Annotated in this window: 58 protein-coding genes (1 of these 58 cut by a window edge); 31 read left to right on the top strand and 27 right to left on the bottom strand. The window is 70.3% G+C overall.

What is annotated here, in order from left to right; translation table 11 throughout:
- Positions 1–625, top strand: partial view of an amino acid ABC transporter ATP-binding protein gene (locus EV683_RS09150; RefSeq protein ID WP_066613835.1) — the 3' portion only. Its footprint begins 104 nt before the window's first position; the window shows 625 of its 729 coding nt (coding positions 105–729); its start codon lies beyond the left edge, outside the window; its stop codon occupies positions 623–625.
- Positions 626–712: 87 nt separating this feature from the next.
- Here EV683_RS09150 and thpR read toward each other — a convergent pair whose 3' ends face one another.
- Genes thpR through EV683_RS09135 form a run of 3 tightly spaced genes read right to left on the bottom strand, consistent with a single transcriptional unit; the run spans position 713 to position 3,454 of the window.
- Complete coding sequence (gene thpR / locus EV683_RS09145; protein WP_131862579.1) at positions 713–1,249, bottom strand: RNA 2',3'-cyclic phosphodiesterase; 537 nt, start codon at positions 1,247–1,249, stop codon at positions 713–715.
- Between the two features lie 5 nt (positions 1,250–1,254).
- Positions 1,255–2,391 (bottom strand): PilT/PilU family type 4a pilus ATPase, encoded by a 1,137-nt coding sequence (locus EV683_RS09140; protein ID WP_131862578.1) that lies wholly within the window; start codon positions 2,389–2,391, stop codon positions 1,255–1,257.
- A 25-nt stretch (positions 2,392–2,416) separates the two neighbouring features.
- Positions 2,417–3,454, bottom strand: coding sequence for a type IV pilus twitching motility protein PilT (locus EV683_RS09135; protein ID WP_066613845.1), 1,038 nt, complete (start codon positions 3,452–3,454; stop codon positions 2,417–2,419).
- A gap of 184 nt (positions 3,455–3,638) precedes the next feature.
- Here EV683_RS09135 and EV683_RS09130 point away from each other — a divergent pair, with 184 nt between their 5' ends.
- From EV683_RS09130 to aroG, 6 genes are all read left to right on the top strand, one after another.
- On the top strand, positions 3,639–4,325 hold the full coding sequence (locus tag EV683_RS09130; RefSeq protein ID WP_131862577.1) for a YggS family pyridoxal phosphate-dependent enzyme: 687 nt from the start codon (positions 3,639–3,641) through the stop codon (positions 4,323–4,325).
- Positions 4,326–4,358: 33 nt separating this feature from the next.
- Positions 4,359–5,162 carry a pyrroline-5-carboxylate reductase gene (gene proC, locus EV683_RS09125; protein WP_131862576.1) on the top strand — a complete coding sequence of 268 codons (804 nt, stop codon included), beginning with the start codon at positions 4,359–4,361 and terminating at the stop codon, positions 5,160–5,162.
- A gap of 1 nt (position 5,163) precedes the next feature.
- Positions 5,164–5,748, top strand: coding sequence for a YggT family protein (locus tag EV683_RS09120; protein ID WP_066613851.1), 585 nt, complete (start codon positions 5,164–5,166; stop codon positions 5,746–5,748).
- A gap of 133 nt (positions 5,749–5,881) precedes the next feature.
- On the top strand, positions 5,882–6,187 hold the full coding sequence (locus tag EV683_RS09115) for a c-type cytochrome (RefSeq protein WP_066613853.1): 306 nt from the start codon (positions 5,882–5,884) through the stop codon (positions 6,185–6,187).
- A 179-nt stretch (positions 6,188–6,366) separates the two neighbouring features.
- Positions 6,367–6,783, top strand: a complete 417-nt coding sequence (dksA, locus tag EV683_RS09110) for an RNA polymerase-binding protein DksA (protein WP_066613855.1) — start codon at positions 6,367–6,369, stop codon at positions 6,781–6,783.
- Between the two features lie 190 nt (positions 6,784–6,973).
- Positions 6,974–8,035: a 3-deoxy-7-phosphoheptulonate synthase AroG gene (gene aroG / locus EV683_RS09105; protein ID WP_066613857.1), complete on the top strand. Its 1,062-nt coding sequence runs from the start codon at positions 6,974–6,976 to the stop codon at positions 8,033–8,035.
- An 84-nt stretch (positions 8,036–8,119) separates the two neighbouring features.
- On the opposite strand, the gene mobA is transcribed toward aroG, so the two are convergent.
- From mobA to EV683_RS14275, 4 genes are read right to left on the bottom strand one after another with little or no spacing between them, the layout of a single operon-like run.
- Complete coding sequence (gene mobA / locus EV683_RS09100) at positions 8,120–8,704, bottom strand: molybdenum cofactor guanylyltransferase MobA (protein ID WP_131862575.1); 585 nt, start codon at positions 8,702–8,704, stop codon at positions 8,120–8,122.
- Complete coding sequence (moaE, locus tag EV683_RS09095; RefSeq protein ID WP_066613861.1) at positions 8,704–9,174, bottom strand: molybdopterin synthase catalytic subunit MoaE; 471 nt, start codon at positions 9,172–9,174, stop codon at positions 8,704–8,706. Before moaE ends, mobA begins: the two co-directional genes overlap by 1 nt.
- Position 9,175: 1 nt before the next feature.
- On the bottom strand, positions 9,176–9,427 hold the full coding sequence (gene moaD / locus EV683_RS09090) for a molybdopterin converting factor subunit 1 (protein WP_066613864.1): 252 nt from the start codon (positions 9,425–9,427) through the stop codon (positions 9,176–9,178).
- Complete coding sequence (locus EV683_RS14275) at positions 9,424–9,567, bottom strand: hypothetical protein (RefSeq protein ID WP_165916808.1); 144 nt, start codon at positions 9,565–9,567, stop codon at positions 9,424–9,426. The genes moaD and EV683_RS14275 overlap by 4 nt, the downstream gene beginning before the upstream one ends.
- 131 nt (positions 9,568–9,698) lie before the next feature.
- Between EV683_RS14275 and EV683_RS09085 the strand changes: the two genes are divergently transcribed.
- The gene (locus EV683_RS09085) at positions 9,699–10,133 is read left to right on the top strand and encodes a MarR family winged helix-turn-helix transcriptional regulator (RefSeq protein ID WP_243694742.1); all 435 of its coding nucleotides are present in this window, start codon (positions 9,699–9,701) and stop codon (positions 10,131–10,133) included.
- 65 nt (positions 10,134–10,198) lie between these two features.
- On the top strand, positions 10,199–11,317 hold the full coding sequence (locus tag EV683_RS09080; protein ID WP_131862573.1) for an HPP family protein: 1,119 nt from the start codon (positions 10,199–10,201) through the stop codon (positions 11,315–11,317).
- A gap of 117 nt (positions 11,318–11,434) precedes the next feature.
- Here the strand turns inward: EV683_RS09080 and fba are convergent, their stop codons facing one another.
- From fba to tkt, 5 genes are all read right to left on the bottom strand, one after another.
- On the bottom strand, positions 11,435–12,499 hold the full coding sequence (gene fba / locus EV683_RS09075; protein ID WP_066613867.1) for a class II fructose-bisphosphate aldolase: 1,065 nt from the start codon (positions 12,497–12,499) through the stop codon (positions 11,435–11,437).
- A gap of 67 nt (positions 12,500–12,566) precedes the next feature.
- On the bottom strand, positions 12,567–13,199 hold the full coding sequence (locus EV683_RS09070) for a LysE family translocator (RefSeq protein ID WP_131862572.1): 633 nt from the start codon (positions 13,197–13,199) through the stop codon (positions 12,567–12,569).
- 69 nt (positions 13,200–13,268) lie between these two features.
- Positions 13,269–14,447, bottom strand: coding sequence for a phosphoglycerate kinase (locus EV683_RS09065; RefSeq protein WP_131862571.1), 1,179 nt, complete (start codon positions 14,445–14,447; stop codon positions 13,269–13,271).
- A gap of 75 nt (positions 14,448–14,522) precedes the next feature.
- Positions 14,523–15,539 (bottom strand): type I glyceraldehyde-3-phosphate dehydrogenase, encoded by a 1,017-nt coding sequence (gene gap, locus EV683_RS09060; protein WP_131862570.1) that lies wholly within the window; start codon positions 15,537–15,539, stop codon positions 14,523–14,525.
- A gap of 60 nt (positions 15,540–15,599) precedes the next feature.
- Positions 15,600–17,588 carry a transketolase gene (tkt, locus tag EV683_RS09055; RefSeq protein ID WP_131862569.1) on the bottom strand — a complete coding sequence of 663 codons (1,989 nt, stop codon included), beginning with the start codon at positions 17,586–17,588 and terminating at the stop codon, positions 15,600–15,602.
- A gap of 244 nt (positions 17,589–17,832) precedes the next feature.
- Here tkt and EV683_RS09050 point away from each other — a divergent pair, with 244 nt between their 5' ends.
- Complete coding sequence (locus EV683_RS09050; RefSeq protein WP_131862568.1) at positions 17,833–18,564, top strand: BPSS1780 family membrane protein; 732 nt, start codon at positions 17,833–17,835, stop codon at positions 18,562–18,564.
- Between the two features lie 82 nt (positions 18,565–18,646).
- On the opposite strand, the gene EV683_RS09045 is transcribed toward EV683_RS09050, so the two are convergent.
- On the bottom strand, positions 18,647–19,117 hold the full coding sequence (locus EV683_RS09045) for a GNAT family N-acetyltransferase (RefSeq protein ID WP_131862567.1): 471 nt from the start codon (positions 19,115–19,117) through the stop codon (positions 18,647–18,649).
- A gap of 55 nt (positions 19,118–19,172) precedes the next feature.
- Here EV683_RS09045 and parC point away from each other — a divergent pair, with 55 nt between their 5' ends.
- From parC to EV683_RS09030, 3 genes are all read left to right on the top strand, one after another.
- Positions 19,173–21,533 (top strand): DNA topoisomerase IV subunit A, encoded by a 2,361-nt coding sequence (gene parC / locus EV683_RS09040; RefSeq protein ID WP_131862566.1) that lies wholly within the window; start codon positions 19,173–19,175, stop codon positions 21,531–21,533.
- Between the two features lie 42 nt (positions 21,534–21,575).
- Positions 21,576–21,908, top strand: coding sequence for a YnfA family protein (locus EV683_RS09035; RefSeq protein ID WP_131862565.1), 333 nt, complete (start codon positions 21,576–21,578; stop codon positions 21,906–21,908).
- 112 nt (positions 21,909–22,020) lie between these two features.
- Positions 22,021–22,344 carry a hypothetical protein gene (locus EV683_RS09030; RefSeq protein WP_131862564.1) on the top strand — a complete coding sequence of 108 codons (324 nt, stop codon included), beginning with the start codon at positions 22,021–22,023 and terminating at the stop codon, positions 22,342–22,344.
- A 55-nt stretch (positions 22,345–22,399) separates the two neighbouring features.
- Here EV683_RS09030 and pdxH read toward each other — a convergent pair whose 3' ends face one another.
- On the bottom strand, positions 22,400–23,038 hold the full coding sequence (gene pdxH / locus EV683_RS09025) for a pyridoxamine 5'-phosphate oxidase (protein WP_131862563.1): 639 nt from the start codon (positions 23,036–23,038) through the stop codon (positions 22,400–22,402).
- 145 nt (positions 23,039–23,183) lie between these two features.
- On the opposite strand from pdxH, the gene hemA reads away from it, so the two are divergent.
- The 4 genes from hemA to EV683_RS09005 all read left to right on the top strand — a co-directional run bounded on the left by hemA (position 23,184) and on the right by EV683_RS09005 (position 26,946).
- A complete protein-coding gene (gene hemA, locus EV683_RS09020; protein WP_131862562.1) occupies positions 23,184–24,434 on the top strand; it encodes a glutamyl-tRNA reductase in 1,251 nt (416 codons plus the stop codon).
- Between the two features lie 34 nt (positions 24,435–24,468).
- Positions 24,469–25,545, top strand: coding sequence for a peptide chain release factor 1 (prfA, locus tag EV683_RS09015; protein WP_066610088.1), 1,077 nt, complete (start codon positions 24,469–24,471; stop codon positions 25,543–25,545).
- A gap of 135 nt (positions 25,546–25,680) precedes the next feature.
- Positions 25,681–25,872 (top strand): YgaP family membrane protein, encoded by a 192-nt coding sequence (locus EV683_RS09010; protein ID WP_066610090.1) that lies wholly within the window; start codon positions 25,681–25,683, stop codon positions 25,870–25,872.
- Between the two features lie 177 nt (positions 25,873–26,049).
- Positions 26,050–26,946 carry a methylated-DNA--[protein]-cysteine S-methyltransferase gene (locus EV683_RS09005; protein WP_131862561.1) on the top strand — a complete coding sequence of 299 codons (897 nt, stop codon included), beginning with the start codon at positions 26,050–26,052 and terminating at the stop codon, positions 26,944–26,946.
- 94 nt (positions 26,947–27,040) lie between these two features.
- On the opposite strand, the gene EV683_RS09000 is transcribed toward EV683_RS09005, so the two are convergent.
- A complete protein-coding gene (locus EV683_RS09000) occupies positions 27,041–27,469 on the bottom strand; it encodes a hypothetical protein (protein WP_131862560.1) in 429 nt (142 codons plus the stop codon).
- A 31-nt stretch (positions 27,470–27,500) separates the two neighbouring features.
- The gene (locus tag EV683_RS08995; protein WP_131862559.1) at positions 27,501–27,836 is read right to left on the bottom strand and encodes a hypothetical protein; all 336 of its coding nucleotides are present in this window, start codon (positions 27,834–27,836) and stop codon (positions 27,501–27,503) included.
- A 210-nt stretch (positions 27,837–28,046) separates the two neighbouring features.
- On the opposite strand from EV683_RS08995, the gene EV683_RS08990 reads away from it, so the two are divergent.
- Both EV683_RS08990 and EV683_RS08985 read left to right on the top strand, forming a co-directional pair.
- Positions 28,047–28,769 carry a response regulator gene (locus tag EV683_RS08990; RefSeq protein WP_066610099.1) on the top strand — a complete coding sequence of 241 codons (723 nt, stop codon included), beginning with the start codon at positions 28,047–28,049 and terminating at the stop codon, positions 28,767–28,769.
- Positions 28,770–28,781: 12 nt separating this feature from the next.
- Complete coding sequence (locus EV683_RS08985; RefSeq protein ID WP_131862558.1) at positions 28,782–30,200, top strand: ATP-binding protein; 1,419 nt, start codon at positions 28,782–28,784, stop codon at positions 30,198–30,200.
- Positions 30,201–30,261: 61 nt separating this feature from the next.
- Here the strand turns inward: EV683_RS08985 and EV683_RS08980 are convergent, their stop codons facing one another.
- Both EV683_RS08980 and EV683_RS08975 read right to left on the bottom strand, forming a co-directional pair.
- On the bottom strand, positions 30,262–30,831 hold the full coding sequence (locus EV683_RS08980; RefSeq protein WP_131862557.1) for a YqiA/YcfP family alpha/beta fold hydrolase: 570 nt from the start codon (positions 30,829–30,831) through the stop codon (positions 30,262–30,264).
- 68 nt (positions 30,832–30,899) lie between these two features.
- Positions 30,900–31,667 (bottom strand): substrate-binding periplasmic protein, encoded by a 768-nt coding sequence (locus tag EV683_RS08975; protein ID WP_131862556.1) that lies wholly within the window; start codon positions 31,665–31,667, stop codon positions 30,900–30,902.
- Positions 31,668–31,787: 120 nt separating this feature from the next.
- Here EV683_RS08975 and metH point away from each other — a divergent pair, with 120 nt between their 5' ends.
- The 3 genes from metH (at position 31,788) to EV683_RS08960 (ending at position 37,117) form a co-directional block, all read left to right on the top strand.
- Entirely contained in the window at positions 31,788–35,504 is a 3,717-nt protein-coding gene (gene metH, locus EV683_RS08970) for a methionine synthase (protein WP_131862555.1), read from the top strand.
- 171 nt (positions 35,505–35,675) lie between these two features.
- Positions 35,676–36,275, top strand: a complete 600-nt coding sequence (locus EV683_RS08965) for a phosphorylase family protein (protein WP_131862554.1) — start codon at positions 35,676–35,678, stop codon at positions 36,273–36,275.
- A gap of 452 nt (positions 36,276–36,727) precedes the next feature.
- Positions 36,728–37,117: a helix-turn-helix domain-containing protein gene (locus tag EV683_RS08960; RefSeq protein ID WP_066610134.1), complete on the top strand. Its 390-nt coding sequence runs from the start codon at positions 36,728–36,730 to the stop codon at positions 37,115–37,117.
- Between the two features lie 71 nt (positions 37,118–37,188).
- Here EV683_RS08960 and EV683_RS14270 read toward each other — a convergent pair whose 3' ends face one another.
- On the bottom strand, positions 37,189–37,326 hold the full coding sequence (locus tag EV683_RS14270; protein ID WP_156485854.1) for a hypothetical protein: 138 nt from the start codon (positions 37,324–37,326) through the stop codon (positions 37,189–37,191).
- Positions 37,327–37,527: 201 nt separating this feature from the next.
- Here EV683_RS14270 and EV683_RS14710 point away from each other — a divergent pair, with 201 nt between their 5' ends.
- Positions 37,528–38,856 carry a methyl-accepting chemotaxis protein gene (locus EV683_RS14710; protein WP_066610107.1) on the top strand — a complete coding sequence of 443 codons (1,329 nt, stop codon included), beginning with the start codon at positions 37,528–37,530 and terminating at the stop codon, positions 38,854–38,856.
- Between the two features lie 60 nt (positions 38,857–38,916).
- Here EV683_RS14710 and EV683_RS08950 read toward each other — a convergent pair whose 3' ends face one another.
- Positions 38,917–39,810 carry a pseudouridine synthase gene (locus tag EV683_RS08950; RefSeq protein WP_131862553.1) on the bottom strand — a complete coding sequence of 298 codons (894 nt, stop codon included), beginning with the start codon at positions 39,808–39,810 and terminating at the stop codon, positions 38,917–38,919.
- Between the two features lie 95 nt (positions 39,811–39,905).
- Here EV683_RS08950 and EV683_RS08945 point away from each other — a divergent pair, with 95 nt between their 5' ends.
- A complete protein-coding gene (locus EV683_RS08945; protein WP_131862552.1) occupies positions 39,906–40,895 on the top strand; it encodes a zinc-dependent alcohol dehydrogenase family protein in 990 nt (329 codons plus the stop codon).
- 83 nt (positions 40,896–40,978) lie between these two features.
- Here the strand turns inward: EV683_RS08945 and EV683_RS08940 are convergent, their stop codons facing one another.
- From EV683_RS08940 to EV683_RS08930, 3 genes are all read right to left on the bottom strand, one after another.
- Positions 40,979–41,170 (bottom strand): Lar family restriction alleviation protein, encoded by a 192-nt coding sequence (locus EV683_RS08940; RefSeq protein WP_066610114.1) that lies wholly within the window; start codon positions 41,168–41,170, stop codon positions 40,979–40,981.
- A 134-nt stretch (positions 41,171–41,304) separates the two neighbouring features.
- Positions 41,305–42,429 (bottom strand): methyltransferase, encoded by a 1,125-nt coding sequence (locus EV683_RS08935; protein ID WP_131862551.1) that lies wholly within the window; start codon positions 42,427–42,429, stop codon positions 41,305–41,307.
- A gap of 100 nt (positions 42,430–42,529) precedes the next feature.
- Positions 42,530–43,030: a M48 family metallopeptidase gene (locus EV683_RS08930; protein WP_131862550.1), complete on the bottom strand. Its 501-nt coding sequence runs from the start codon at positions 43,028–43,030 to the stop codon at positions 42,530–42,532.
- A gap of 137 nt (positions 43,031–43,167) precedes the next feature.
- On the opposite strand from EV683_RS08930, the gene EV683_RS08925 reads away from it, so the two are divergent.
- Positions 43,168–44,097 carry an alpha/beta hydrolase gene (locus EV683_RS08925; RefSeq protein ID WP_066610116.1) on the top strand — a complete coding sequence of 310 codons (930 nt, stop codon included), beginning with the start codon at positions 43,168–43,170 and terminating at the stop codon, positions 44,095–44,097.
- Here the strand turns inward: EV683_RS08925 and EV683_RS08920 are convergent.
- The gene (locus EV683_RS08920; RefSeq protein ID WP_131862549.1) at positions 44,094–45,311 is read right to left on the bottom strand and encodes an RtcB family protein; all 1,218 of its coding nucleotides are present in this window, start codon (positions 45,309–45,311) and stop codon (positions 44,094–44,096) included. The genes EV683_RS08925 and EV683_RS08920 overlap by 4 nt on opposite strands.
- A 133-nt stretch (positions 45,312–45,444) precedes the next feature.
- On the opposite strand from EV683_RS08920, the gene EV683_RS08915 reads away from it, so the two are divergent.
- From EV683_RS08915 to EV683_RS08905, 3 genes are all read left to right on the top strand, one after another.
- Entirely contained in the window at positions 45,445–45,645 is a 201-nt protein-coding gene (locus tag EV683_RS08915; protein WP_066610138.1) for a DUF2905 domain-containing protein, read from the top strand.
- A gap of 64 nt (positions 45,646–45,709) precedes the next feature.
- Positions 45,710–46,096: a fluoride efflux transporter CrcB gene (gene crcB, locus EV683_RS08910; RefSeq protein ID WP_131862548.1), complete on the top strand. Its 387-nt coding sequence runs from the start codon at positions 45,710–45,712 to the stop codon at positions 46,094–46,096.
- Between the two features lie 26 nt (positions 46,097–46,122).
- Positions 46,123–46,440, top strand: a complete 318-nt coding sequence (locus EV683_RS08905; protein ID WP_066610120.1) for a DUF190 domain-containing protein — start codon at positions 46,123–46,125, stop codon at positions 46,438–46,440.
- Positions 46,441–46,452: 12 nt separating this feature from the next.
- Here EV683_RS08905 and EV683_RS08900 read toward each other — a convergent pair whose 3' ends face one another.
- A complete protein-coding gene (locus tag EV683_RS08900; RefSeq protein ID WP_066610122.1) occupies positions 46,453–46,920 on the bottom strand; it encodes a group I truncated hemoglobin in 468 nt (155 codons plus the stop codon).
- Positions 46,921–47,092: 172 nt separating this feature from the next.
- Here EV683_RS08900 and EV683_RS08895 point away from each other — a divergent pair, with 172 nt between their 5' ends.
- Both EV683_RS08895 and EV683_RS08890 read left to right on the top strand, forming a co-directional pair.
- Positions 47,093–47,578: a glycine zipper 2TM domain-containing protein gene (locus EV683_RS08895; RefSeq protein ID WP_131862547.1), complete on the top strand. Its 486-nt coding sequence runs from the start codon at positions 47,093–47,095 to the stop codon at positions 47,576–47,578.
- Between the two features lie 105 nt (positions 47,579–47,683).
- On the top strand, positions 47,684–48,211 hold the full coding sequence (locus EV683_RS08890) for an acyloxyacyl hydrolase (protein ID WP_066610126.1): 528 nt from the start codon (positions 47,684–47,686) through the stop codon (positions 48,209–48,211).
- Positions 48,212–48,226: 15 nt separating this feature from the next.
- Here the strand turns inward: EV683_RS08890 and EV683_RS08885 are convergent, their stop codons facing one another.
- Both EV683_RS08885 and EV683_RS08880 read right to left on the bottom strand, forming a co-directional pair.
- On the bottom strand, positions 48,227–48,763 hold the full coding sequence (locus EV683_RS08885; protein WP_131862546.1) for a YaeQ family protein: 537 nt from the start codon (positions 48,761–48,763) through the stop codon (positions 48,227–48,229).
- Positions 48,764–48,874: 111 nt separating this feature from the next.
- Positions 48,875–51,286 (bottom strand): DUF3141 domain-containing protein, encoded by a 2,412-nt coding sequence (locus EV683_RS08880; protein ID WP_131862545.1) that lies wholly within the window; start codon positions 51,284–51,286, stop codon positions 48,875–48,877.
- Between the two features lie 215 nt (positions 51,287–51,501).
- On the opposite strand from EV683_RS08880, the gene EV683_RS08875 reads away from it, so the two are divergent.
- Positions 51,502–52,776: a TIGR03862 family flavoprotein gene (locus EV683_RS08875; protein WP_131862544.1), complete on the top strand. Its 1,275-nt coding sequence runs from the start codon at positions 51,502–51,504 to the stop codon at positions 52,774–52,776.
- The last annotated feature ends 184 nt before the right edge of the window (positions 52,777–52,960 follow it).

The following is a 52,960-nucleotide window of genomic DNA, read 5'->3' as shown; positions in this document are numbered from 1 at the left end:
GTCCGGTTCCGGCAAGTCCACGCTGATCAAGTGCGTGAACGCGCTCGAGCCGTTCCAGAAGGGGTCGATCATCGTCGACGGCATCTCGGTCGGCGACCCGAAGACCGACCTGCCCAAGCTCAGAAGCCGCGTCGGCATGGTGTTCCAGCACTTCGAGCTGTTCCCCCATCTGTCGATCACCGACAACCTGACCATCGCGCAGGTCAAGGTGCTCGGCCGCCAGCCCGACGAGGCGCGCGACAAGGGGCTCAAGCTCTTGGACCGCGTCGGCCTCGCGGCGCACGCCGCCAAGTATCCCGGCCAGCTGTCCGGCGGCCAGCAGCAGCGCGTCGCGATCGCGCGCGCGCTGGCGATGGACCCGATCGCGATGCTGTTCGACGAGCCGACCAGCGCGCTCGACCCGGAGATGATCAACGAGGTGCTCGACGTGATGACGCAGCTGGCGCACGAGGGCATGACGATGATGTGCGTGACGCACGAGATGGGCTTCGCGCGCCGCGTCGCCGACCGGGTGATCTTCATGGACCGCGGCATGATCATCGAGGACTGCGCGAAGGACGATTTCTTCGGCAGCCCGCGTTCCGAGCGCGCGCAGCAGTTCCTGTCCAAGATCCTGCAGCACTGAGGCGACCCGCCGGTTTCACGTGAAACCGGCGCCGCGCATCGTCGGCCAACGCCCCCGCAAGGGGGCGTTTTTCATTGGGAGAAAGAGTCAGACCGGTGCCGCGCGCCGCTTCGCGCCCGACAGAGGCCAGCGCGCCAGCGTGCGGTAGCGCGCGCCGCCGGGGCCGGTGTCGGACGCGAGCAGCGCGAGGTGGTCGATCGGGTAGGCGATCGCGGCCGGTGCGCCCGGCATCCACGGCGCGGCGCGGCGCGCCAGCGTGACGTGCGGCTTGAAGCGCCGCGTGTCGGTCCTGACGCCCAGTTCGCCGAGGCCGGCGCCGAGCGCGGCGACCAGCCCGGCCAGGGGCGCCGGCGTGCGCGCCGGCGCGAGCCAGGCGACGCCGCCCGGCCATACGCCGGCGCGCGTCAGCCGCATCCGGCACGGCGGGCAGCGTTGGCCGAGCCGCGCGCCGAGCGCGGTCAGCGCCGGCAGCAGCGCCTCGTCGACCTCGCCGAGGAAGGCCAGCGTCAGGTGCAGCGCCTCGGGCGCGACCGGCCGCGCGCCGTGCGGCCACGGCCCGGCGGCCAGCCGCGCCAGCGCGGCACGCGCCGCGTCGTCGGGCCAGACGGCGAAAAAGAGGCGCATCGCGCTCACACGATGTTCAGGTGGTCCAGCCCGTCGAGCGGGTCGCGGCCGCCGCTGCCCTCGCCGTAGAGCTTGATCTTGAGCCTGAGGTCGTTCACCGAGTCGGCGTTCTTCAGCGCCTCCTCGTAGCTGATCTGCCCGTCCTCGAACAGGTCGAACAGCGCCTGGTCGAAGGTCTGCATGCCGTTCTCGCGCGAGCGGGCCATCACGTCCTTGAGGTTGGCGATCTCGCCCTTGAACACCAGGTCGGCGACCAGCGGGCTGTTGAGCAGGATCTCGACCGCCGCGACGCGGCCGCGTACGCCGAGCTTGGGCACCAGCCGCTGCGACACGATGGCGCGCATGTTCAGCGACAGGTCCATCAGCACCTGCTGGTGGCGTTCTTCGGGGAAGAAGTTGAGGATGCGGTCGAGCGCCTGGTTGGCGTTGTTCGCGTGCAGCGTCGCCAGGCACAGGTGGCCGGTCTCGGCGAACTGCAGCGCGTAGCCCATCGTCTCGCTGTCGCGGATCTCGCCCATCAGGATCACGTCGGGCGCCTGTCTGAGCGTGTTCTTCAGCGCCACCTCCCAGCCGTCGGTATCGACGCCGACTTCGCGCTGGGTGACGATGCTCTTCTTGTGCGCGTGCACGAATTCGATCGGATCCTCGATGGTGATGATGTGGTCGGCGGCGTGCGCGTTGCGCCAGTCGACCATCGCCGCCAGCGAGGTCGATTTGCCCGAGCCGGTGCCGCCGACGAAAATCACCAGTCCGCGCTTGATCATCGCGACGTCCTTGAGCACCTCGGGCAGGCCGAGGCTGTCGAAGGTCGGGATCTCGGTGTTGATCTTGCGCAGCACCATGCCGACGCGGCCCTGCTCCTGGTAGGCGCTGACGCGGAAGCGACCGATGCCCGGCGGGCTGATCGCGAAGTTCGCCTCGCGCGTCGCCTCGAATTCCTCGGTCTGCCGGTCGTTCATCACCGCGCGTACCAGCTCCTTGGTGTGCTGCGCCGACAGCACCTGCTGCGACACCGGCGTGATCTTGCCGTCTATCTTCATCGCCGGCGGAAAGTCGGCGGCGATGAACACGTCCGACGCGTTCTTGCCGCTGGCGTGCTTGAGGATGTCGTGGATGAAGCGCGACGCCTGGTCCTTTTCCATGCGGAATCCTTTGCTGGCGGTCGTGTTAGAACAGGTCGCGGCTGCTGGCCTTCTGGCGCGCCTCGGCGACCGACACGATATTGCGCCGCACCAGTTCCGACAGGCACTGGTCGAGCGTCTGCATGCCGTGCTGCTGGCCGGTCTGCAGCATCGAGTTGATCTGCGCGATCTTGTTCTCGCGGATCAGGTTGCGCACCGCCGGCGTGCCGATCAGGATCTCGTGCGCGGCGACGCGGCCGGTTTCGTCGCGCGTCTTGAGCAGTGCCTGCGAAATCACCGCGCGCAGGCTCTCGGACAGCATCGAGCGCACCATCTCCTTCTCGCCGGCCGGGAACACGTCGACGATCCGGTCTATGGTCTTGGCCGCGCTGCTGGTGTGCAGCGTGCCGAACACCAGGTGGCCGGTCTCGGCGGCGGTCAGCGCCAGACGGATGGTGTCCAGGTCGCGCAACTCGCCGATCAGGATCACGTCCGGGTCCTCGCGCAGCGCGCTTCTGAGCGCGTTGGCGAAGCTGTGCGTCTGTTGGCCGAGCTCGCGCTGGTTGACCAGGCACTTGCGGCTTTCGTGCACGAATTCGATCGGGTCCTCGATGGTCAGGATGTGCGAGCAGTGGTTCGCATTGATGTAGTCGATCATCGCCGCCAGCGTGGTCGACTTGCCCGAGCCGGTCGGCCCGGTCACCAGCACCAGGCCGCGCGGGTAGCTGGCGATGTCCTGGAAGATGCGCGGCGCCGACAGCTCCTCGAGCGTCAGCACCTTGGACGGGATCACGCGGAACACCGCGCCCATGCCGCGGTTCTGCACGAAGGCGTTGACCCTGAAACGCGCGATGCCCGGCAGCTCGAACGAAAAGTCGCACTCGTACTGCTCTTCGAACAGCTTGCGCTGGTAGTCGTTCATGATGTCGTACACCATGTCGTGCACGTCGTGGTGCGCCATCGCCGGCAGGTTGATGCGCCGCACGTCGCCGTTGACGCGGATCATCGGCGGCAGGCCGGCCGACAGGTGCAGGTCCGAGGCCCGGTTCTTGACGGTAAAGGCCAAGAGGTCGGAAATTTCCATTTATAATTTTCCCCATCCGTGAACGTTTCCCGGGCGCATGCCCGGCGGCGGCGCGAGCAGGCCGCGGCGTGCGGACGATGATGGCATAAGAGTGTCGGCCAACAAAACCGCCACCCGCGGTCTGCCCGCCAGGCGCGCATGACGCGCGCCCCGCCCCGCCGGCGTCGCCGAGCAAGGTAAAAGTATGAACGAAACGATCCCGCGCGCGTTGGCCGACGTGAAGGCGCGCATCGCCGCCGCTGCGCGTGCGGCCGGGCGCCCCGAGGGCGCGGTCACCCTGCTGGCGGTCAGCAAGACCTTCCCCGCCGACGCGGTGCGCGCCGCGCACGCGGCCGGCCAGACCGCCTTCGGCGAGAACTACGTGCAGGAACTGGTCGACAAGACCTCGACGTTGGCCGAGCTGCCACTCGAATGGCATTTCATCGGCCCCTTGCAGTCGAACAAGACGCGGCCGGTCGCCGAGCGCGCCGCCTGGGTGCACTCGGTCGACCGGCTCAAGATCGCCGAGCGCCTGTCGGCGCAGCGGCCGGACGCGCTGCCACCGTTGAACGTCTGCGTGCAGGTCAACGTGTCGGCCGAAGCGAGCAAGAGCGGCGTCGCACCCGGCGAGGCGGTCGCACTCGCGCGCGCGGTCGCCGCCCTGCCCCACCTGCGCCTGCGCGGCCTGATGTGCATTCCCGAGCCGACCGACGATGCGTCCCGGTTGGCCGAGCAGTTCGCCACGTTGCGTCGCCTGCTGGAACAGCTGAACGCCGAGGGGCTGGCGCTCGACACGCTGTCGATGGGCATGTCGGCCGACCTCGAGCCGGCGATCGCCGAGGGCGCGACCCTGGTGCGCGTCGGCAGCGCGATTTTCGGCGCGCGCACCTGACGCGCGCCCGCCTGACCTTGTGAAGGATTCACCATGAAGATCACCTTTATCGGCGGCGGCAATATGGCCGGCGCCATCCTCGCCGGCCTCGCCCGACAGGGCGGCCACGCGCTGCAGGTCGTCGAGCCGGACGCGGCCAAGCGCGACGCGCTCGCGCGCGACCACGGCGTCGTCCCTTTGCAGACCCCGCCGGCGTTCGCCGCCGACGAGGTGGTGGTGCTGGCGGTCAAGCCGCAGCAGTTGAAAGCCGTCTGCGAGGGCATCGCGGACCGGCTGAACGGTGCGCTGGTGCTGTCGATCGCCGCCGGCGTGCGCGTGGCGGCGCTCGCGCGCTGGCTGGGCGGCCACGCGCGCATCGTACGCATCATGCCGAACACGCCGGCGATGGTCGGGCGCGGCGTCGCCGGCGTCTACGCGCCGCAAGAACTGGCCGAGGCCGACGCCGAGGCGGCCGAGACGGTGATGCGCGCGGTCGGCGAGGTGGTACGGCTGGCCGACGAGACCGGCATCGACGACATCACCGCGGTGTCCGGCAGCGGCCCGGCCTACGTGTTCTACTTCATCGAGGCGATGATGGCCGGCGCGGTCAAGCAGGGCTTCGACGTGGCCACCGCGCGGCAACTGGTGCTGGCGACCTTCGACGGCGCCGTCGAGCTGGCGCGTCAGAGCCCGCTCGACGTCGCGACGCTGCGCCAGAACGTCACCTCCAAGGGTGGCACCACCGAGCGCGCGATCGCGCGCTTCGACGCCGAGGGCGTCAAGGCGGCGATCGTCGCCGGCATGGACGACTGCCGCGCGCGCTCGATCGAGCTCGGCCAACTGTTGAGCCAGGACTGACATGATCTACCAGACGCTGGAATTCGTGATCCGCATGCTGGCCGAGCTGTTCGCGCTGGTGCTGCTGCTGCGCTTCTACCTGCAGGTGGCGCGCGCGCCGTTCAGGCACCCGCTGGCGCAGTTCTCGATGGCGTTGACCAACTTCGTGGTGCTCAAGGCGCGCCGGCTGATCCCGAGCGTGAGGAGCTACGACACCGCGACGCTCGCCGTCGCGTGGGCGGTGCTGCTGCTGTCCAAGGCCGCGTCGCTGCTCTTGAACCCGGTGGTCAGCTACGACCTCGTCGCGCCGCAGACCTGGCTCGCGCTCGCGCTGTTGGCGGTGCTCGACCTGTTCAAGCTGTCGCTCTACCTGCTGATGGGCGCGGTGCTGGTGCAGGCGGTGCTGTCCTGGGTCAATCCCTACAATCCGCTGACGCCCGTCCTCGACGCGCTGACCCGGCCCTACCTCAGGCCGTTCGGCCGCGCGCGCGTCGGCGGCGTCGACCTGTCGCCGCTGATCCTGATCCTGATCATCCAGGTGATCCTGTCCGCGCCGCTGCCCTACCTCGAATGGGGCCTTTTGTCGCAGCTCAAGCCGGCACTGTAGCGCAGGCGCTACGATGCGCCGGTGCGCGGCCCTTCCGTGTCCCGACGGATGGCAGTCGGGATGAAAAAGCGCATAATCGGAACCGCTTTGCTTCGGCCTTCGTGGCCGCTGTGATAACTAGGAGACTCGCAGAATGAAAAAAGCCCTGATCGCCGCCCTCGTGCTCGGTTCGCTGTCCGCCCCGGCGTTCGCCAACCTGCAGATGGCGCAGAAATACGGTTGCACCGCCTGTCACGACGTCGGTGCGAAGAAAATCGGCCCGTCCTACAAGGACGTCGCCAAGAAGTACGCCGGCGACAAGACCGCCGAGGCCAAGCTGATCGCCAAGGTCAAGAAGGGCGGCTCGGGCGTGTGGGGCACCATGCCGATGCCGCCGCAGGCCCAGGTCAGCGACGCCGACCTGAAAACCCTGGTCAAGTGGGTGCTCGCGCAGAAGTAAGCGCACCGGGCAGGACAAAGGCGGCACTGGCCGCCTTTTTTATTGTCAAACGAAACGGACCCGCTATATTGACGGGTTAAGAAGACTCCATGCTGTGCGAATCCCAACATGGTTGCATATTCATCTGGGCCTCGGTAATCTTCTGACCCTGTTTGCCCACTTACGTTGGAAGCACTCTTATGGCCAAGCTGACCGAACAAGACATCCTGAACTGGAATGGCGGCGAAGACGACTACATGAACGCCGACCATCTGGAGTTCTTCAAGGAGCTGTTGCTGCAACTGCAGCAGGAGTTGCTCAACAACGCCAACGCGACCGCCAGCCACCTGCAGGAGCAGGAGGCGACGCCCGACCCGGCCGACCGCGCGACGCTCGAGGAAGAGTACGCGCTCGAGCTGCGCACCCGCGACCGCGAGCGCAAGCTGTTGCAGAAGATCCAGTCGTCGCTGCGCAATATCGAGGACGGCAGCTACGGCTTCTGCGAGGACACCGGCGAGCCGATCGGCCTCAAGCGCCTGCTGGCCCGTCCGACCGCCACGCTGTCGGTCGAAGCGCAGGAACGCCGCGAACGGATGAAGCGCCAGTACGCCGACTGAGTCCCCCGTACCAGGTTGGCCGAGCGCGACGCGCCGCATCCGCAAAGGGGCGGCGCGTCGTCGTTTCCGGTGCCGGCCGGAGCGCGCCGCGCCGGGCAGGCAATGGGTCGCGGGACTTGTCGCTGTCGGCGAAATGCGGGTAGTCTTGTTGCCAGGCAACAACACGATATACAAGCATCGAGGCTTTCCCATGCAACGACAGACCGACGACGTCAGAATCCGCGAGATCAAGGAGCTGCTGCCCCCGATCGCCCATCTCTACGAGCTCCCGATTTCCGAGGTCGCCTCCGAAGTCATCTACAACGCCCGCCGCGAAATCGCCGCGCTGCTGCGCGGCGAGGACGACCGGCTGCTGGTGATCGTCGGCCCCTGTTCGATCCACGACCCGGCCGCCGCGCTCGACTACGCCGAGAAGCTGTCGGCGCTGCGCGCCCGCCACGCGCGCGACCTGCTCGTCGTGATGCGCGTCTACTTCGAGAAGCCGCGCACCACCGTCGGCTGGAAGGGCCTGATCAACGACCCGCATCTGGACGAGAGCTACGACATCAACGCCGGCCTCAGGATCGCGCGCCGCCTCCTGCTGTCGATCAACAACATGGGCATGCCGGCCGCGACCGAATTCCTCGACATGATCACGCCGCAGTACGTCGCCGACTTGATCGCCTGGGGCGCGATCGGCGCGCGTACCACCGAGAGCCAGGTGCACCGCGAGCTCGCCTCGGGCCTGTCGTGCCCGGTCGGCTTCAAGAACGGCACCGACGGCAACCTGAAGATCGCCGTCGACGCGATCCGCGCCGCCAGCCAGCCGCACCACTTCCTGTCGGTGACCAAGTCCGGCCACTCGGCCATCGTGTCGACCGGCGGCAACCCGGACTGCCACGTGATCCTGCGCGGCGGCAAGGAGCCGAACTACTCCGCCGACCACGTGCGCGCCGCCGCCGCCGAACTGGCCGCCGTCGGCCTGCCGCAGAAGCTGATGGTCGACTTCAGCCACGCCAACAGCCGCAAGGATTACCGGCGCCAGATGGAGGTCGCCGAGGACATCGCCGGCCAGATCGCCGGCGGCGACCAGCATATCTTCGGCGTGATGGTCGAAAGCCATCTGGTCGAGGGGCGTCAGGACCTCAAGCCCGGTTGCCAGCTCAACTACGGCCAGAGCATCACCGACGCCTGCATCGGCTGGAACGACACCGAGGCGATGCTGCAGACGTTGGCCGACGCCGTGTCGGCCCGCCGCGCCCGCGCCGAATAAGCGCCGCCCTTGCCCGCAAAAAAGCCGCGACATTCGTCGCGGCTTTTTTCGTCCGCTTCGCGTGCGAAGCGGACGGCGTGCGCGTCAGCCGCGGCGCTGCAGGGCCGCGACCGCCTCCGGGTTGTTCAGGTTCGGGAACGGCGTCGCGAAGAAGGCCTCGCGGGTGTTGAGGCCGGCGAGCCAGTCGCGCAGCCGGCGGCTGTCGCCGTGCAGGAAATCGTCGAGCGACGCGCGCACGCGGCGGTGGAGCAGCACCAGCGCCGGATGGTGGCGTTCGGCGTCGCAGGCGCACACCGCGTCGGTGCGCTCGTCGGCCTCGGCGAACAACCGCGTGGCGAAGTCGGCCGGCAGCGCGACCACGTCGCACGGCACCACCAGCAGCCAGTCTTCCGACAGCTCGGCCAAGCCTTCGGCGATGCCGGCCAGCGGCCCCTGGTAACCGGGGCGCGAGTCGCTCAGCACCGGGTGGCCGAAGGCGCGGTAGATATCGAGGTTGCGGTTGGCCGAGATCAGGCACGACGCCGGTGGGGCGCTCTGCGCCGCCAGTGCGGCGAGCGTGTGCGCGACGAAGGGGCGGCCGTCGAGGAGCTGCAATCCCTTGTCGGCGCCGCCGAAGCGGCGCGCGCTGCCGCCGGCGAGCACCAGCGCCTGGTAGCGCGCCGGCTCCATCAGGCTTCCTCGCCGGCCCAGCGGTCGGCGGCGGCCTCGTCGCTGGCCTTGGCCTCGACCCAGCGCGCGCTGCCGTCGTGGCCGATTTCCTTTTTCCAGAACGGCGCGCGCGTCTTCAGGTAGTCCATCAGGTACTCGGCGGCGGCGAAGGCGTCGCGGCGGTGGCCGGCGGCGACCACCACCAGCACGATCGCGTCGCCGAGCGCCAGCCGGCCGACGCGGTGGATCACCGTCGCCGCCGACAGCGGCCAGCGCGCGCGCGCGTCGTCGACGATGGCGGCGAGCGCCTTCTCGGTCATGCCCGGGTAGTGTTCCAGTTCGAGCGCGACGACGCCGTCGCTGTCGCCGTAGTCGCGCACCTGACCGGTGAAGCTGACCAGCGCGCCGACGGCCGGGTCGGCGGACAGGCGCGCCAGCTCGGCGCCGGCGTCGAAGGGGGCGGTCTGCACCGCGACGGTGAAGCGTTCCATGTCAGCCTCCGGTCACCGGCGGGAAGATCGCGACCTCGTCGCCGGCCGCAAGCGGCGTCGACGGCGGCGCGAGTTCCTGGTTCACCGCGACGCGGAACACGCGCCCGGGCGCGAGCTCCTCGGCCCAGGCGCCGCCGCGCGCGGCCAGCGCGGCGGTCAGTTCGGCGACGGTGCCGCCTTCGAAGTCGAAGTCTTCCTCGGCGCGGCCGAAGCTTTCCTTCAGGCGCGCGAAGTACAGGATTTTCAGGGTCATGGTTCGTTTCCGTGATCGGGGTCGCGCGCCGCCGCGCCGCGCTGGAACATCACCCACAGGTGGAAGGCCAGCCCGGCCAGCGGGACGAGGGCGAGGATGACGACGAACACCCACTCGAGGGGGGATAGCAGATCGCTCATGCTCCGCAGTGTACGCGAGCGGCGGCGTCGGGCCAATGCGCTCGCGAGGGCCAACCCTCAGCCCGCCGGCCGGTCTTGACGCGCGGCGCGCGCCGGCTAGCATGGGAGCTCGCCACTCCCGGAGCCCCTCGGTGCCCAAGCCGCTCGACCCGCACGCCGCCATCCTGTCCAAGGCCGACTACGAATGCCTGGCCGACTTCCGCTACCAGCTGCGCCGCTTCCTGCGCTTCAGCGAGGAGGTGTCGCAGGCGCACGGCGTCACCGCGCTGCAGTATCTGCTGCTGCTGCAGCTCAAGGGCTATCCGGGGCGCGACTGGGCGACGGTGGCCGAGTTGGCCGAGCGGCTGCAGTCGCACCACCACAGCACGGTGGCGCTGGTGACGCGCTGCGAGAAGGCCGGTCTCGTCGCGCGACGCGCGGGCCGCGACGACCGCCGTTGCGTCGAGGTGCACCTGACGGCGCGCGGCGACGCGCTGCTGGCCGAGCTGGCGCGACTGCACCGCGACCAGCTGGCCGAGGTGCAGGGCACGCTGGCGATCCCCGTCGTCGCGGCGCGCCGCGGCTGACGGCGGTCGCGCCAATATATCGTGCCGCGATACAATGGGCCGTCCCGTTTCCGAGAGTTTCGCCGATGTCCGCCCTGGCCCGTTTGTTCGCCTGGCGACGCTGGTGGCCCGAACCGCTGGCCGTGAGTCGTGCCCAGCAGTGGAAGGCCGGCGTCGCCGCGCTGTGCGCGATCCTGCTGACCGGTCTCGTCACCCAGCTCAGCGTCGGCCACGCGCCGCTCCTGGTCGCGTCGATGGGCGCCGCTTCGGTGATCCTGTTCGTGCTGCCGGCAAGTCCCTTGGCCCAGCCGTGGGCCTTCGTCGGCGGCCACCTGGTGTCGGCCGCGATCGGCGTCGCCTGCGCGCACTGGGTGCCCTTCGTGCCGCTGGCCGCCGCGCTGGCAGTCGGCCTGTCGCTGGTCGCGATGATCGCGCTGCGCTGCCTGCACCCGCCGGGCGGCGCGATCGCGCTGAACGCGGTGATCGGCGGACCGGCCGTCCATGCGCTGGGCTTTTCCTTCGTATTCGCGCCGGTGCTGCTCAACGCGCTGCTGATGCTGCTGCTGGCGCTGCTGTTCAACAACTTCTGGCTGCGCCACCCCTACCCGCGCGCGTTGCCGGTACCGGCCGGCGCCGGCCCGGCGCGCGCGGCGGTCGGCGAGGCCGACATCGCCGCCGCGCTGCGCGACCACCGCGAATTGCTCGACGTGTCGATGGACGACCTCGAGCGCGTGGTCGAGCTCGCCGAGCTGCACGCGCACCGGCGCAGGCTCGGCGACATCCGCTGCCTCGACGTGATGGCGCGCGACCTGCGCTGGGTGACGCCCGACACGCCGCTGTCCGACGCGTGGAAGCGGCTGCGCAGCAGCGGCCAGCGCGTGCTGCCGGTGCTCGACGCCGAGCGGCGCGTGGTCGGCATGCTGGCCTTGTCCGACTTCCTGCGGTGCGCCGACGCGCGCGATCCGGCGGGCCTGCGCGCGCGGCTGGCGCGACGGCTCAAGCGCGGCGGCGCGACGGTCGCCGACGCGATGGCGGCGCCGGTCGAGACGGTGCGCGATATCGCGCACGTCACCGAGCTGATCCCGGTGCTGACCAACGCCGGCCGCCAGCACGTGCCGGTGGTCGACGCCGCCGGCCGCTTCGCCGGCGTCGTCAGCCAGAGCGAGCTGATCGGCGCGCTGTACGAAGGCGGACTGGCCGGCTGAGGCTGTGCCCTGCCACACAAAAAACCCCCGCCGGATGGCGGGGGTTTGCGTTTACGGGTTGGCCGAGGATTCCCTCGCGACGCTTCGCTTGCCTCGCTCGGTCGCGGCCAACGCGGCTTACTTGACGATCGCGGCGAGCTCGCCACGGGCGTAACGGTTCGCCATGGTGTCGAGGTTGACCGGCTTGATCTTGCTGGCCTGGCCGGCGGCGCCGAAGGCTTCGTAACGGGCGATGCAGATGTCGCGCATCGCGTCGGTGGAGACCTTCAGGAACTTGCGCGGGTCGAATTCGGACGGGTTCTGCGCGAGGAAGCGACGCACGGCGCCGGTGCTGGCCAGACGCAGGTCGGTGTCGATGTTGACCTTGCGCACGCCGTACTTGATGCCTTCGACGATTTCCTCGACCGGCACGCCGTAGGTTTCCGGGATCGCGCCGCCGAATTCGTTGATGATCGCCAGCCATTCCTGCGGCACGCTCGAGGAGCCGTGCATCACCAGGTGGGTGTTCGGGATGCGCGCGTGGATTTCCTTGATGCGCTCGATGGCGAGGATGTCGCCCGTCGGCGGACGGCTGAACTTGTACGCGCCGTGGCTGGTGCCGATGGCGATCGCCAGCGCGTCGACGCCGGTGTCCTTGACGAACTGCGCCGCTTCTTCCGGGTCGGTCAGCAGCTGGCTGTGGTCGAGCACGCCCTCGGCGCCGACGCCGTCTTCCTCGCCGGCCATGCCGGTCTCGAGCGAACCCAGGCAGCCGATCTCGCCTTCCACCGACACGCCGCAGGCGTGCGCGAAGTCGACCACGGTGCGGGTGACGCGCACGTTGTAGTCGTAGTCGGTCGGCGTCTTGCCGTCTTCACCGAGCGAGCCGTCCATCATCACCGAGCTGAAACCCAGCTGGATCGAGCGCTGGCACACCGCCGGGCTGGTGCCGTGGTCCTGGTGCATCACCACCGGGATGTGCGGGAATTCTTCCACCGCGGCCAGGATCAGGTGGCGCAGGAAGGGCGCGCCGGCGTATTTGCGCGCGCCGGCCGAGGCCTGCACGATCACCGGGGCGTCGACCTTGTCGGCCGCTTCCATGATCGCGCGCATCTGCTCGAGGTTGTTGACGTTGAAGGCCGGCAGACCGTAGCCGAATTCGGCCGCGTGGTCCAAGAGTTGACGCATCGAAACGAGTGCCATGAGTGTCTCTCCAGAAACGGGACGCCGCCCACGGGCAGCGTGATTGAATAAGGTTGGCCGAGGCGCGCTAGCTGCCCTGGCTGACGCCCGACAGCGCGACGCCGGCGCCGACGAAGGCGCCGCCGGCGAAGCGGTTGACCCAGCGCTGGCGGAGCGGGCTCGAGAGCCAGTTGCCGAGCCGCGCGCCGCCGGTCGCGTAGACGAACTGCCAGCCGCTCTCGATCACGAAGAAGGTCGCCGCCAGCGTCATCAGCTGCGGCAGCTGCGCCGCGCGCGCGTCCATGAACTGCGGGAACAGCGCGGTGAAGAAGATGAACGCCTTCGGGTTGCTCATCGCCACCAGGAAACCGGTGCGGAACTTGGCCCAGCCGCCCGCGCCGCCGTTGCCGGCCGCTTCGGGCGCGGTCAGCGCCTCCGGATGCGCGCGCCAGGTCTTGACGCCCAGCCAGATCAGGTAGGCCGCGCCGGCGTACTTGACCGCGGCGAACAGCGCCTCGGACGTCGCCAGCAGCGCGCCCAAGCCCGCCACCGAGGCGGCCATCACGATGCCCAGCGCGACGAGCAGGCCGAGCATGGTCGGCAAGCTGGCGCGCACGCCGTAGCGGATGCCGTGCGTCATCGCCAGCAGCATGTTCGGGCCGGGCGTCGCCGACACGAAAAACACCGTCACGACGAACAGCAGCCAGGTATCGAGGGGCATCGCGGTCTCCTTGCGGGGTGTTGCGCCGCCCGGCCAACCCCGGGTAGAGGCCGGCCGGGCGTGACGGGGTTAGCGGGCGCGTTCGCTCAGGATCGCGACCGCCGGCAGCTCCTTGCCTTCGAGGAACTCGAGGAAGGCGCCGCCGCCGGTGGAAATATACGAGATCTTGTCGGTGACGCCGAACTTGGCGATCGCCGCCAGCGTGTCGCCGCCGCCGGCGATCGAGAACGCGTTCGATTCGGCGATCGCGTGCGCCAGCGTCTCGGTGCCGCCGGCGAACTGGTCGAATTCGAACACGCCGACCGGGCCGTTCCACACCACGGTGCCGGCACGGGCGACGATCTCGGCCAGCGCCTCGGCCGATTTCGGGCCGATGTCGAGGATCATGTCGTCCTTGGTCACCTCGTCGACCAGCTTCAGCGTGTCGTCGGCGTTTTCCGAGAACTCGGCCGCGACCACCACGTCGGTCGGCAAGGGCACGTCGCCGCCGCGCGCGCGGATCTTGGCGATCACCTTCTTGGCTTCGGCGACCAGCTCGGACTCGGCCAGGCTCTTGCCGATGCCGTGGCCCTCGGCCAACAGGAAGGTGTTGGCGATGCCGCCGCCGACGATCAACTGGTCGACCTTGTCGGCCAGCGCTTCGAGGATGGTCAGCTTGGTCGACACCTTGGAGCCGGCGACGATGGCCACCAGCGGGCGCGCCGGGGCTTCGAGCGCCTTGGACAGCGCCTCCAGTTCGGCGGTCAGGAGGATGCCGGCGCAGGCGACCGGCGCGAAGCGGGCGACCGCGTGCGTCGACGCCTCGGCGCGGTGCGCGGTGCCGAAGGCGTCGTTGACGAACACGTCGCACAGGCTGGCGTAGGCGCGGCCCAGTTCCTCGTTGTTCTTTTTCTCGCCCTTGTTGAGGCGGACGTTCTCCAGCATCACCACATCGCCCGGCGCGACGACCAGTTCGCGCTCCTGCCAGGTGGCGTTGACCGGTACGGTCTGGCCCAGCAGTTCGGACAGGCGGGCGGCCACCGGCGCGAGGCTGTCCTCGGGCCTGGGTTCGCCTTCGGTCGGGCGGCCCAGGTGGGTCATCAGGATGACGCCGGCGCCGGCACGCAATGCGTGCTCGATCGACGGCAGGCTGGCGCGGATGCGGGTGTCGTCGCCGATCACGCCGTTCTTGACCGGCACGTTCATGTCGACGCGGATCAGCACGCGACGGCCGGCGAGGTCTTGTTCAACGAGTTTGAGAAATTGCATGACGCTATCCGTTGCAACGCCGCACCGACGGCCAGGGGGTTGGCCGAGGGGTGCGGCGAGGGTTGCGAGGGTCGGTTACTTGGCGGTGTTGAACATCGCGCGGGCGGTGCGCAGCATCTGCTGGCAGAAGCCCCACTCGTTGTCGTACCAGGCGAGCACCTTGACCATGTTGCCGTTGGACACCTTGGTCAGCGTGGCGTCGAACACCGAGCCTTCGGTGGTGTGGTTGAAGTCGCTGGAAACCAGGGGCAGCGTGTTGAAGCCCAGCGAGCCCTTCATCTTGCCTTCGCTGGCTGCCTTGACGATGGCGTTCACCTCTTCGACCGAGGTGTTGCGGCCGGCTTCGAAGGTCAGGTCGACCAGCGACACGTTGATGGTCGGCACGCGCACGGCGAAGCCGTCGAGCTTGCCCTTCAGTTCCGGCAGCACCAGGCCGACGGCCTTGGCGGCGCCGGTCTTGGTCGGGATCATGTTCTCGGTGGCCGAGCGGGCGCGGCGCAGGTCCTTGTGACGCACGTCGGTCAGCACCTGGTCGTTGGTGAAGGCGTGGATGGTGGTCATCAGGCCCTTGACGATGCCGATCTCGTCGTTCAGCGCCTTGGCGACCGGCGCCAGACAGTTGGTGGTGCACGAGGCGTTCGACACCACGGTCATGTCGGCGGTCAGCACGTCGTGGTTCACGCCGTAGACGACGGTCGCGTCGACGTCGTCGCCGCCCGGCGCCGAGATCAGCACCTTCTTGGCGCCGGCGTCGATGTGCAGCTGGCACTTCTCTTTCGACGTGAACGCGCCGGTGCACTCGAGCACCAGGTCGACGTTCAGCGCCTTCCACGGCAGTTCGCGCGGGTCGCGCGTCGAGAAGAACGGGATCACGTCGCCGTCGACGATCAGGTTCTTGTCGTCGTGGCTGACCTCGGCGGCGAAGCGGCCGTGCACGGTGTCGAACTTGGTCAGGTGGGCGTTGGTCGCCAGGTCGCCGGAGGCGTTCACCGCGACGACCTCGAAGTCGCCGCGCAGATTGTATTCGTAGATGGAACGCAGGGCCTGGCGGCCGATGCGGCCGTAGCCGTTGATCGCGATACGGATGGTCATCGTGATTCTCTCTCTCGTGCAAAAAACGGCCGCCCGGTCCGGGCCGGGCGGCGGGGTGTATTACTGCAGGACGGACCGGGTCTTGGCGACCACGTTGTCGACGGTGAAGCCGAAGTGCTCGAACAGCGCGCCGGCCGGTGCCGATTCGCCGAAGCTGTCGATGCCGACCACTTCGCCGTCCAGGCCGACGTACTTGCGCCAGAAGTCGGACACGCCGGCCTCGATCGCGACGCGCGGCAGGCCGCGCGGCAGCACCGCCTGCTGGTAGGCCTTGTCCTGGCGGTCGAACACATTGGTCGACGGCATCGACACCACGCGCACCGGAACGCCCTCCTCGGCCAACGCGGCCTGCGCCTTCAGCGCCAGTTCGACCTCGGAGCCGGTGGCGATCAGCACCGCGCGCGCGCCGGCGGCGTCGGAGAGCACGTAGCCGCCCTTCGCGATGTCGGCGAGCTGCGGCGTTTCACGTGAAACGAACGGCAGGTTCTGGCGGCTGAGGATCAGGCTGGACGGACGGGTGCGCTGTTCGATCGCGTGCGCCCAGGCGACGGCGGCCTCGGCGGTGTCGCACGGACGCCAGACGTCCATGTTCGGGATGTAGCGCAGCGTCGCGGTCTGCTCGACCGGCTGGTGGGTCGGGCCGTCCTCGCCGAGGCCGATCGAGTCGTGGGTGAACACGTAGATCGGGTTGATCTTCATCAGCGCGGCCATGCGCAGCGCGTTGCGCGCGTACTCGCTGAACATCAGGAAGGTGCCGCCGTACGGGCGCAGGCCGCCGTGCAGCGCGACGCCGTTCATGATCGCGGCCATGCCGAATTCGCGCACGCCGTAGCTGATGTAGTTGCCGCGGCCTTCGGCGTCGATCCACCGGCTGCCCGACCAGTTGGTCAGGTTCGAGCCGGTCAGGTCGGCCGAGCCGCCGAGGAATTCCGGCAGCGCCGGCGAGAACGCCTCGAGCGCGATCTGGCTGGCCTTGCGGGTGGCGACGGTCTGGCCGGCCTCGACGATCTTGGCGATCGCGGCGGTCTTGGTCTCTTCCCAGTTCGCCGGCAGCTCGCCCTTCATGCGGCGCTCGAACTCGGCGGCCAGCTCCGGGTAGGCGGCGCGGTAAGCGTCGAAGCGGCGGGCCCAGTCGGATTCGACGGCGGCGCCCTTGTCGCGCGCGCCCCAGGCGGCGTACACGTCGGCCGGGATCTCGAACGGCGCGTGCGGCCACTTCAGGTGTTCGCGCGCGGCGGCGATCTCGGCGGCGCCCAGCGGCGCGCCGTGCACGTCGTGGCCGCCCTGTTTGTTCGGCGCGCCGAAGCCGATGGTGGTCTTGCAGCAGATCAGCGTCGGGCGCGCGGTTTCCTTCTTGGCGGTCTGGATCGCGGTCTCGATCTCGACCGGGTCGTGGCCGTCGACGTTGCGGATCACCTGCCAGCCGTACGCTTCGAAGCGCGCCGGCGTATCGTCGGTGAACCAGCCCTCGACGTCGCCGTCGATCGAGATGCCGTTGTCGTCCCAGAACGCGATCAGCTTGCCGAGGCCCCAGGTACCGGCCAGCGAGCATGCCTCGTGGCTGACGCCCTCCATCAGGCAGCCGTCGCCGAGGAAGACCCAGGTGTAGTGGTCGACGATGGCGTGGCCGTCGCGGTTGAACTCGGCGGCCAGCATTTTCTCGGCCAGCGCCATGCCGACCGCGTTGCTGATGCCCTGGCCGAGCGGGCCGGTGGTGGTCTCGACGCCCGGCGCGTAGCCGTACTCGGGGTGGCCCGGCGTCTTGCTGTGCAGCTGGCGGAAGTTCTTCAGATCGTCGATCGACAGATCGTAGCCGGAGAGGTGCAGCAGGCTGTAGATCAGCATCGAACCGTGACCGTTCGACAGCACGAAGCGGTCGCGGTCGGCCCACGCGGGGTTGGCGGGGTTGTGCTTGAGGTGATCGCGCCAGAGGACTTCGGCGATGTCGGCCATGCCCATCGGGGCGCCGGGGTGGCCGGATTTGGCCTTTTCCACCGCGTCCATCGACAGGAAGCGGATCGCGTTGGCAAGCTCGGTACGGGAGACCATGCAAAGAGACCTTACGACTGGGGTGTGGGAACCGGGAGCGCGCAACCCGTCTGCCGCCGCCTGCCCGTCGCCCGGGCAGGTCGCCGGCGCCGGATTATAAGCGCCGCTAAATCATGCAATTATCGCCGATTTTGACGCGGCGCGGCAACCGAACGGCGCCGCGCCGGCGCTTGACGGCGGGCGTGCCGAGGACCGACCCTGTGGCGGTCAATGCCGTTTTCATTTTTTGCGACGGAAGGATGCCATGAGCGATTTTTTCACCGACCCCGCCCCGTCCCGGCCGCCGCCCGGCGCGCGGCCGTCCGCGCCGCGCCGCGTCGCCGCCGGACGCGGCTGGCGCTGGATCGTCGAGGCCTTCGAGCTGGTGCGCGCCCAGCCGCTGACCTGGGCGCTGATGGCGCTCGCCTACTTCGCGATCACGCTGCTGCTGAGCCTGCTACCGCTGGTCGGCGACGTTGCGACCACGCTGACCGCGCCGCTGTTCACCGCCGCCTTCGTGCTCGCGGCGGTCAAGGTCGAACAGGGCGGCGAGCTCGAGATCGGCGACCTGTTCGCCGGCTTCCGCGTGCGCACCGGGCCGCTGCTGCTGCTCGGCGTCGCCTACCTGCTGTCGATGGCGTTCGCGGCGGGCGCGGCGCTGCTGATCGCCGCCGCCGCCGGCCTCGGCGCCGACGCACGCGGCCCGGCACTGCTGCTGGCCGCGCTGCCGCTGACGGTCGCGGTGCTGCTGGTCAGCTTCAGCTACTGGTTCGCGCCGGCGCTGCTGGTGACGCGCGAGGTTGGCGTGCTCGAGGCGCTGACGCTGAGCCTGCAGGCGGCGCTGGCCAACTGGCTGCCGTTGCTGATCGCGACGCTGAGCCTGTTGCTGCTGCTGTTGCTGGCGCTGCTGCCCTTTTTCCTCGGCCTGCTGCTGTGGCTGCCGCTCGCCTGGGTGTGCTACTACACCGCCTACCGCGACGTCTTCGCCGCGCGCTGAGGCGGCCCGGCGCGAAAACGGCTCGGCCAACCCGTGAGGGGTTGGCCGAGCCGTTGCTTTGTCCGCGTGCCTGCGCGGCGGCTCAGGCGCGGTGCGTCTCGCGCCGCATGTCGACGTGCGGGATGCCGCCGTCGTCGTACGGTTCGGATACCGCGACAAAGCCGAAACCCTGATACAGCCGCTGCGCGGCGAGCTGCGCCGACAGCATGATGGGCGAGCCGGGAAACAGCCGCTCGCAGCGGGTGACCGCCTCGGCCATCAGTTGCTTGCCCAGGCCGGTGCCGCGCCGCTCGGGCGCCACCACCACGCGGCCGATCGCGACCGCGTCGCGGTACTTGACGTCGGGGTCGATCAGCCGCGCGTAGGCGATCAGCCGGCCCGCGCCGTCGCGGCCGGTCAGATGCCAGGCCGACAGGTCGACGCCGTCGATGTCGCCGTAGATCGACTGCTGCTCGACGACGAACACCCGGTCGCGCAGCTGCAGCATCTCGTAGACGGTCAGCGGCGTGAAGCCGTCGAAGCGGTGGCATTGCCACTGCAGAAAGCTCGCCATAGTACAATCCTCGCGATTATTGTCGCGTCCACCTTAACACGGCGCCGTCCCTGCCATGAATAGCCCAGACTTCCTTACCGATACCCCCGACGCGGCCGCCGGCACCACCCCGCCGCCGACCGCGCCCGCCGCGCCCGACACCGAGGGCGGCGACGACTGGATCGCGCTCGACACCTACGCCGAGCGCGCCTACCTCGAGTACGCGATGAGCGTGGTCAAGGGCCGCGCGCTGCCCGAGGTCGCCGACGGCCAGAAGCCGGTGCAGCGCCGCATCCTGTACGCGATGCGCGAGATGGGCCTGGCGGCCGGCGCCAAGCCGGTCAAGTCGGCGCGCGTGGTCGGCGAGATACTCGGCAAATACCACCCGCACGGCGACAGCTCGGCCTACGAGGCGCTGGTGCGCATGGCGCAGGACTTCACGCTGCGCTACCCGCTGATCGACGGCCAGGGCAACTTCGGCTCGCGCGACGGCGACGGCGCGGCGGCGATGCGCTACACCGAGGCGCGCCTGACGCCGATCGCCGACCTGCTCTTGTCCGAGCTGCACATGGGCACGGTCGACTTCGTGCCCAACTACGACGGCGCCTTCGAGGAGCCCAAGCTGTTGCCGGCGCGCTTGCCGATGGTGCTGCTCAACGGCGCCTCGGGCATCGCCGTCGGCCTCGCCACCGAGATCCCGCCGCACAACCTCAAGGAAGTCGCCGCCGCCAGCATCGCGCTGATGAACAACCCGGCGCTGTCCACCGCCGAGCTGATGGCCCACCTGCCCGGCCCGGACTTCCCGGGCGGCGGCCAGATCATCACGCCGGGCGACGACATCCTCGCCGCTTACGAGAGCGGCAAGGGCTCGGTGCGCGTGCGCGCCAAGTGGGAGGTCGAAAAGCTGGCGCGCGGCCAGTGGCGCGTGATCGTCACCGAGTTGCCGCCGGGTGCCAGCGCGCAGAAGGTGCTGGCCGAGATCGAGGAGGCGACCAACCCCAAGCTGAAGGCCGGCAAGAAGGTGTTAAGCCAGGAGCAGCAGAACCTCAAGAAGCTGATGCTCGACACGCTCGACCGCGTGCGCGACGAGTCGGACAGCGAATCGCCGGTGCGGCTGGTGTTCGAACCGAAGTCGAGCCGCCAGGACCCGGACGAGTTCATGAACCTCCTGTTGGCGCAGACCAGCCTCGAGGGCAACGTGTCGCTCAACCTGGTGATGATCGGCCTGGACGGCCGCCCCGGCCAGAAGGGGCTCAAGTCCATCCTGCAGGACTGGATCGACTTCCGCGTCGACACCGTCACCCGCCGCCTCGCGCACAGGTTGGCCGAGGTCGACCGGCGCATCCACATCCTCGAAGGGCGGATGGTCGCCTTCATCCACATCGACGAGGTGATCCGCGTCATCCGCGAGTCGGACGAGCCCAAGCCCGACCTGATGCGCGCCTTCGGCCTGACCGACGTGCAGGCCGACGACATCCTCGAGATCCGCCTGCGCCAATTGGCGCGGCTGGAAGGCTTCAAGCTCGAGAAGGAACTCTCGACGCTGCGCGAGGAGCGCGACGGCCTGCGCCACCTGCTGGGCGACGAAGCCGCCAAGCGCGCGCTGATCGTCGCCGAAATCGAGGCCGACGCCGCCAAATACGGCGACGCGCGCCGCACCGAGATCCGGGCCGCCGAACGCGCGACGCTGACGCAGACGGTCGCCGACGAGCCGGTCACCGTCATCCTGTCGCAAAAGGGCTGGGTGCGCGCCCGGAGCGGGCACAACCTCGACCTCTCGACGCTCGCGTTCAAGGACGGCGACGGCCTCGCCGCCGCGGTCGAGACGCGTACCGTGTGGCCGGTGATCGTGCTCGACAGCAAGGGCCGCGCGTACACGCTCGACGCCGCCGACATCCCGACCGGGCGCGGCGACGGCGTGCCGGTCACCTCGCTGGCCGAGCTGCAGGACGGCGCCAAGGTCGCCCGGATCCTGGCCGCGCCGCCCGAGGCGCGCTTCGTGCTCACGCACTCCGGCGGCTACGGCTACATCGGCAAGGTCGCCGACATGGTTGGCCGCAACAAGGCCGGCAAGACCTATATCGCGCTCGAGGCCGGCGAGGCGCTGCTGCCGCCGCTGCCGCTGCCGGCTGCGGCCGACCCGGCGTCGTTGCGCCTCGTCGTCGCCTCGTCGGCCGGCCGCCTGCTCGCCTTCCCGCTGTCGGAACTGAAGGAGCTGGGCAAGGGGCGCGGCCTGATGCTGATCAAGCTCGAAGCCGGCGAGACGCTGGCCGCCGCCGGCCTCGCCGACGGCGACCGCGTCGTCGCGACCTTCGTCGGCGCGCGCGGCCGCGTCGCCGACGAGAGCGTGCCGCTGGCCGACTTCGACGGCGAGCGCGGCCGACGCGGCAAGCCGCACGGCCGCAAGGGCACGCTCGCGGCGTTCAGGAGCGCGTGACCGGGCAGCGCCGCTCTCCCCTGCGCTATCGGTATGCCCCCCATGCTCAAGACCTTCGCCCTTTTCGTCGTCACCGCGCTGGCCGAGATCGTCGGCTGCTTCCTGCCCTACGTCTGGCTGCGCCAGGGCGGCCCGGCCTGGCTGCTGCTGTCGGCCGCCGCCAGCCTCGCGCTGTTCGCGTGGCTGCTGACCTTGCACCCGGCCGCCAGCGGTCGCGTCTACGCCGCCTACGGCGGGGTCTGCGTCGCGACCGCGCTGCTCTGGCTGCGTTGGGTCGACGGGGTGCGGCTGTCCGTCTACGACTGGGGCGGCGCCGGCGTGGCGCTGTGCGGGATGGCGATCATCGTCGCCGGCTGGGGCCGGGCGAGCGGGTGAGGCCGGCGGCGCCGGTTTCGCATGCCGCCTGCCTTGCCTAGCATGGAGACAGCCGCGCCCGCGTGTTGTGCCGTTTCGTCCTGGTCGCGGCGCCATTTCCAGGAGGTGCACGATGTTCAATAAGTCGATAGTGGCCGTCCTCGCGACGGCCTTGCTGCTCGGCGCTGGTTCGGCCGCGTTTGCGCGCGGCGGCGGCCACGGCGGAGGGAGCGGCCACGGCGGCTCCGGTCATAGCGGCTCCGGTCACGACGGCGGCAGCGCGCGCGGCGGCGACGACGGTGGCGGGCGGCGTGGCGGCGAGGCCGAGGCGCGCGGTCGCGAGGCGGAAGGCGAAACGGAGGTGCGCGGTCGCGAGGCGGAGGCGCGTGGCCGGGTGGCCGAGGGCGAGGTGCGCGGGCGGGCGGGCGAGACGGTGCACCGCAGCACGAACCATTGACGGCGGATGCGCCGCCCACCGCAACAAGGCCGGTCGTACCGGCCTTGTTGACGTCTTACGGCGCGAGGATGGCCTTGCGCCACGTGCCGTCGTCGCGGCGGTACTGCACCCTGTCGTGCAGCCGGCTCGGCCGGCCCTGCCAGAATTCGACGCGGTCCGGCGTGACGGCGAAGCCGCCCCAGTGCGGCGGGCGCGGCACCTTCAGCGGGTGGCGGGCGCCGAACAGCGCCGCGCGCTTGACGATCTCGGCCTTGCCGGCGATCTCGCGGCTCTGCTCGGACGCCCACGCGCCGATGCGGCTGCCGTAGGGGCGGCTGTCGAAGTAGGCGTCGCTGGCGGCCTCGGCCAACCTTTCGACCCTGCCCTCGACGCGCACCTGGCGTTCGAGCTCGGGCCAGAAGAAGGTCAGCGCGACGAAGGGGTGGGCGGCGATCGCGTCGCCCTTGCGGCTTTCGTAGTTGGTGAAGAACACGAAGCGGCCGTCCTCGACGCCCTTGAGCAGCACGATGCGCGCGCTCGGGCGGCCGTCGGCGTCGACGGTGGCGAGGTTCATCGCGGTCGGCTCGTTGACCTGGGCGGTGATCGCCTCCTTCAGCCACAGCTCGAACTGCGCGACCGGGTCGGCGAGGCAGTCGTCGGGCGACAGTTCGTGCTTGGCGTAGTCCTGACGGATGGCGGCGAGGTCGAGGGTCATGGCGTGGGCTCCTGAGGTGATGCCGTCATCTTAGCGCTGCCCCGGCGGGCGGGCGAGTCGGGGGCGTTCCGGAGTCGGCGCCCCCGGCGGCGGCCGATTGCGCTAAAATCGATCCGTTTTCCCTCCGCCGCTCGCGCCTTTTTCAATGCACCTGGTCGCCTTTGGTCTGAACCACCACACCGCCCCGCTCGCGATTCGGGAGAAGCTCGCCTTTCCGGCCGAGCTTCTGCCCGAGGCGCTGTCGAGCCTGACGGCCGGCGTGGCGAACGAGGCGGCGATCGTGTCGACCTGCAACCGCACCGAGGTCTACTGTGCGAGCGCCGACCCGCAGGCGGCGCTGTCGTGGCTGGCGCACTACCACCGCGTGCCGATGGCCGAGCTGGCGCCCTACCTCTACCAGCTCGACGCGCGCGACGCGGCGCGCCACGCCTTCCGCGTCGCGTCCGGGCTCGACTCGATGGTGCTGGGCGAGACGCAGATCCTCGGCCAGATCAAGGACGCGGTGCGCGTCGCCGAGCGCCAGGGCACGATGGGCACGCTGTTGAACGCGCTGTTCCAGAAGACCTTCGCGGTCGCCAAGGAGGTGCGCAGCAAGACCGCGGTCGGCTCGGCGTCGGTGTCGATGGCGGCGGCCGCGGTCAGGTTGGCCGAGCAGATCTTCCCGTCGGTGTCCGAGCTCAAGGTGCTGTTCATCGGCGCCGGCGAGATGATCGAGCTGGTCGCGACACACTTCGCGGCGAGGAAGCCACGCCGGATCACCGTCGCCAACCGCACGCTCGAGCGCGGCCAGCGCCTGGCCGAGCGCTTCGGCGGCGACGCGATCCTGTTGGCCGAGCTGCACGACGCGCTGCCGGCCTACGACGTGGTCGTCACCTCGACCGCCAGCCAGCTGCCTATCGTCGGCAAGGGCATGGTCGAGCGCGCGGTCAGGCAGCGCCGCCACAAGCCGATCTTCATGCTCGACCTGGCGGTGCCGCGCGACGTCGAGGCCGAGGTCGCCGAGCTGTCCGACGTGTTCCTGTACACCGTCGACGACATCGCCGGCATCGTCGAGGTCGGTCGCGAGGCGCGCCAGGAGGCGGCGCGCGAGGCCGAGACCATCATCGAGGGCCGCGTCGCCGAGTTCCTCGACTGGCTGCGCCGCCGCGACGCGGTGCCGATGATCCGCGCGCTGCGCGACGAGGCCGAGCGCACGCGCCGCCACGCGCTCGAGGCGGCGATGAAGCAGCTTGCGCGCGGCGACGACGCCGGCAAGGTGCTCGAGACGCTGTCGCAGCAACTGACCAACAAGCTGATGCACCCGCCGACGCAGGCGCTTGCGCGCGCCGCCGGCCCCGAACACGACGCGCTGGTGGCCGCCATCGCGCGCCTCTACCGCCTGCACCCCGACGCCTGAGGCCGCGCGCCCGGGCCGAACAGAATCCACACCGATGAAACCGTCGATTGCCGCAAAACTGGCGCAGCTGTCCGAGCGCCTCGAAGAAGTCACCCAGTTGCTGGTCCAGGAAGGCGCCACCGCCGACATGGACCAGTACCGCAAGCTCAGCCGCGAACACGCCGAACTGACGCCGCTGGTCGAGGCCTTCGCCGCCTATCGCCAGGCCGAGGAGGACATCGCGACCGCCGGCGAGCTGTTGTCCGACCCGGACATGAAGGAATTCGCCGCGGCCGAGATCGACGCCGCGCGCGACAAGATCGCCGCGCTCGAGCTCGAGCTGCAGAAGCTCTTGCTGCCCAAGGACCCGAACGACGACAAGAACATCCTGCTCGAGATCCGCGCCGGCACCGGCGGCGACGAGGCGGCGCTGTTCGCCGGCGACCTCTTGCGCATGTACACGCGCTACGCCGAACGCAACCGCTGGCAGGTCGAGATCCTGTCGGCGTCCGAGTCCGACCTCGGCGGCTACAAGGAGGTGATCGTGCGCATCGCCGGCGACGGCGCGTATTCGCGGCTCAAGTTCGAATCGGGCGGCCACCGCGTGCAGCGCGTGCCGGCCACCGAGACGCAGGGCCGCATCCACACCTCGGCGTGCACCGTCGCGGTGATGCCCGAGGCCGACGAGATCGCCGAGGTGGTGCTCAACCCGGCCGACCTCAGGATCGACACCTACCGCGCGTCCGGCGCCGGCGGCCAGCACATCAACAAGACCGACTCGGCGGTGCGCATCACCCACCTGCCGACCGGCATCGTCGCCGAGTGCCAGGACGGCCGCTCGCAGCACGCCAACAAGGCCAGCGCGATGCGCGTGCTGGCGGCGCGCATCTACGACATCCAGCTGCGCGAGCAGCAGCAGAAGGAGGCGGCCGAGCGCAAGAGCCTGATCGGCTCGGGCGACCGCTCCGAGCGCATCCGCACCTACAACTACCCGCAGGGCCGCGTCACCGACCACCGCATCAACCTGACGCTGTACAAGCTCGACTACGTGATGGACGGCGACCTCGACGAGCTGACCGGCGCGCTGATCGCCGAGCGTCAGGCGGAGCTTTTGGCGGCGCTGTCCGACTGAGCGTCCTGGCGGCGGCACAAGGCTCGGCCAACCCCTGCGGGTTGGCCGATTTGCTTGGCGAAATGAATATACTGATATATATTATATTTGTTGGTATATTGAATGGATCCCCACCGTTCCTGCAAGGAGGTCGCCATGCAATGCAATATCGGCAAAACCGAGCGCGTGATCCGCGTGCTCGCCGGATTGGCCATCGTCAGCCTCGCCTTCGTCGGGCCACAAAGCCCATGGGCCTGGCTCGGTCTCGCGCCGCTCGTCACCGGCCTCATCGGCTGGTGCCCGCCCTACGCGCTGTTCGGCATCAACACCTGCAAGCCGCGTAGCTGAACGGCGCGGCGGCGTTCCACGTGAAACGTCCTCCGGCGGCCGGCGTCGCGCCGGCCCGTCACGACCCGACCATGGCGCTGCGTTCCACGTGAAACGCGGCCGTTGCGTGCAAGAATCGGGTCGAAGCGCCGCGGGGCGCCGCTTACACTGCGAGGGTCCCCGTTCCGGAGCGCCGCCATGCCCTGCCTGCCTGCCCAGCCCCCCTTTCCGCCGGAAGCGGCCGACGCGCGCGGCTACCGCCGCGTCGCCGACGCCATCGTGTGGCTGATGCGCCACGCCGAGCGCCAGCCGACCTTGGCCGAGCTGGCCGCCGCGCTATCGGTCAGCGAGAGCCTGCTGCAGCGCGAGTTCACCCGGCTGGCCGGCGTCAGCCCCAAGCGCTTTTTGCAGCACCTGACGGTGACCGCCGCCAAGGCGAGCCTGTCCGGGCCCGGCGCGCTGCTCGACCACGCCTACGCGCTCGGCCTGTCCGGCGGCGGACGGCTGTACGACCACTTCGTCACGCTCGAGGCGATGACGCCGGGCGAGTATCGCGACGGCGGCGCCGGCCTCGCGCTGGTCTGGGGCGTGCACGACACCGCCTTCGGCGCGGCGCTGGTCGCGCAGAGCCCGCGCGGCGTGTGTCTGGTGCACTTCCTCGCCGACGGCGAAGCACCCGGCGCGCTGCTCGGCCAACGTTGGCCGAAGGCCGCCGTGCGCCACGACGCGGCGGCCACCGCGGCCGTCGCCGCGCGGCTGTTCCGGCCGCTGGCCGAGCCGGGCGCGGCGCCGCTCGCGCTGCGCGTGCAGGGCAGCAACTTCCAGGTCCAGGTGTGGCGCGCCTTGCTGGCGTTGCCCTACGGCGCGCTCGCCAGCTACGGCCAGCTCGCGGCGGCGATCGGCCGGCCCGGCGCGGCGCGCGCGGTCGGCGGCGCGGTCGGCGCCAACCCGGTCGCCTGCTTGATCCCCTGCCACCGCGTGATCCGCGCCGAGGGGGCGCTGTCGGGCTACCGCTGGGGCGCCGAGCGCAAGGCCGGGCTGATCGGGTGGGAGGCGGCGCACTGCCTCGCCGCCGAGGTGCCCGATCATGCGTGAGGCCCGCGCTTGCGGCACCGGAGCGCGCGCCGCGGGCGTGCCGGACGAGCGGACGCATGATTAGCGGAGAAAGCTGGCAGGGGCGAAGGGAGGGTCAGCGCAGCCTGTCGGCCACGCAGCGGCGGCCGGCCGAGCCGGTCTCGGCGATGCAGGCGCGCTCGGCCGCGTCGAGGCGGCGGCACTGTTCCGGGTTGATGTGGGTCTTGCAGCCGGCCGGCGGCAGCGCGTCGAGCACGCAGCGGCGGCGCTCGGCGCCGGACAGCGCGTCGCACTGCCGTTGCGCGCCGGGCAGATAGAGGCAGCGCTCGGGACGGCCGCGGCAGCTCAGCGAGGGGGTGAATTCGGCGACGCAGGCGCGCCGCGCGCCGCCGTCGAGGTCGACGCAGCTTTGCGCGCCCTGGCGGTAGGCCTGACAGCGCAGCGGGGCGGCGCTGTCGTCGCAGACCGAGGCCCGCGCCGGGTGGGCGGTGAACGCCAGGGCCGCCGCGACGGCGAATCCGAGCAGCGTCAGCGACTCCCCCATGGCGTCCCTCCCCTGTGTTGAGCGCGCGCGTCTAGCGCGAGTGGTCGTCCTCGAGCGCGCGGCGCTGGGCGTCGCGCCAGCGCTTGCGGTCGTACCCGCGGTCGTCGTCGCGCTCGGCGCTCGGGCCGCCCGGCGCGAAGCGGCGGTAGTCGCGGTTGCGCGCGCGCGCCTCCTCGGGGCTGACGTCGCCGTAGCGGATCGCCTCTTTCATCCTGAGTTCGCGCAGCCGGCGCGCCTCGTCCGCGTCGTCCCGATCCGCCGCGAACACGCGCGCGGGCGGGCCGCGGTGGTCGCGGGCCGCCGCCTCGCCCGCCAGCACGGCGAGGCAAAACGAAAGACAACAGACTGAGAATAAACGGTTAACCATGCCTGTATTGTAGCGGCTTGCCGGGCGGCGGTGGGGAGGCCGCCGGCGGCGTCGCCTTGCTCTGGACCCTGCCCACTGTAGGCGCGGGCTGTTGCGCAATCTTGTGCTGCACCGCGCCAAGTGTTAAAGACTGTGAACCGTGGCGCTGCCGCACGCATTTTCCGGCCCGGACGGGCTGACCGCGCGCGCGCGAAACGCTACGCTAAGCGAATGGAACAAGCCAAAATCCTCATCGTCGACGACGACGCCAAGCTGCGCGATCTCCTGATCCGCTACCTGTCCCAACAAGGCTATACGGTCGACAGCCTGCCCGACGCGCGCGACATCGACCGCAAGCTCGCGCGCAACCGCCCCGACCTGGTAGTGATGGACGTGATGATGCCCGGCGAGGACGGCCTGGCCGTCGTGCGCCGGCTGCGCGCGCAGGGCGAGCCGGTGCCGGTGATCATGCTGACCGCGCGCGGCGAGGACATCGACCGCATCCTCGGCCTCGAGATGGGCGCCGACGACTATCTTGCCAAGCCGTTCAACCCGCGCGAGCTGACCGCGCGCATCCAGGCGGTGCTGCGTCGCCACCACGCGACGCCGGTGCTGTCCGAGAGTCTCACCGACACCGCGCCGGCCGAGTTCGGCCCCTTCATGCTGCGCTTCGAGCAGCGCACGCTGACGCGCGGCGACGAGCCGATCCCGCTGACCAGCGCCGAGTTCGCGGTGCTCGCGGTGCTGGCGCGCCACCCGCGCCGCCCGCTGACGCGCGAGCAGATCATGGAGATGGCGCTCGGCAAGGGCGGCGGCGAATCGCTCGACCGCAGCGTCGACGTGCACGTGTCGCGGCTGAGGAAGGCGCTCGGCGCCGACGGCCCGCGCTTCATCCAGACCGTGTGGGGCTACGGCTACGTCTTTTTGCCCGACGGCGTCGGCGCCGGTGAGTAAGCGGGTGGCGGCATGACGAAGCCGGCGAGCGCCTTCGGCCGCCTGGGCGCCTTGGCGCGGCGCGCCCCGCTGAGCGCCCGGCGCGCCGCGCCCAGGGCGGCGCATCACGCCGGCGGCCTGTTCGGCCGCATCGCGCTGTTGCTGGTGGTCGCGGTGCTCGCCAGCCAGGCGTTCACGCTGTGGCTGACGGTACGTCAGCGCGAAGACCTGTTGGCCGAGCAGCTGTACGCGCAGGTGGTCGACACGCTGGCCGACCTCGAGGGCATGCTCGACACCATCCCGCGCGACGAGCGCCCCGCCTTCCTCGCTTCCTACAACCGGCCCGGCCTGCCGCAGCTATTGCCGCTGGACGCGGCGGCCGGCTACGACTTCCGGGGCCAGGTGCCGCGGCTGGGCATGGACCTGGCCGCGCGGCTGGCGAGCAACCTGTCCGAGCCGGTCGAGGTGCGCTGGCGCCAGGCCGGCGAGCGGCGCGAGCTGTGGCTGGCGGTGCAGGTGGTCGATACCCGCTACTGGCTGGCGATGCCGCTGGGCCGTTTCCTCGGCCCGCCGCTGTCGCCGACGCTGATCGCGTCGGCGGTGGTCGCCTGCCTCGCGCTGCTGGCGGCGTTCGCGCTCGCGTGGCGCGTGACGCGGCCGCTGTCGCGGCTGGCCGACGCGTCGCGGCAGTTGGCCGACGGCGTGTCGCCCGAGCCGGTCGAGCCGGCCGGCCCGCGCGAGATCCGCGCGTTCACCGCGCAGTTCAACCGCATGGTCGCCCACCTCGACGCCGCCGCCAGCGAGCGGCGGCTGATGCTGGCCGGGCTGTCGCACGACCTGCGCACGCCGCTGACCCGGCTGAAGCTGGCGCTCGAGATGCAGCCGGACAACCCCGACCGCCCCGACATGCTCGACGACATCGACGAGCTGTCGCGCATCGTCAACCAGTTCATCGACTTCGCGCGCAGCGAGGAAGGCGGCCGCATGGAGTGGGTCAGCCTCGCCGAGCTGGCCGACAGCGTGGTCGGCCGCTTCGCGCGCGCCGGCCTCGACGTGCGGCTGTCGCGCGAGGCCGAGCCGGAGCTGCTCGCCGACGCGCTGGCGCTCGAGCGGCTGCTGTCCAACCTGATCGACAACGCGCGCCGTTACGGCGCGACGCCGATCACCGTCACCTTGGCCGAGGGCGCCGGCATGGCCGAGCTGACGGTGCACGACTGCGGCCGCGGCATCGCGCCGGCGGCGCGGCAGGCGGCGCTGGCGCCGTTCGAGCGGCTGGCGCCGCAGCGCGGCCACGACGGCGGCAGCGGACTCGGTCTGGCGATCGTGTCGCGCGTCGTGCAGCAGCACGGCGGCCTGCTGCTCTTCCTCGACCCGCCGCAGGGCGGCTTCGCGATCCGCGTGCGGCTGCCGCTCGGGCGCGCGTCGTCGCCGGGCGCTCCCCCGCCCGCCTGAGGCCGCAAAAAGGCTCGGCCAACCTGCAAAGGTTGGCCGAGCCTTTTGCCTGCCGCGCCGTTCAGCGCCCTGCGGCGAACGCCATCAGCTCGGGCAGGCACTCGTGCCAGCGCTGCAGCCTGTGGTCGTCGCCGGCGAACACCGTGTGGCGGCAGCCGGCGAAGTCGCGCGCGGCGACCCGCCAGTCGATCACCTCGTCGTGGCTGCCCTGCACCAGCCAGTAGCGGCGCGGGTCGGGACGGGGGATGAAGTGCGCGCGCAGCGCGTCGGCGTCCGCTGGGCCGAGCGTGAAGCGCTCGCCGGTGTAGGGGTGGACGTGCTCGCCGAAGCGCGCTTCGAACAGCTCGAACGGCCGCGTCGACGGGTTGATCAGCACCGCGCGCCGGTCGAGCGTCTCGGCCAGCCAGGTCGCGTAGAAGCCGCCGAGCGAGCTGCCGATCAGCAGCGTGCTGGCCGGCAGCGTCTCGAGCAGCGCGCGCGCTTCGCGCAACGCGTCGGCCGGGTGCGGCGGCAGTTGCGGGGCGTGGAAGGTGGCGGCGAGGCCGCGCGCGGCCAGCCAGTCGCGCGTTTCGCGCGCCTTGGCCGAGCCGGGGCCGGACTGGAAGCCGTGCAGGTAGACGATGTCGGGCATGGGCGTGAAAAAGGAGGCCGCGGCCTCCGGTGGATGCGGGCAAAGCCCGAGTATAGCGCCGACCGGCCTCAGCCGCCCTGCCACTGGTAGCGCGACAGGATGGCCTTGATCTGGCCGCCGCGCTCCAGCCGCTCGATCGCCTGGTTCAGCTCGCCGACGCCGTAGGCGCTGCGCGGCGACACCGCGCACATGGTCGGCAGGCGGGTGAACACCATCGGGTGGACCTTGAGCACGCGCGCCTCGAACGGGTTGGCGCGCGCCCAGGCGACGTATTCGAGTTCGGAGTGGATCGAGGCGTCGGCCAGCCGCATCAGCACCGCCTTGAGCATCAGGTCGGCGCGCGCCTCGGTCAGCCGCGTCGCGCGCCGCGCGGCCCACATCGGCTCGAGCGGCTGGTAGTGGAAGCCGAGCACGGTGCTGATACGCTTGCCGGCCAGCTGGTCGAGGCTGGTGATGTCCGGCTCGTTGCGCAGCGTGATCACGCGCTCGATCTGCGGGTAGAGCTCGCGCGTCCAGCCTAGCCGCGACGCGTTGCCGAACCACTTGGGATTGGCGTTGCAGTGGATGTCGACGCGCCCGCTCTCTATGGTCTGCTCGACCCGTTTGCGCGATACCACCAGGTATTCGGGCGTCGCGCCCAACTGGCGCGCCAGCGCGTCGCCGAGTTCCTTGTACAGCCCGCCGACGATGGCCTCGCCGTTGCCGCGCGCCAGCATCACGATGGGCGGGCCGTCCGAGGCGCCGACGCCGATGCGCAGTACGGGTTCGGCCAGGGCCGCTGGCGGGAAGACTGTCGCGATCGACAGGGCGACGGCAAGGATCGGACGTTTGGGCATACCCATATGCTTTCTTGTAATAAACCGAGCCGGAATGGGGGGCGGGTGCACCGTGATAAGATGGCCGCAGCCCCATTATTCTTCCGATTTCGTATTTAGTCTATTTGTCAACACAAAACCATGACGAAAGCATCGCACTCACTCGCCGCCCAGCTCGAGCGTCGCATCCTGATCCTGGATGGCGGCATGGGCACCATGATCCAGCAGTACAAGCTGACCGAAGCCCAATACCGCGGTGAGCGCTTTGCGGACTGGCACGTCGACGTCAAAGGCAACAACGACCTGTTGGTGCTGACCCAGCCGCAGATCATCGCCGAGATCCACCAGGGCTACCTCGACGCCGGCGCCGACATCATCGAGACCAACAGCTTCAACGCCACCTCGCTGGCGATGGCCGACTACGAGATGCAGGGGCTGGTGTGGGAGCTCAACCACGCCGCCGCGCGTCTGGTGAAGGAGCTGTGCGTCGCGCAGACCGCCAGAACCCCGGACAAGCCGCGCTACTGCGCCGGCGTGCTAGGCCCGACCAGCCGCACCTGTTCGATCAGCCCCGACGTCAACGACCCGGGCTACCGCAACGTCACCTTCGACGAGCTGGTCGAGGCCTATACCGAGGCGATCGACGGCCTGGTCAAGGGCGGCGCCGACATCCTGCTGGTCGAGACCATCTTCGACACGCTGAACGCCAAGGCGGCGGTGTTCGCCATCCACCAGTACTTCGACGCCCACCCCGACGTGCCGCGTCTGCCGATCATGATCTCGGGCACCATCACCGACCAGTCGGGGCGGACCCTGACCGGCCAGACCACCGAGGCGTTCTACAACTCGCTCGCCCACGCCGACGCGATCTCGTTCGGCCTGAACTGCGCGCTCGGCCCCGACCTGCTGCGTCCCTACGTCGAGGAAATGAGCCGCGTCGCCGCCACCTACGTATCGGTGCACGCCAACGCCGGCCTGCCCAACCCGCTGGCGCCGACCGGCTACGACCTCTTGCCCGAGGACATGGCGCCGCAGGTGCGTGAATGGGCCGAAGCCGGCCTCGTCAACATCATCGGCGGCTGCTGCGGCACCACGCCGGCCCACATCGCCGCGATCTACCAGGCGGTCAAGGACCTGCCGCCGAGAAAGCTGCCGCAAATCGAGAAGAAGTGCCGGCTGTCCGGGCTGGAGCCGTTCAACATCGGCGACGCCGACCTGTTCGTCAACGTCGGCGAGCGCACCAACGTCACCGGCAGCCGCGCCTTCGCCAAGCTGATCCTCAACGGCGACTACGCGACCGCGCTCGACGTCGCGCGCCAGCAGGTCGAAAACGGCGCGCAGGTGATCGACATCAACATGGACGAGGGCATGCTCGACGCGCACGCCGCGATGGTCAGGTTCCTGAACCTGATCGCCGCCGAGCCGGACATCGCGCGCGTGCCGATCATGATCGACTCGTCCAAGTGGGAGGTGATCGAGGCCGGCCTCAAGTGCGTGCAGGGCAAGGGCATCGTCAACTCGATCTCGCTGAAGGAAGGCAAGGAGAAGTTCGTCGAACAGGCGCGCCTGGTGCGCCGTTACGGCGCGGCGGTGATCGTGATGGCCTTCGACGAGGTCGGCCAGGCCGACACCTTCGCGCGCAAGGTCGAGATCTGCGAGAAGAGCTACCGCATCCTCGTCGACGAGGTCGGCTTCCCGCCCGAGGACATCATCTTCGACCCGAACATCTTCGCCGTCGCCACCGGCATCGAGGAGCACGCGCGCTACGGCCTCGACTTCATCGAGGCGACCGGCTGGATCAAAAAGAACCTGCCGCACGCGAAGATTTCCGGCGGCGTGTCGAACGTGTCGTTCTCGTTCCGCGGCAACAACAAGGTGCGCGAGGCGATCCACGCGGTCTTCCTCTACCACGCGATCAAGAACGGCATGACGATGGGCATCGTCAACGCCGGCGCGCTGGAGGTGTACGACGAGGTCGACCCGGAACTGCGCGACAAGATCGAAGACGTGGTGCTGATGCGCGGCGACGACAGCCTCGCCGCCACCGAGGCGCTGATCGCGCTGGCCGAGCGCTTCAAGGGCGACGCCGTCGGCGGCAAGCCGGCCGAAGACCTCGCGTGGCGCGACTGGCCGGTGGAAAAACGGCTCGAACACGCGCTGGTGAAAGGCATCACGACGTATATCGTCGAGGACACCGAGGAGGTGCGGCAGAAGTCGGCGCGCCCTATCCACGTGATCGAAGGCCCGCTGATGGACGGCATGAACGTCGTCGGCGACCTGTTCGGCGCCGGCAAGATGTTCCTGCCGCAGGTGGTCAAATCGGCGCGCGTGATGAAGGCCGCCGTCGCCCACCTCGAACCGTTCATCGAGGCAGAGAAGATCGCCATGGGCCTCGCGGACGCGCCGGCCAAGGGCGTGATCGTCATGGCGACCGTCAAGGGCGACGTGCACGACATCGGCAAGAACATCGTCGGCGTTGTGCTGCGTTGCAATAACTACCAGGTGATCGACCTCGGCGTGATGGTGCCGTGCCAGACCATCCTCGACGCCGCGCGCGAGCACAAGGCCGACATCATCGGCCTGTCCGGCCTGATCACCCCGTCGCTCGAGGAAATGGCGCACGTCGCCAAGGAAATGCAGCGCCAGGGCTTCACCATCCCGCTGTTGATCGGCGGCGCGACCACCTCCAAGGTGCACACCGCGGTCAAGATCGCGCCCAACTACCAACACCCGGTGATCTACGTGCCCGACGCGTCGCGCGCGGTCGGCGTGTGCTCCAACCTCTTGTCCGACACGCTCAAAGACCCCTTCGTCGCCGAGATCGCCGCCGAATACCAGCGCGCGCGCGACGGCCATGCCAACCGCCGCGAAGGGAAATTGGCGACGTTGGCCGAGGCCCGCGCCAACAAGCACCGGATCGACTGGGCGGCGTACACGCCTGCCAAGCCACAGTGGCTCGGCGTGCGCGAGTTCCGCAACTACCCGCTCGCCGACATCGCCGCGCGCATCGACTGGACGCCGTTCTTCCAGAGCTGGGAGTTGGCCGGCCGTTTCCCGCGCATTCTGGATGACGAAGTCGTCGGCGAATCGGCGCGCGCGCTGTGGGCCGACGCGCAGGTCATGCTCAAGCGGATCATCGACGAGAACTGGCTGACCGCCAACGGCGTGATCGGCCTGTTCCCGGCCAACACCGTGGGCGACGACGATATCGAGGTCTACGACCCCGAGAGCGGCAAGACGGTGCTGACCTGGGTCGGCGTGCGCCAGCAGATGAAGAAGAACGACGTCAAGCCGAACTGGGCGCTGGCCGACTTCGTCGCGCCGAAGGACTCGGGCGTGCAGGACTACGTCGGCCTGTTCGCCGTCACCGGCGGCCTGAACATCGACGAGCGCGTGAAGGCCTTCGAGGACGCCAACGACGACTACTCGGCGATCCTGCTCAAGGCCCTGGCCGACCGCTTCGCCGAAGCCTTCGCCGAGCTGATGCACGAGCGCGTGCGCAAGGAATTCTGGGGCTACGCGGCGGATGAAAGCTTGAGCAACGACGAGCTGATCGACGAGCAATACCGCGGCATCCGCCCCGCCCCCGGCTACCCGGCCTGCCCGGACCACACCGTCAAGCCGGCGATGTTCGACCTTCTCGGCGCGCGCAACATCGGCATGGATATCACCGAGGGCTACGCGATGACGCCGGCGGCGTCGGTGTCCGGCTTCTACCTCGCCCACCCGGACGCGCAGTACTTCGGCATCGGCAAGATCGGCCGCGATCAGGTCGAGAGCTACGCCGAACGGCGCGGCGTGACGCTGGCGCAGGCCGAGCGCGATCTGGCGCCGAATCTGGGGTATGAGCCGGAGTGAGCAGCGTTTGACGTGTTGAAGCGAGAAAGGCCGGCCCGGATGCCGGCCTTTTTGCGCGCCATCTCCCGTCCGGATCGGTCGATCGCGTTGTCCGGCCGCCTCGGCCAACCTTTGAGCGTTGCGCCCGCCTACTCCGTATAATGCCGGCAGTCCTTTCCTCCCCTGCCCGCCATGAACATCACCCTCCTCTTCCCCACCGCCACCGAAGCCAGCCTGTTCCGGCGCGACGGCGTCAAAACCCGGGTTTCCGGCGTCGGCCTGACCGCCACCGCGCACGCCGCGACCAGGGAAATCCTCACGAATCGTCCCGACTGGCTCATCCTCGCCGGCGTGGCCGGCGTGTACCCGCACGCGGCCTTGTCGGTCGGCGACGTGGTACTGGTCGAATCGGAGGTCGAGGGCGATCTGGGTTTCTTCACGCCGGACGGCTTCACGCATCTGGCGCATCTGCCGCTCGATATGGATTTCGCGCGCCGCCACACGCTCGGCTGTCCCCACCTGCCCGACGCCGCGCCCTTCCCGCGCGCGCGCAGCCTGTCGCTGAACGCGGCGCTGGCGCCGTTCGTCGACGCGCGCGAGGTGGAGATCGAGAACATGGAGGGCGCGGCCTTCTTCCACGTCTGCCGCGAGGAAGGCGTGCGTTTCCTGGAGCTGCGCGCGATCTCGAACGTGGTGCGCCCCGGCCACGACGATTGGGATCTGGAAGGCTCGGTGCGCGCGCTGACCGACGGCCTGCATTCTCTGCTCGACGGGCTGCTCGGCCAACGTTGAGAGGCGTCGCCGGCCGCGCCGGCTTGTCGATAAGCCGCGCTGTGGATAAACGGGCGTGAATAAAAACGCAACGGGCGAAGCGCATCATCGCGCTTCGCCCGTTTTGCGTGCGCAGGACACGGTGGGCCGACGGCGTGCGCGGCGGCGCGCCCCCCTGCCCGCGCGTTGTCTGTATGATATGTATCTTTCCGAAATCATACAAAAGAACGCTACCTGTGTTTGTGCGTTTCTCAATGTGTTAATATGTGTTCGGCTGTGTGACGTGTTTTGCGGACGCGCGCAACGCAATTCTATTAGCTGTGCGACGGGTTTTCATGCGGCGAACTGTGTGTGTTTGTATGCGTGTTGCCAAATCCATACACACATCAAGCCGGGAGGCGTGTGGATTGTGTGTATTTTTTGCGCCGTCGTGTATGATATGACGATCTTCTTTACCGGCGAGGGTGCCGCCCATGTCCGTCCTGCCCGACTTCGATAGCGTGGAGTTTCCGCCGGCGCTCAAGGCCCTGCGCAAGCGGCTGGGCCTGTCGCGCACCGCGCTGGCGCAGCAGGTCCAGTTGTCCACCGCCGCGATCCAGCGCTACGAGGCGCAGGACGCCAGCCACATCAAGCCCAGCCGCGAAGCTTACGAGCGCTTGTGCGCGGCCTTGAGCGCGCTGTTGGCCGAGGCCCCGCCCGCCGCGCCGGCCGCCGCCGAGGCGAGCGCCGCGCCGCCGCCCTCGCCCGCCGCCGCGCCGACGCCGGCGTCGCTGGCCGACGTGAAGCTGTCGGAGGCGACGCTCGAACAACTGATCGCACGCGCCAAGCTGCTCGGCGCCAAGAAGGTCACGGTGGAGTTCTGAGCCGCCGCGCCGGACGCGAAAAAAGGCTGACCGCGATGCGGTCAGCCTTTTTTCGTGCGGGCGCGCCGCCGTCAGTGGCGGGTCTTGTGGCCCATGCCGGGTTTGGCCGGGGAAATGAACGGGGCGGTTTCGGTGGACGTGACGACCGCCTGCTTCGGTTTCTTGGGCTTTTTCGGCTCTTTCATCTTGCGCAACTGGTGTTTGGCCATGGTGTGCCTCCTTGTCCGCCGTCCGTCCCGCTGCGCGCCGCCGCGATCCGCCGGCGCTCGCCGCGCGGGGGCGGCGCAACTTCAGCATAGGCCGGCCGGCCAACGTCGCAAACGACAAGTGCGCAAAGCTTGGCTATATTCGTTTTGCATTCGCAGCAAACAACAAAAATGATGAAAGCCGACTGGGTCGGGAGGGTAAAGATGTTCAATCGGAAACTGAAGCAGCAACTGGCGGCGCAGGCAGGGCGCCTCGCCGAGCAGGACGCGGTGCTCGCCGCGATCCATCGCTCGATGGCGGTGATCGAGTTCGCGCCGGACGGCACCATTCTGGCGGCCAACGACAACTTTCTCGCGACGGTCGGCTATACGCTGGCCGAGGTCGTCGGCCGGCACCACCGGCTGTTCTGCGACGGGGCCGTGGCGGGTAGCGCCGAGTACGCGGCCTTCTGGCAGCGGCTGGGGCGCGGCGAGTTCGTGTCGGGCAACTTCCGCCGCCGCCGCCGCGACGGCACGGCGCTGTGGCTGGAGGCGTCGTACAACCCGGTGTTCGGCGACGACGGCCGGGTGGTCAAGGTGATCAAGTTCGCGCGCGACGTGACGCGCGAGACGCTCGACGCACACGCGCGCGAGCACCAGATCACCGCGATCCACCGCTCGATGGCGGTGATCGAGTTCGCGCCGGACGGCACCGTGCTGACCGCCAACGACAACTTCCTGGCGACGGTCGGCTACACGCTGGACGAGGTCGTCGGCCGGCACCACCGGATGTTCTGCGACGAGGCCTACGTCGCGAGCGCCGACTACGCCGAGTTCTGGCGGCGGCTGAACCGCGGTGAATACGTCGCCGGCGAATTCCAGCGGCGCGGGCGTGGCGGCCGCGAGCTGTGGCTGGAGGCGTCGTACAACCCGATGTTCGACGACGACGGCAAGCTCTACAAGGTGATCAAGTTCGCCACCGACGTCACCGAAACGGTGCAGAACGTGCGCCGCGACGTCGAGCACGCGCGCGAGGCCTACGCGCTGTCCGAAAGCACCGAGGCGGTGTCGCGTCAGGGCGCCGAGGTGATCGAAACCGCCGCCGCCGGCATGCGCCGCATCGCCGACAGCGCGCAGGAGTCGACGCGGCTGATCGAGGCGCTCGGCCGCCAGACGTCGCAGATCACCTCCATCGTCAACACCATCCACGACATCGCCGACCAGACCAACCTGTTGGCGCTGAACGCGGCGATCGAGGCGGCGCGCGCCGGCGAGCAGGGGCGCGGCTTTGCCGTGGTCGCCGACGAGGTGCGCAAACTGGCCGAGCGCACCACGCGCTCGACCGTCGAGATCGCCGGCATGGTCGAGGCGATAGGCGCCGGCACGCAGACCGCGATCGCCGGCGTGAACGCGATGCTCGGCCAGGCCGAGCAGGGCGTCGGCTACGCGAACGACGCCGGCGACGCGATCCGCCAGATTCGCGACAGCACGCAGCGCATGGTCGAGGTGATCAACACCTTCTCGGTGATCGCCGAACAAAAACTCGCGATCTGACGCGATTTTGCGCGAAAAAAGCCGCCGGCGACGAACCGGCGGCTTTTTGTTGGGCGTCGTTCAGAGCGTGCGCGCGCTTTCGAAGCGGCGCGGCGCGCCGTCGAGAGGGTCGGTGAAGGCGATCGCGCGCGCGACGAGCTTGAGCGGGCGCGCGTAGTCGTCCGGGCCGTCCGGCAACAGGCGCGGGTACCAGCGGTCGTTGACGATGGGCGCGCCCAGCGCCGCCAGGTGGGCGCGCAGCTGGTGCTTCTTGCCGGTGGCCGGCGACAGGCGCAGGTGGGCGATGTCGCCCCGGGCGGCGATCAGCTCGATGCGCGTCTCGCTGTTGGGTTCGCCGTCGACCTCGTGCATCACGAAGCTGTCGTCGCGCTCGACGAGGCGGCTGCGGTGCCGCGCCGGCAGCGTCAGCCCCGGCCGGTAGTGCACCAGCGCCTCGTAGGTTTTGGCGACGCGCCGCTCGGCGAACAGCGTCTGGTAGGCGCCGCGGTGCGCCGGGTCGGCGCAGAACAGCATCACGCCGGCCGTCTCGCGGTCGAGGCGGTGGATGGGGGTCAGATCGGGCAGGTTCAGCGATTTTCTGAGCCGCATCAGCAGCGTTTCGTGCAGATGCTTGCCCGACGGGATGCTGGCGAGGAAGTGTGGCTTGTCGACCGCGACGAGGCGCTCGTCGCGGTAGAGCACCGTTTCGGCGAACGGCACGACGCGCTCGGGCGGCACGTCGCGGAAGTAGTGCAGGCAGCGCCCCGCCGCGTACGGCGTGTCGGCGCTCAGGGGTTGGCCGAGCTCGTCGAGCACCTCGCCGCCGGCGAAGCGCGCGCGCCAGACGTCGGCGTCCAGGTGCGGGAAGCGCGCGACCAGGAAGGCCAGCAAATCGGGCCAGTCGCCGGCCGGTAGCCACAGGCGGCTGGCCGGCACGCCGTTGCGCGGCGGCAAGGGGGGAACGGCGCGCGTCATGCGGGTCCTCGAAGGTGGGCGAACAAGCGGCGATGGTAGCAGCTTGGCCGGCGGCGCGGACTACACTCAAAGCCCCTGCCGCTCGGAGAACGGGTATGCGCGCGATGCAAAGTCAGGCTCCCGGCGAGCCGCTCGTCCTCGTCGAGCTGCCGGTGCCGTCGCCCGGCCCCGGCCAGTTGCTGATCCGGGTCGCTGCCTGCGGCGTGTGCCGCACCGACCTGCACGTGGTCGACGGCGAGCTGCCGGCCACGCGCTACCCGGTGATTCCCGGCCACGAGATCGTCGGCACCGTCGCCGGCATTGGCCCGGATTGCGCAGGTTTCGCGCTCGGCCAACGTGTCGGGGTGCCGTGGCTCGCGCACACCTGCGGCGGCTGCGCCTTCTGCCGCGCCGGGCGCGAGAACCTGTGCGACGCCGCGCGCTTTACCGGTTACACTGTCGACGGCGGCTACGCCGAGTACGCGGTCGCCGACGCGCGCTTCTGCCTCGCGCTGCCGGCCGGCTATGACGACCTCGCGGTCGCGCCGCTGTTGTGCGCCGGGCTGATCGGCTACCGCGCGCTGCGGCTGGCGGGCGATGCGCGCCGGCTCGGCCTCTACGGCTTCGGCGCGGCGGCGCATATCGTCGCGCAAGTGGCGCGCGCCGAGGGGCGCGCGGTGTACGCCTTCACCCGGCCGCTCGACGCGGCGGCGCAGGCTTTCGCGCGCGAGATGGGCGCGGCGTGGGCCGGCGGCAGCGATGCGCCGCCGCCCGAGCCGCTCGACGCCGCGCTGATCTTCGCCAGCGTCGGCGCGCTGGTGCCGGCCGCGCTGGCCGCCGTCGAGCGCGGCGGCACCGTGGTGTGCGCCGGCATCCACATGAGCGACATCCCGTCCTTCCCGTACGCGCTGTTGTGGGGCGAGCGCACGCTGCGCTCGGTCGCCAACCTGACGCGCGCCGACGGCGCGGCCTTCATGAGCCTGGCCGCGCGGGTGCCGATCACCACCCGCGTCGTGCCGTATCCGCTCGAGGACGCCAACGCGGCGCTGGCCGAGCTGCGCGACGGGCGGATCGAGGGCGCGGCGGTGTTGCGGATCGCCGGCTGACTGTCATCCCCATAAAAACACACCGCCCGGCATCGCGACCGGGCGGTGTGTTTGCGGGCTCGGCCAACGTGGCCGGCCGGGGCTCAGCGCCCCGTGTTCCAGCGCACGATCGCTTCCTTCTTGTTGTCGGTCTGCGGGCCGATGGCGCTGCAGTTGCCCTGGTCGGCGTAGCGGGTGCATTGCACCCAGAAGCGGCGCGAGCCGGATTTGATCAGTTCGGCGGGCGAGCCGCACTTGGGGCAGGGTTTCGGGGTCAGCGGCGCGGATTCTGTCATGGCGGTGTTTTGTCTCGAAGCGGGTATTGATAGGTCGGAGGGGGCGTCCGGTCCAGTATGGACCATCGTCCGCCCCCGCCGCCTGCGCGGCATGCAGGCCAGGCCGGGCGTGCGGCCGCGGCCTGGCCCGGGGGTCAACGCGCGGCGAGCCGCCACAGCGAGGTGACCTCGGCGGCGCGCGCGGCGTGCAAGGGGTCGTTCTCGTCGCGCGCCTTGCCGTGGCGCGGGCGGATGTCGAGCCGGTCGACGACCGCGAGCCCGGCCGCGTCGATCCAGCCGAGCAGCGCGTCGCGCGTGCGCAGGCCGAGGTGCTCGGCGAGGTCGGACAGGATCAGCCAGCCCTCGCCGCCGGGCTCGAGGTGGTCGGCGAGGCCGGCGAGGAAGCCCTTGAGCATGCGGCTGTCCGGGTCGTAGACCGCGTGCTCGATCGGCGAGGTCGGCTTGGCCGGCAGCCACGGCGGGTTGCAGACGATCAGCGGCGCGCGGCCGTCGGGGAACAGGTCGGCCTCGACCACCTCGACGCGGTTGGCGACGCCAAGGCGCGCGAGGTTCTCGCGCGCGCATTCGAGCGCGCGCGCGCTGTTGTCGGTAGCGACCACGCGCGTGACGCCGCGGCGCGCCAACAGCGCCGCGATCACGCCGGTGCCGGTGCCGACGTCGAAGGCGAGCGAGGTCGCCGGCAGCGGGGCCTTGGCGATCAGGTCGAGGTATTCGCCGCGCAGCGGCGAGTAGACGCCGTAGTGCGGGTGGACGCGCTCGCCGCCAAGCGTCGCGATCTCGACGCCCTTCTTGCGCCATTCGTGGCCGCCGACCAGGCCCAACAGTTCGCGCAGCGACGCGACCGACGGTGCGTCCGATTCGCCCCACGCCGCGCGGCAGGCTTCGCGCACGTCCGGCGCGCGGCGCAGCGGCACGGTGTAGTCGGCGTCGAACGGCAGGAGCAGCATGCCGAGGATGCGCGCGCGCTGCGCCTGCGCCTGGCGGTGGAAGTGGAAGGCCTCGGTCGGGTTGGCCGAGGTCTTGGCCGGCTTGCGGCCGGCGCGGCGCGCCAGCGCCGACAAGAGCTGGCGCGCGTTGTGGTAGTCGCCGCGCCACAGCAGCGCGGTGCCCTCGCAGACGAGCTTGTAGGCCTTGTCGGCGCTGAGCGTGTCGTCGGCGATCATCACCTTCTTCGGCGGCGCGGCGCCGCTTTCCGAGCGCCACGCGGCGCTGCGGTCCTGGCCGGCTTCGGTCCAGTGGATCAGGGGGAGGTCGGTCACTGGGACACCTTTGTGTGCGGCCGCGCGGGGCGCGGCGGAGGGGATTCGGAGCGGGCGGCGTTCGGCTGTCCGCCCGCGGGTCTGGGGTGTCGGGGCCGCTTCAGCTTGCTGCCTCGGCCTCGCGCCAGCTCAGCCACGCGCGCAGGTCGAATTCGAGCTGGTGGTAGTCCGGCTCCATGTGGCGGCACAGCTGGTAGAAGGCCTTGTCGTGGTCCTTTTCCTTCAGGTGCGCCAGCTCGTGCACGACGATCATCCGCAAGAACGGCTCGGGCGCGTCGCGGAACAGGCTGGCGACGCGGATCTCGTTCTTGGTCCTGAGCCTGCCGCCCTGCACGCGCGCGACGAAGGTGTTGGTGCCCAGCGTGCCCTTCACCGGGTGCTGCTGGTTGTCGTACAGCACCTTGGCCGGCTGCGGCGCGTGCTTCAGGTAGCGTTGCTTGATCTCGGCCACATACTGGTACAAGGCCCTGTCGGTCTGCACCTCGTGGCGGCCCGGGTAGCGGCGCGCGAGCACGGCGCCCAGTTCGCCGCGCGCGATGAGCGCGCGCACCGAGTCGAGCAGGTGCTCGGGGTAGCCGGAAAGATAGGGAAGATCGGTCATGGCCGCGATGGTAGCGCGGATGGCCGCCGCGCCCAAGGCGGACGCGCGCCGTTTCGGCGCAGCGGCTATGCATCTTGGCTACACTGGGGGTGGGAAGCGCGCGGCTTCCCCGTCCGTCCCGTCCCCGGAGCCCGTCCATGCACAGCGTCAGTCCCAAGCTCGCCCCCTGGTTGGCCGGATTCAACCGCCAGGTCGCCATCCGCGTCGCCAGCGGTTTCACGCCGACCGCCGCCGTCGCGCGCGAGGCGCTCGCCAGCATCACGCGCTCGCTGGTGCCGGCCGGCCCGCCGGTCGCGCACGTGGCCGACGGCACGGTGCGGCGCGCCGGCGTGCCGGTGCGCGTCTACCACACCGCGCCGGGCGAGGCGCGGCCGGTGATCGTGTTCTTCCACGGCGGCGGCCACATGGCCGGCAGCGTCGAGGTCTACGACCCGATCTGCCGCCGGCTGGCCGCGGCCACCCACCACTGCGTGGTGTCGGTCGACTACCGGCTCGCACCCGAGCACCCTTACCCGGCCGGCCTGGCCGACGCCGACGCCGCCGCGCGCGGCGTGTGGGAGGTGCTCGACGCGCAGCAGCTGCCCTACCGTCACGAGCTGACGCTGGCCGGCGACTCGGCCGGCGGCGCGCTGGCCGCGACCATCGCCGCGCGCGCGCAGTTCGACGCCTCGCTGCACGTCGACCGCCAGGTGCTGATCTACCCCAGCCTCGACTACACGCTCGGCCAACCGTCGGTCGACGAGAACGGCAGCGACTACTTCCTCGACAAGCAGCGCGCCGCCTGGTACTTCGAGCATTACTTCCGCCGTGGCGAGAACCGCCGCACCGCGTCGCCGCTGTTTGGCGACTTCACCACCCGGCTGCCGCGCACGCTGATGGTGACCGCCGGCTTCGACCCGCTGCGCGACGAGGGGCTGTCCTACCTCGACCAGTTGGCCGAGGTCGGCGTGCCGGCCGAGCACCTGCACTTCGACGACATGATCCACGCCTTCCTGAACATGGAGGCGCTGGTGTCGGACGAGTGCAAGGAGACCTACGCGGCGATCGGCCGCTTCGTCAATGCCTAGCCTTTCACGCACACCACCTGCCTGAGCGTGTGCACGACCTCGACCAGCGAGCGCTGCGCCGCCATCACCGCGTCGATGTCCTTGTACGCCATCGGGATCTCGTCGATCACCGCCGCGTCCTTGCGGCACTCGACGCCGCGCGTCGCGCGCACCTGGTCGTCGACCGTGTAGCGGCGCTTCGCTTCGGCGCGGCTCATCGTGCGCCCGGCGCCGTGGCTGCACGAGCAGAAGCTGTCCGCGTTGCCCAGGCCGCGCACGATGAAGCTCTTGGCGCCCATCGAGCCGGGGATGATGCCGAGCTCGCCGCGCCGCGCCGACACCGCGCCCTTGCGCGTGATCCACAGCTCGCGGCCGAAGTGCGTCTCGCGCTGCACGTAGTTGTGGTGGCAGTCGACCGCCTCGACGCGCGCGTCGAACGGTCGGCCGAGCACGCGCCGCGCCGCGTCGACGACCTGCCGCATCATCAGCGCGCGGTTGGCGCGCGCGAAGTCCTGCGCCCAGCCGACCGCCTCGACGTAGTCGTCGAAGTGGCGGCTGCCCTCCTTGAGGTAGGCGAGGTCGCGGTCGGGCAGGTTCGCCAGGTGGCCGCGCAGGTCGGCCTGCGCCAGTTCGATGAACAGGCTGCCGATCGCGTTGCCGACGCCGCGCGAGCCCGAGTGCAGCATGAACCACACGCGCTCGGCCTCGTCGAGGCAGACCTCGACGAAGTGGTTGCCGCTGCCCAGCGTGCCCAGGTGCACGCGGTGGTGGGTCTTGTCGAGCGAGGGGTAGCGCTCGATTAGCCGCGCGAAGCGCGGCGCCAGCGCCTGCCACGCCGCGTCGACCGCGCGCGGCACCTCGCGCCAGGCGCCCGGGTCGCGGCGGCCCGGCACGCGGCCGTGCGGCACCGCCGCCTCGATCGCGGCGCGCAAGCGCCCCAGCGAGTCGGGCAGCTCGGCCGCGGTCAGCGAGCTGCGCGCGGCGATCATGCCGCAGCCGATGTCGACGCCGACCGCCGCCGGGACGATCGCGCCGACGGTCGGGATCACGCTGCCTATCGTCGCGCCCTTGCCCAGATGCACGTCGGGCATCACCGCCAGGTGGCCGAACACGAACGGCAGCCGCGCGGTGTTCATCAGCTGCGCGCGCGCCGCCGGCTCGACCGGCACGCCCGCGGTCCACAGCCGGATTGGCCGGCCGCCGGCCACGTCGATCTCCTGATAGTCCCTTGCCATCGTCGTCCGTCCTCGTCCCCTTCCCTTCGTATAGCCCCGCGCGGGCGTCGGCTCAATCGGCGCGGCCGGTGCGGATCGTTTGCCGTCCGGCGCGGTCGAACACGCAGCCTCCACGCCTTGCGAGGGTCCCTCGATGTCGCGCTTGCTGCTCGTGCTCGGCCTGCTGCTCGTGCTGGCCGGTTTGGCCTGGCCCTGGCTGTCGCGCCTGCCGCTGGGCCGGCTGCCGGGCGATATCCACATCGTCCGCGACGGGGTCGACTTCTATTTCCCGCTCGGCACCTGCCTTGTGCTGTCGGTCCTGCTGTCGTTGTTGCTGTGGTGGCTGCGCCGCTGAGCCGGGGTTGGCCGAGCGCGCCGCGCGGCTGCTACGATGAGGGACATTTGCGACGAGGGAAGCCATGATTCGATCCGTGATCGCCATCGGCGCCGGCGCCTCGCTGGGCGCGCTGTTGCGCTGGCTGCTGGGCTCGGCGTTCAACGCGCTGTTCCCGACGGTGCCGCCGGGCACGCTGCTGGCCAACCTGCTCGGCGGCTACCTGATCGGGCTGGCGCTGGCCTTTTTCGGCCAGTACGCGGGGCTGTCGCCCGAGTGGCGGCTGTTCGCGATCACCGGTTTTCTCGGCGGGCTGACCACCTTCTCGACCTTTTCGGCCGAGGTGGTGACGCTGCTGCAGCAAGGCCGGCTCGCCTGGGCCGGCGGCGCGATCGCGCTGCACGTCGCGGGCTCGCTGGCGATGACGCTGCTCGGTCTCGTGTGCGGCGCGGCGTGGTTCAGGCCGGCGTGAGCGGGTTTTTCCGGGAGTAAAGAGCCATGCACGGCTACCAACTGACCTTTTTCACCCACCAGGACCGCCGTCACGAGGGCCGGCCGCTGGCCGACTGGCTGCTCGACGAGGCGCGGCGGATGGGGCTGGCCGGCGCGACGCTGGTCGCCGCGGCCGAGGGCTTCGGCGCGCACGGCCGTCGCCGCTCGGCGCGCTTTTTCGAGCTGGCCGACCTGCCGGTCGAGCTGACGCTGGTGCTCGGCGCCGACGAGGCCGAGCGCCTGCTCGCGCACCTGAAGGCGGCCGGCGTCGACGTGTTCTACGTCATGACGCCGGCCGAGTTCGGCAGCACCGGCGCGCGCTGAAACCGGCGGTTTTTAGCGTGCGGTGACGATGTCGGCCTTGGTGGTGCCGACGATGTCGAACAGCTCGCGCTGCTCGGCGGCCGGTACCTTGAAGCGGTCGAGCGAGGCCTTGAAGTCCTTGGCCATCGCCGCCCATTCCTTCTCGACGATACCCAGGTGGGCGTGCGACTCCTTCATCGTGCGGCCGGTGTAGCGACACGGCCCGCCGGTGACCTCGCACACCATCTGCGCGACCTGGAACTTCAGGTAGGGCGCGCCGCTACGGTCCAGGCTGTCCTTGACCGCGCGGTTGGCGCGGATCGTGCGGTTCTTCGCCAGCCGGTCGACGAAGTCGTCGACGACGACGGTGATGCCGCGCAGGCCGCCGAGCCGCTCGAAGAGCGGCGCCTTGGCGTCCGGCTGCTGCGCCAGCGCGAACGGTGCACAGCCGGCGCCCAGCGCGAAGACCGTCGACAGCAGGGTAATGCGCGAGGTTTTCATCGTGTTCTCCTTTCCGGTGTGGCGGCCGGCGGATGCCGGTCGCGCATCGTCAGCATAGCCCGTCGCCGGCCGCTTCAAACTCGCTAACAGTTCTTCATACAGCCGGCGCAGTCGTCCTCCTATACTCGGCGCCGGCGGCAGATGCCGCGATCAACCCGAGAAGCCCCCGACCATGAAGAACAGCCTCGTCCTTTCCCTTCTCGCGCTCGCCAGCGGCGCGGTGCACGCCCTCAGCTATACCGACTACGCGACGGTGATCCGCAGCGAGCCGGTATACGAACAGATCCAGACCCCGTGCGCCGCGACGGGTGCGCAGGCGGCCGGCGGGCTCGGCGGCCTGGTGACGGCCGAGAACGGCGGCGCGGTGATCGGCGGCCTGCTCGGCGGCCTGGCCGGCAACCAGGTCGGCGGCGGCAGCGGCAAGAAGGTCGCGACCGTGGTCGGCGCGATCGGCGGCGCGATGGTCGGCCGGCAGATCGGCCAGCAGATGGGCGGGGCAGCGCCGGCGGCGCCGTCCTGCCAGCCGACGCTGCAGCGCCAGCTGGTCGGTTACGCGGTGACCTACGACTGGCGCGGCCAGCGCGAGACGGTGACGCTGCCGGCGGACCCGGGCAAGCGGCTGGAGCTGCGCGTCAGCGCCGAGCCGGTCGCGCGCTGAGCCGCCGCCTGCCGCAAGCGGGGCGCCCCGAGGGGCGCCCCTTTTCGCATCCGGCGCCGCGAGCGGCTATCGTCAAGGGAGGATCCGGGGGACGGGGAGACGGCGATGGGACGCATCGTGACGGGGGTGGCGGTCTGCGTGCTGGCGCAGGCCGCGTGGGCGGTGGACGCGGTCGGGCTGTCGGTCGGGCAGGTTTCGCGGCCGCACTGGCAGGGCGAGCTCGACGACCTGCGCGTCGCGCTGGGCTGGACGCTGCCGTGGCGCTGGCTGGACGACGACACCGGCGCGCTCGTAACGCGCGCCGAGCTGGAGGCGGGCCGCCACGACACCGAGACGGGCCGCGTGTGGAGCGTCAGCGCGCTGCCGGTGCTGCACTACCGCTTCAAGACCGTGCGCGCCGGCTGGGGGCCCTTCGTCGAGGCCGGACTCGGTCTGGCCTGGCTGTCCGAAACGGTGTGGGCGCCGGGCTACGACCTGAGCAGCCGATGGCAGTTCGCGTCGCGCCTCGGCGTCGGCTACGCCTTCGGCGCGCACGAGCTGAGCGCCGAGGCGCGGCACTTCTCCAACGGCGGCCTCAAGCACCCCAACCCCGGCGCCGACATGTTCGCGTTGCGCTACCGCTGGCTGCTGTGAGGCGCTTGTCGCGCCTTACTGCCAGCGCTCGCCCTCGACCAGCACCGTCGTTTCGCCGTTCGACAGCCACAGCTGGCCGTCCTGTATCGTCGCGGTGAGCTGCATGCCGCGCTCGGCGAGCGTGACCAGCCCGGCCAGCGTCGCCGGCGCGATATTGATCACGTTCAGGTTGGCGAAGCGAGCGCTCTTGCCCTTCATGCCCTGCCACCAGATCTCGGCGGCGCGGCCGCCGTAGCAGTACAGCCACACCGCGTCGGCGCGGCCGCAGGCCTTCTTCAGCCGCTTCTCGTCCGGCTCGCCCAGGTCCAGCCACAGCTCGATCTCGTCGCTGTAGTTCTTCTGCCAGATTTCCGGCTCGTCGTCGGCGCACAGGCCCTTGGTGAAGGTCAGCGTCTCGCTCGCGTGCAGCGCGAACACCGCGACGCGCAGCATCATCCGTTCGAGCGTTTCGGACGGGTGCTGGGCGATGGTCAGCGCGTGTTCGGCGTAGTAGCCGCGGTCCATGTCGGAGATGCTGAGGTTGGCTTTGTAGATGGTGGCGGATAGCGCCATGGGTGGGCTCGCGGGGTCGGATTCGTCAAAGGGCGACAGTGTAGCGCGCGCCGGCCGGCGCGACGCAAAAAAGACGGCGCCGTAGCGCCGTCGTTCCGCTGGCGTGGCCGCTCAGGCCTTGGGCGGCTTGGGCGCGGCGCGGCGGGTGCGCGGCGCGGGCTTGGCGGCCGGTGCCGGCACCTCGGTCGAGGCGAGCGGCGCGGCGGTCTTGCTGCTGCGACGGCGCGGTTTGGCGGGTTCCGTCTTCTCGGGTGCGATAGCCTTGGCGGGTGCGGGTGCGGGTGCGGGTGCGGGTACGGCCGGCTGCGCGTCGGTCGGCGCGCTGGCGACCGACTCGGCGGCGGCCGTCGGCGCGATGCCGTCCAGCCCCAGCACGGCGGCGACGCGCGCCAGGCGGCCTTCCTTCTCGTCGCTGATCTTGCCCGGCAGCGCCAACAGTTCGCGCGCCAGCTCGAGCGCCTGGCGTCGCTGGTGTGCCTCGGGCAGCAGCGCCGGCAGGCCGGCCAGTGCGCGTTCCTCGTCCTCGCGCACCAGGAAGGTCTGGCGCTTGATGATTTCCTTGAGCTCGGCCAACGTCAGCTTCGCGTCCAGCCCGGTGTCGCGCATCACGCGGCGGATGCCGTTGAACGGGCGCTCGTCGACCACGCCGGTGCCGATCGCGACGTAGATCAACAGGCGCAGGAAGCCGGCCAGCGGCGAGCCGTGCTCGTAGCAGGCCGCGAGCGCCGCGCGCTGCAGGCGCAGCCGCTCGGCCCGCTCCCAGCCGTGCTCGCGGCTTTTCAGCGCGCGTTCTGCCGCCGGCTTGAGGCCGACCGCCGCCGCCAGCCACGGCGACTCGTAGATCGAGAAGAACAGCGCCTCCTGCGCCGCGTCGCGCGCGTCGCGGTAGCGGTCGAGCAGCGCGGCGACGTTGGCCGAGACCGCTTCCTGTACCGCCCACAACGGGTTGTCGGGCGCGACGGGCGCGCGTCGCGCACGCACCTGCTCGGCCAACGGCTTGATCGCCGCGAGCGCCGGGTTGAGGTCGGAGAAGAACGCGCGCTCGAAGCGCGCCGGGTTCAGGTTGCGCCACAGCGCGGCGGACGCGTCGCTGGACAGCGCGCGCAGCCACGGCGACACGAAGGCGTCGTAGACGCTCTGGTTGATCTCGGACACGCGGCGCACCACCTCGAAGGCGCGCTCGTCGTCGCGGCCGTCGTCGAGCGCGAGGATGTCGGCCACGTCGCGCGGCTCGAAGCGGATCACGTAGCGGCCGGCGACGTATTCGAGCCCCGGCGTCTCGGGGTGGGTGTCTTCGATGACCGCCTCGTAAAGGCCCGGCGGCAGCACGTCGATCAGGTCGAGCGCGCTGGCGAATTCGCTGTGTTCCTTGTTGGCGACGCCGGCCGACACGAAGATGCCGAGGTGGCCGACCTTCTCGTGCAGGCAGTAGACGATGGTCTGCTCGTTGACGCGGATGTCGGCGACGCTGTCGTACAGGTCGGCAATCCAGCCCAGCGCCTGTTGCGGCGGCGTGATGTTGTCGCCCCACGAGGCGAACACGACGATAGGCGAGCGGATGTTCCTCAGGTCGACGCGCAGCGCGCCGTCCTCGGTGCTCACCTCGCCGGCGGAGAGCCGGTTGCCGACGAACAGGTTCTGCGTGATCCACTCCATCTCGGCCTTGTTGAGCAGGTAGTGGCCGCCCCACCAGCGCTCGAACTCGAGGAAGCGTTCGCGCTCGCTGTCGACCGCGGCGTACAGGTGGTAGAGCTTTTTCCAGTAGGTGTTGGCCGGGTCGAGCTGCTCGAAATTGTTGACCAGGTAGGCGCCGTCGAAGGTGCCGTGGCCGAGGTCGCCGGCGAACGACGCGCCCCAGGTGCCGCCCAGCAGGCCGCCGGCGTAGCGCATCGGGTTCTTGCCGCGCTCGCCGGCCCAGTACGACAAGGGCGAGCCGGCCAACAGCAGCGGGCCGACCAGCTCGGGGCGGGCGGCGGCCAGCATCGCCAGCGCCCAGCCGCCCTGGCAGTTGCCGATCACGAAGGGCTTGCCGGCGGCCTCCGGGTGCAGCGCGTTGACCTTGTCGAGGAAGGCCGCCTCGGCGCGCGCGACCGACTCGATCGTCTGGCCCGGCACCGGCTGCGGGAAGAACATCACGAAGTAGCACGGGTGGCCCTGTTGCAGCGCGATGCCGATCTCGCTGTCCATCTTGAAGCCGCCGATGCCCGGGCCGTGGCCGGCGCGCGGGTCGATCACCACGAAGGGGCGCTTTTTCGGGTCGGTGGCCGGGCAGCCGTCCGGCGCCTTGATCGCCGCCAGCGCGTAGTTGGCCGGGCGCGCTAGCGTGCGGCCGTCGACGATGATCTCGTAGTCGAACACGAGCACCGGCGGCTTGCCCGAGCGCGCGTGTTCGAGGTAGACGTTGCCGCGCTCGCGCAGCGCGTCGAGGAACAGGACGCCGCGCTGCCAGGCGTCGGTCCAGTAGTCGAGCGCCTGCCGGATCGGCGTCGGGATGAACGGGAAGGCGGCGGATTGCGACGGCATGCGGGTCTCCGGACGATGACGAATCGATCGGTCCACTTTACGCCGCTTTTGTTGCGATGCAAAAAATTCCGCGCCGCGCGGCGCGCGGCTGTCGGCGGGGCGCAACGCCCGCCACCCCCGACGTTGGCCGAGCCCCCGGTCACGGCCCCGTCGCGCGCGGCGGCGCCATTCTTGCTAACATCGCCGCCTGCCCGTCACCGCTCGAGGAACCGCCCATGCCCGCATCTCGCTCCACCCCCCGCGTCGCCGTCGTCGGCGGCGGGCCGGCCGGCCTGATCGCCGCCGAGGTGCTGGCCGCCGCCGGCGTCGCGGTCGACCTCTACGACGCGATGCCGTCGGTCGGGCGCAAATTCCTGCTGGCCGGCGTCGGCGGCATGAACATCACCCACTCCGAGCCGAACGAGCCCTTCTTCGCGCGCTACGGCGCGCGCCGCGAGGCGTTGGCGCCGCTGCTGGCCGACTTCGACGGCCCGGCGCTGCGCGACTGGGTGCACGGCCTCGGCATCGAGACCTTCGTCGGCTCGTCCGGCCGCGTGTTCCCGACCGAAATGAAGGCCGCGCCGCTGCTGCGCGCGTGGCTGGCGCGCCTGCGCGCATCGGGCGTCGCGATCCACGTGCGCCACCGCTGGCTGGGCTGGGACGAGGCCGGCGCCCTGCGCTTCGCGACGCCCGACGGCGAGAAAGCGGTGAAGGCCGACGCGACGCTGCTGGCGCTGGGCGGCGCCAGCTGGGCCAAGCTCGGCTCGGACGGCGCGTGGGTGAAAACCCTGGCCGAGCGCGGCGTCGCCGTCGCGCCGCTCGCGCCGGCCAATTGCGGCTTCGACGTCGGCTGGAGCGAACACTTCTCGACCAGGTTCGCCGGCGCGCCCCTGAAGGCGGTCGCCGCCGCCTGCGGCGACGAACCGCTCAAGCGCGGCGAGTGCGTGGTGACCGCGAGCGGCGTCGAGGGCAGCCTGGTCTACGCGCTGTCGGCGCGCCTGCGCGACGCGATCGCCGCGCACGGCCGCGCGACGCTGACGCTCGACCTCGCGCCCGAGCGCAGCGCCGAGTGGGTCGCCGCCGAGGTCGCGCACCCGCGCGGCTCGCGCTCGATCGCCAGCCACCTGCAAAGCCGGTTGGGGCTCAAGGGCGTCAAGGTCGGCCTGCTGTGGGAGGTGCTCGGCAAGGACGGCATGCACGATCCGGCGCGCGTCGCCGCCGCGATCAAGGCGCTGCCGGTCACGCTCGTGGCGCCGCGCCCGATCGACGAGGCGATCAGCAGCGCCGGCGGCGTCGCCTTCGAGGCGCTCGACGCGAACCTGATGGTCAAGGCGCTGCCCGGCGTGTTCTGCGCCGGCGAGATGCTCGACTGGGAGGCGCCGACCGGCGGCTACCTGTTGACCGCCTGCTTCGCCACCGGCCGCGCCGCCGCGCGCGGCGTGCTCGCCTGGCTGGCGGAGGCGCCCGCCGCCCAGCCGAAACCGCGCAGCGCGCGCAAGAAACCGGCCTGAGCGCGGCCTGGCTTTCCCCTCTCCCCGCTTCGGCCAACGTTGGCCGGTGTTAACGAAACGTTGCGCCGCAAGCTTCGTTAACGCGCCAGCCCGCCGCCGTCACACGCCGTCACACACGGTCAGCCAAGGCGCGCAATCCGCGCACACAGCGCCCACAGACCGCCCGCCTGCCCGTCCCTAGAAT

This window comes from Crenobacter luteus (genome assembly GCF_004345725.1).
Taxonomy (GTDB): Bacteria; Pseudomonadota; Gammaproteobacteria; order Burkholderiales; family Chromobacteriaceae; genus Crenobacter; species Crenobacter luteus.
This window is presented reverse-complemented; position numbering and strand designations above follow the sequence as displayed.

Excerpts from the sequence above, each read along its gene's own strand:
- thpR (WP_131862579.1), bottom strand. The coding sequence starts at position 1,249 with ATGCGCCTCTTTTTCGCCGTCTGGCCCGACGACGCGGCGCGTGCCGCG.
- EV683_RS09140 (WP_131862578.1), bottom strand. The coding sequence starts at position 2,391 with ATGGAAAAGGACCAGGCGTCGCGCTTCATCCACGACATCCTCAAGCAC.
- EV683_RS09135 (WP_066613845.1), bottom strand. The coding sequence starts at position 3,454 with ATGGAAATTTCCGACCTCTTGGCCTTTACCGTCAAGAACCGGGCCTCG.
- EV683_RS09130 (WP_131862577.1), top strand. The coding sequence starts at position 3,639 with ATGAACGAAACGATCCCGCGCGCGTTGGCCGACGTGAAGGCGCGCATC.
- proC (WP_131862576.1), top strand. The coding sequence starts at position 4,359 with ATGAAGATCACCTTTATCGGCGGCGGCAATATGGCCGGCGCCATCCTC.
- EV683_RS09120 (WP_066613851.1), top strand. The coding sequence starts at position 5,164 with ATGATCTACCAGACGCTGGAATTCGTGATCCGCATGCTGGCCGAGCTG.
- EV683_RS09115 (WP_066613853.1), top strand. The coding sequence starts at position 5,882 with ATGAAAAAAGCCCTGATCGCCGCCCTCGTGCTCGGTTCGCTGTCCGCC.
- dksA (WP_066613855.1), top strand. The coding sequence starts at position 6,367 with ATGGCCAAGCTGACCGAACAAGACATCCTGAACTGGAATGGCGGCGAA.
- aroG (WP_066613857.1), top strand. The coding sequence starts at position 6,974 with ATGCAACGACAGACCGACGACGTCAGAATCCGCGAGATCAAGGAGCTG.
- mobA (WP_131862575.1), bottom strand. The coding sequence starts at position 8,704 with ATGGAGCCGGCGCGCTACCAGGCGCTGGTGCTCGCCGGCGGCAGCGCG.
- moaE (WP_066613861.1), bottom strand. The coding sequence starts at position 9,174 with ATGGAACGCTTCACCGTCGCGGTGCAGACCGCCCCCTTCGACGCCGGC.
- moaD (WP_066613864.1), bottom strand. The coding sequence starts at position 9,427 with ATGACCCTGAAAATCCTGTACTTCGCGCGCCTGAAGGAAAGCTTCGGC.
- EV683_RS14275 (WP_165916808.1), bottom strand. The coding sequence starts at position 9,567 with ATGAGCGATCTGCTATCCCCCCTCGAGTGGGTGTTCGTCGTCATCCTC.
- EV683_RS09080 (WP_131862573.1), top strand. The coding sequence starts at position 10,199 with ATGTCCGCCCTGGCCCGTTTGTTCGCCTGGCGACGCTGGTGGCCCGAA.
- fba (WP_066613867.1), bottom strand. The coding sequence starts at position 12,499 with ATGGCACTCGTTTCGATGCGTCAACTCTTGGACCACGCGGCCGAATTC.
- EV683_RS09070 (WP_131862572.1), bottom strand. The coding sequence starts at position 13,199 with ATGCCCCTCGATACCTGGCTGCTGTTCGTCGTGACGGTGTTTTTCGTG.
- EV683_RS09065 (WP_131862571.1), bottom strand. The coding sequence starts at position 14,447 with ATGCAATTTCTCAAACTCGTTGAACAAGACCTCGCCGGCCGTCGCGTG.
- gap (WP_131862570.1), bottom strand. The coding sequence starts at position 15,539 with ATGACCATCCGTATCGCGATCAACGGCTACGGCCGCATCGGCCGCCAG.
- tkt (WP_131862569.1), bottom strand. The coding sequence starts at position 17,588 with ATGGTCTCCCGTACCGAGCTTGCCAACGCGATCCGCTTCCTGTCGATG.
- EV683_RS09050 (WP_131862568.1), top strand. The coding sequence starts at position 17,833 with ATGAGCGATTTTTTCACCGACCCCGCCCCGTCCCGGCCGCCGCCCGGC.
- EV683_RS09045 (WP_131862567.1), bottom strand. The coding sequence starts at position 19,117 with ATGGCGAGCTTTCTGCAGTGGCAATGCCACCGCTTCGACGGCTTCACG.
- parC (WP_131862566.1), top strand. The coding sequence starts at position 19,173 with ATGAATAGCCCAGACTTCCTTACCGATACCCCCGACGCGGCCGCCGGC.
- EV683_RS09035 (WP_131862565.1), top strand. The coding sequence starts at position 21,576 with ATGCTCAAGACCTTCGCCCTTTTCGTCGTCACCGCGCTGGCCGAGATC.
- EV683_RS09030 (WP_131862564.1), top strand. The coding sequence starts at position 22,021 with ATGTTCAATAAGTCGATAGTGGCCGTCCTCGCGACGGCCTTGCTGCTC.
- pdxH (WP_131862563.1), bottom strand. The coding sequence starts at position 23,038 with ATGACCCTCGACCTCGCCGCCATCCGTCAGGACTACGCCAAGCACGAA.
- hemA (WP_131862562.1), top strand. The coding sequence starts at position 23,184 with ATGCACCTGGTCGCCTTTGGTCTGAACCACCACACCGCCCCGCTCGCG.
- prfA (WP_066610088.1), top strand. The coding sequence starts at position 24,469 with ATGAAACCGTCGATTGCCGCAAAACTGGCGCAGCTGTCCGAGCGCCTC.
- EV683_RS09010 (WP_066610090.1), top strand. The coding sequence starts at position 25,681 with ATGCAATGCAATATCGGCAAAACCGAGCGCGTGATCCGCGTGCTCGCC.
- EV683_RS09005 (WP_131862561.1), top strand. The coding sequence starts at position 26,050 with ATGCCCTGCCTGCCTGCCCAGCCCCCCTTTCCGCCGGAAGCGGCCGAC.
- EV683_RS09000 (WP_131862560.1), bottom strand. The coding sequence starts at position 27,469 with ATGGGGGAGTCGCTGACGCTGCTCGGATTCGCCGTCGCGGCGGCCCTG.
- EV683_RS08995 (WP_131862559.1), bottom strand. The coding sequence starts at position 27,836 with ATGGTTAACCGTTTATTCTCAGTCTGTTGTCTTTCGTTTTGCCTCGCC.
- EV683_RS08990 (WP_066610099.1), top strand. The coding sequence starts at position 28,047 with ATGGAACAAGCCAAAATCCTCATCGTCGACGACGACGCCAAGCTGCGC.
- EV683_RS08985 (WP_131862558.1), top strand. The coding sequence starts at position 28,782 with ATGACGAAGCCGGCGAGCGCCTTCGGCCGCCTGGGCGCCTTGGCGCGG.
- EV683_RS08980 (WP_131862557.1), bottom strand. The coding sequence starts at position 30,831 with ATGCCCGACATCGTCTACCTGCACGGCTTCCAGTCCGGCCCCGGCTCG.
- EV683_RS08975 (WP_131862556.1), bottom strand. The coding sequence starts at position 31,667 with ATGCCCAAACGTCCGATCCTTGCCGTCGCCCTGTCGATCGCGACAGTC.
- metH (WP_131862555.1), top strand. The coding sequence starts at position 31,788 with ATGACGAAAGCATCGCACTCACTCGCCGCCCAGCTCGAGCGTCGCATC.
- EV683_RS08965 (WP_131862554.1), top strand. The coding sequence starts at position 35,676 with ATGAACATCACCCTCCTCTTCCCCACCGCCACCGAAGCCAGCCTGTTC.
- EV683_RS08960 (WP_066610134.1), top strand. The coding sequence starts at position 36,728 with ATGTCCGTCCTGCCCGACTTCGATAGCGTGGAGTTTCCGCCGGCGCTC.
- EV683_RS14270 (WP_156485854.1), bottom strand. The coding sequence starts at position 37,326 with ATGGCCAAACACCAGTTGCGCAAGATGAAAGAGCCGAAAAAGCCCAAG.
- EV683_RS14710 (WP_066610107.1), top strand. The coding sequence starts at position 37,528 with ATGTTCAATCGGAAACTGAAGCAGCAACTGGCGGCGCAGGCAGGGCGC.
- EV683_RS08950 (WP_131862553.1), bottom strand. The coding sequence starts at position 39,810 with ATGACGCGCGCCGTTCCCCCCTTGCCGCCGCGCAACGGCGTGCCGGCC.
- EV683_RS08945 (WP_131862552.1), top strand. The coding sequence starts at position 39,906 with ATGCGCGCGATGCAAAGTCAGGCTCCCGGCGAGCCGCTCGTCCTCGTC.
- EV683_RS08940 (WP_066610114.1), bottom strand. The coding sequence starts at position 41,170 with ATGACAGAATCCGCGCCGCTGACCCCGAAACCCTGCCCCAAGTGCGGC.
- EV683_RS08930 (WP_131862550.1), bottom strand. The coding sequence starts at position 43,030 with ATGACCGATCTTCCCTATCTTTCCGGCTACCCCGAGCACCTGCTCGAC.
- EV683_RS08925 (WP_066610116.1), top strand. The coding sequence starts at position 43,168 with ATGCACAGCGTCAGTCCCAAGCTCGCCCCCTGGTTGGCCGGATTCAAC.
- EV683_RS08920 (WP_131862549.1), bottom strand. The coding sequence starts at position 45,311 with ATGGCAAGGGACTATCAGGAGATCGACGTGGCCGGCGGCCGGCCAATC.
- EV683_RS08915 (WP_066610138.1), top strand. The coding sequence starts at position 45,445 with ATGTCGCGCTTGCTGCTCGTGCTCGGCCTGCTGCTCGTGCTGGCCGGT.
- crcB (WP_131862548.1), top strand. The coding sequence starts at position 45,710 with ATGATTCGATCCGTGATCGCCATCGGCGCCGGCGCCTCGCTGGGCGCG.
- EV683_RS08905 (WP_066610120.1), top strand. The coding sequence starts at position 46,123 with ATGCACGGCTACCAACTGACCTTTTTCACCCACCAGGACCGCCGTCAC.
- EV683_RS08900 (WP_066610122.1), bottom strand. The coding sequence starts at position 46,920 with ATGAAAACCTCGCGCATTACCCTGCTGTCGACGGTCTTCGCGCTGGGC.
- EV683_RS08895 (WP_131862547.1), top strand. The coding sequence starts at position 47,093 with ATGAAGAACAGCCTCGTCCTTTCCCTTCTCGCGCTCGCCAGCGGCGCG.
- EV683_RS08890 (WP_066610126.1), top strand. The coding sequence starts at position 47,684 with ATGGGACGCATCGTGACGGGGGTGGCGGTCTGCGTGCTGGCGCAGGCC.
- EV683_RS08885 (WP_131862546.1), bottom strand. The coding sequence starts at position 48,763 with ATGGCGCTATCCGCCACCATCTACAAAGCCAACCTCAGCATCTCCGAC.
- EV683_RS08880 (WP_131862545.1), bottom strand. The coding sequence starts at position 51,286 with ATGCCGTCGCAATCCGCCGCCTTCCCGTTCATCCCGACGCCGATCCGG.
- EV683_RS08875 (WP_131862544.1), top strand. The coding sequence starts at position 51,502 with ATGCCCGCATCTCGCTCCACCCCCCGCGTCGCCGTCGTCGGCGGCGGG.